The sequence below is a fragment of the Vibrio sp. 10N.247.311.51 genome (assembly GCF_041467855.1).
In the GTDB taxonomy this organism is placed as follows: domain Bacteria; phylum Pseudomonadota; class Gammaproteobacteria; order Enterobacterales; family Vibrionaceae; genus Vibrio; species Vibrio coralliirubri.
The window spans coordinates 218,963-276,633 of record NZ_JBFSVK010000002.1 but is presented as its reverse complement, the minus strand read 5'-3'; the positions used below and the strand labels follow the sequence as shown (position 1 = coordinate 276,633).

The 57,671-nt window shown below is 46.0% G+C and carries 39 protein-coding genes, 2 tRNA genes and 1 pseudogene (1 of these 42 cut by a window edge); 24 read left to right on the top strand and 18 right to left on the bottom strand.

What is annotated here, in order from left to right; translation table 11 throughout:
- On the top strand, positions 1–650 hold the 3' portion of the coding sequence (hflX, locus tag AB6E85_RS03365) for a GTPase HflX (protein WP_059021166.1). The gene continues 718 nt to the left of window position 1, outside the view; only the last 650 of its 1,368 coding nucleotides appear in the window; its start codon lies off the left edge, out of view; its stop codon occupies positions 648–650.
- Between the two features lie 97 nt (positions 651–747).
- On the opposite strand, the gene pfaD is transcribed toward hflX, so the two are convergent.
- Genes pfaD through AB6E85_RS03345 form a run of 4 tightly spaced genes read right to left on the bottom strand, consistent with a single transcriptional unit; the run spans position 748 to position 18,198 of the window.
- Positions 748–2,385, bottom strand: coding sequence for an eicosapentaenoate synthase subunit PfaD (pfaD, locus tag AB6E85_RS03360; RefSeq protein WP_372141445.1), 1,638 nt, complete (start codon positions 2,383–2,385; stop codon positions 748–750).
- 44 nt (positions 2,386–2,429) lie between these two features.
- Positions 2,430–8,396 (bottom strand): beta-ketoacyl synthase N-terminal-like domain-containing protein, encoded by a 5,967-nt coding sequence (locus tag AB6E85_RS03355; RefSeq protein WP_372141444.1) that lies wholly within the window; start codon positions 8,394–8,396, stop codon positions 2,430–2,432.
- Positions 8,393–10,441 (bottom strand): PfaB family protein, encoded by a 2,049-nt coding sequence (locus tag AB6E85_RS03350; RefSeq protein ID WP_372141441.1) that lies wholly within the window; start codon positions 10,439–10,441, stop codon positions 8,393–8,395. Before AB6E85_RS03350 ends, AB6E85_RS03355 begins: the two co-directional genes overlap by 4 nt.
- The gene (locus AB6E85_RS03345; protein WP_372141439.1) at positions 10,441–18,198 is read right to left on the bottom strand and encodes a phosphopantetheine-binding protein; all 7,758 of its coding nucleotides are present in this window, start codon (positions 18,196–18,198) and stop codon (positions 10,441–10,443) included. Before AB6E85_RS03345 ends, AB6E85_RS03350 begins: the two co-directional genes overlap by 1 nt.
- A 709-nt stretch (positions 18,199–18,907) precedes the next feature.
- Between AB6E85_RS03345 and AB6E85_RS03340 the strand changes: the two genes are divergently transcribed.
- A complete protein-coding gene (locus AB6E85_RS03340; protein WP_372141545.1) occupies positions 18,908–19,759 on the top strand; it encodes a 4'-phosphopantetheinyl transferase superfamily protein in 852 nt (283 codons plus the stop codon).
- Positions 19,760–19,779: 20 nt separating this feature from the next.
- Here AB6E85_RS03340 and AB6E85_RS03335 read toward each other — a convergent pair whose 3' ends face one another.
- Positions 19,780–20,187 (bottom strand): thioesterase family protein, encoded by a 408-nt coding sequence (locus AB6E85_RS03335; protein WP_004736070.1) that lies wholly within the window; start codon positions 20,185–20,187, stop codon positions 19,780–19,782.
- A 337-nt stretch (positions 20,188–20,524) separates the two neighbouring features.
- Here AB6E85_RS03335 and AB6E85_RS03330 point away from each other — a divergent pair, with 337 nt between their 5' ends.
- From AB6E85_RS03330 to AB6E85_RS03320, 3 genes are all read left to right on the top strand, one after another.
- Positions 20,525–21,520 carry a TRAP transporter substrate-binding protein gene (locus tag AB6E85_RS03330; protein ID WP_016788636.1) on the top strand — a complete coding sequence of 332 codons (996 nt, stop codon included), beginning with the start codon at positions 20,525–20,527 and terminating at the stop codon, positions 21,518–21,520.
- A gap of 64 nt (positions 21,521–21,584) precedes the next feature.
- Complete coding sequence (locus AB6E85_RS03325; protein WP_048607896.1) at positions 21,585–22,340, top strand: TRAP transporter small permease; 756 nt, start codon at positions 21,585–21,587, stop codon at positions 22,338–22,340.
- Positions 22,341–22,342: 2 nt separating this feature from the next.
- Positions 22,343–23,704, top strand: coding sequence for a TRAP transporter large permease (locus AB6E85_RS03320; RefSeq protein ID WP_017060625.1), 1,362 nt, complete (start codon positions 22,343–22,345; stop codon positions 23,702–23,704).
- A 45-nt stretch (positions 23,705–23,749) separates the two neighbouring features.
- On the opposite strand, the gene AB6E85_RS03315 is transcribed toward AB6E85_RS03320, so the two are convergent.
- The 3 genes from AB6E85_RS03315 to AB6E85_RS03305 all read right to left on the bottom strand — a co-directional run bounded on the left by AB6E85_RS03315 (position 23,750) and on the right by AB6E85_RS03305 (position 27,201).
- Positions 23,750–23,923 carry a hypothetical protein gene (locus AB6E85_RS03315; protein WP_164091110.1) on the bottom strand — a complete coding sequence of 58 codons (174 nt, stop codon included), beginning with the start codon at positions 23,921–23,923 and terminating at the stop codon, positions 23,750–23,752.
- Between the two features lie 78 nt (positions 23,924–24,001).
- Complete coding sequence (locus tag AB6E85_RS03310; RefSeq protein WP_019824789.1) at positions 24,002–25,351, bottom strand: sigma-54 dependent transcriptional regulator; 1,350 nt, start codon at positions 25,349–25,351, stop codon at positions 24,002–24,004.
- Positions 25,352–25,380: 29 nt separating this feature from the next.
- The gene (locus tag AB6E85_RS03305) at positions 25,381–27,201 is read right to left on the bottom strand and encodes an ATP-binding protein (RefSeq protein ID WP_372141437.1); all 1,821 of its coding nucleotides are present in this window, start codon (positions 27,199–27,201) and stop codon (positions 25,381–25,383) included.
- A gap of 163 nt (positions 27,202–27,364) precedes the next feature.
- Here AB6E85_RS03305 and AB6E85_RS03300 point away from each other — a divergent pair.
- The 8 genes and pseudogenes from AB6E85_RS03300 to AB6E85_RS03265 form a co-directional block, all read left to right on the top strand.
- Positions 27,365–27,547: pseudogene (locus AB6E85_RS03300) on the top strand (hypothetical protein); the annotation flags it as partial.
- A 294-nt stretch (positions 27,548–27,841) separates the two neighbouring features.
- Complete coding sequence (gene tig, locus AB6E85_RS03295; RefSeq protein WP_017106221.1) at positions 27,842–29,140, top strand: trigger factor; 1,299 nt, start codon at positions 27,842–27,844, stop codon at positions 29,138–29,140.
- A gap of 105 nt (positions 29,141–29,245) precedes the next feature.
- Positions 29,246–29,872, top strand: a complete 627-nt coding sequence (gene clpP, locus AB6E85_RS03290) for an ATP-dependent Clp endopeptidase proteolytic subunit ClpP (RefSeq protein ID WP_004736080.1) — start codon at positions 29,246–29,248, stop codon at positions 29,870–29,872.
- A gap of 81 nt (positions 29,873–29,953) precedes the next feature.
- Positions 29,954–31,234, top strand: a complete 1,281-nt coding sequence (clpX, locus tag AB6E85_RS03285; protein ID WP_009847283.1) for an ATP-dependent protease ATP-binding subunit ClpX — start codon at positions 29,954–29,956, stop codon at positions 31,232–31,234.
- 132 nt (positions 31,235–31,366) lie between these two features.
- Positions 31,367–33,718, top strand: coding sequence for an endopeptidase La (lon, locus tag AB6E85_RS03280; protein WP_059021151.1), 2,352 nt, complete (start codon positions 31,367–31,369; stop codon positions 33,716–33,718).
- Positions 33,719–33,886: 168 nt separating this feature from the next.
- Entirely contained in the window at positions 33,887–34,180 is a 294-nt protein-coding gene (locus AB6E85_RS03275) for an HU family DNA-binding protein (RefSeq protein WP_012604504.1), read from the top strand.
- Between the two features lie 218 nt (positions 34,181–34,398).
- Positions 34,399–36,264: a peptidylprolyl isomerase gene (ppiD, locus tag AB6E85_RS03270; RefSeq protein ID WP_372141434.1), complete on the top strand. Its 1,866-nt coding sequence runs from the start codon at positions 34,399–34,401 to the stop codon at positions 36,262–36,264.
- Between the two features lie 225 nt (positions 36,265–36,489).
- Positions 36,490–36,789: a helix-hairpin-helix domain-containing protein gene (locus AB6E85_RS03265; protein WP_048607905.1), complete on the top strand. Its 300-nt coding sequence runs from the start codon at positions 36,490–36,492 to the stop codon at positions 36,787–36,789.
- Here AB6E85_RS03265 and rrtA read toward each other — a convergent pair.
- Entirely contained in the window at positions 36,780–37,328 is a 549-nt protein-coding gene (gene rrtA, locus AB6E85_RS03260; RefSeq protein ID WP_372141432.1) for a rhombosortase, read from the bottom strand. The genes AB6E85_RS03265 and rrtA overlap by 10 nt on opposite strands.
- A 9-nt stretch (positions 37,329–37,337) precedes the next feature.
- Here rrtA and AB6E85_RS03255 point away from each other — a divergent pair, with 9 nt between their 5' ends.
- Entirely contained in the window at positions 37,338–37,937 is a 600-nt protein-coding gene (locus AB6E85_RS03255; RefSeq protein WP_371709062.1) for a tRNA-uridine aminocarboxypropyltransferase, read from the top strand.
- Positions 37,938–37,963: 26 nt separating this feature from the next.
- Here the strand turns inward: AB6E85_RS03255 and AB6E85_RS03250 are convergent, their stop codons facing one another.
- The 3 genes from AB6E85_RS03250 to AB6E85_RS03240 form a co-directional block, all read right to left on the bottom strand.
- Positions 37,964–39,307 carry an anti-phage deoxyguanosine triphosphatase gene (locus tag AB6E85_RS03250; protein WP_372141430.1) on the bottom strand — a complete coding sequence of 448 codons (1,344 nt, stop codon included), beginning with the start codon at positions 39,305–39,307 and terminating at the stop codon, positions 37,964–37,966.
- A gap of 55 nt (positions 39,308–39,362) precedes the next feature.
- Complete coding sequence (yfbR, locus tag AB6E85_RS03245; protein ID WP_017060613.1) at positions 39,363–39,947, bottom strand: 5'-deoxynucleotidase; 585 nt, start codon at positions 39,945–39,947, stop codon at positions 39,363–39,365.
- 169 nt (positions 39,948–40,116) lie between these two features.
- Positions 40,117–41,349, bottom strand: coding sequence for a pyridoxal phosphate-dependent aminotransferase (locus tag AB6E85_RS03240; RefSeq protein WP_372141428.1), 1,233 nt, complete (start codon positions 41,347–41,349; stop codon positions 40,117–40,119).
- A 293-nt stretch (positions 41,350–41,642) separates the two neighbouring features.
- On the opposite strand from AB6E85_RS03240, the gene AB6E85_RS03235 reads away from it, so the two are divergent.
- From AB6E85_RS03235 to menE, 6 genes are all read left to right on the top strand, one after another.
- On the top strand, positions 41,643–42,950 hold the full coding sequence (locus AB6E85_RS03235; protein ID WP_372141426.1) for an isochorismate synthase MenF: 1,308 nt from the start codon (positions 41,643–41,645) through the stop codon (positions 42,948–42,950).
- Positions 42,947–44,671 carry a 2-succinyl-5-enolpyruvyl-6-hydroxy-3-cyclohexene-1-carboxylic-acid synthase gene (gene menD, locus AB6E85_RS03230; protein ID WP_372141424.1) on the top strand — a complete coding sequence of 575 codons (1,725 nt, stop codon included), beginning with the start codon at positions 42,947–42,949 and terminating at the stop codon, positions 44,669–44,671. The genes AB6E85_RS03235 and menD overlap by 4 nt, the downstream gene beginning before the upstream one ends.
- 9 nt (positions 44,672–44,680) lie before the next feature.
- Positions 44,681–45,481, top strand: a complete 801-nt coding sequence (gene menH, locus AB6E85_RS03225) for a 2-succinyl-6-hydroxy-2,4-cyclohexadiene-1-carboxylate synthase (protein WP_122082012.1) — start codon at positions 44,681–44,683, stop codon at positions 45,479–45,481.
- Positions 45,482–45,583: 102 nt separating this feature from the next.
- Positions 45,584–46,450: a 1,4-dihydroxy-2-naphthoyl-CoA synthase gene (gene menB, locus AB6E85_RS03220; RefSeq protein ID WP_017060170.1), complete on the top strand. Its 867-nt coding sequence runs from the start codon at positions 45,584–45,586 to the stop codon at positions 46,448–46,450.
- A 75-nt stretch (positions 46,451–46,525) separates the two neighbouring features.
- Positions 46,526–47,533 (top strand): o-succinylbenzoate synthase, encoded by a 1,008-nt coding sequence (gene menC, locus AB6E85_RS03215; protein ID WP_372141421.1) that lies wholly within the window; start codon positions 46,526–46,528, stop codon positions 47,531–47,533.
- Between the two features lie 64 nt (positions 47,534–47,597).
- On the top strand, positions 47,598–49,034 hold the full coding sequence (gene menE, locus AB6E85_RS03210) for an o-succinylbenzoate--CoA ligase (RefSeq protein WP_372141419.1): 1,437 nt from the start codon (positions 47,598–47,600) through the stop codon (positions 49,032–49,034).
- Between the two features lie 125 nt (positions 49,035–49,159).
- On the opposite strand, the gene nagE is transcribed toward menE, so the two are convergent.
- Complete coding sequence (gene nagE / locus AB6E85_RS03205; protein ID WP_170930211.1) at positions 49,160–50,605, bottom strand: N-acetylglucosamine-specific PTS transporter subunit IIBC; 1,446 nt, start codon at positions 50,603–50,605, stop codon at positions 49,160–49,162.
- Between the two features lie 193 nt (positions 50,606–50,798).
- Here nagE and AB6E85_RS03200 point away from each other — a divergent pair, with 193 nt between their 5' ends.
- A complete protein-coding gene (locus AB6E85_RS03200; RefSeq protein WP_050621093.1) occupies positions 50,799–51,677 on the top strand; it encodes a LysR substrate-binding domain-containing protein in 879 nt (292 codons plus the stop codon).
- 106 nt (positions 51,678–51,783) lie between these two features.
- A complete protein-coding gene (locus tag AB6E85_RS03195) occupies positions 51,784–51,951 on the top strand; it encodes a hypothetical protein (RefSeq protein WP_372141417.1) in 168 nt (55 codons plus the stop codon).
- Positions 51,952–52,084: 133 nt separating this feature from the next.
- On the opposite strand, the gene AB6E85_RS03190 is transcribed toward AB6E85_RS03195, so the two are convergent.
- The 3 genes from AB6E85_RS03190 to AB6E85_RS03180 all read right to left on the bottom strand — a co-directional run bounded on the left by AB6E85_RS03190 (position 52,085) and on the right by AB6E85_RS03180 (position 55,634).
- Positions 52,085–53,005: a YeiH family protein gene (locus AB6E85_RS03190; protein ID WP_048613077.1), complete on the bottom strand. Its 921-nt coding sequence runs from the start codon at positions 53,003–53,005 to the stop codon at positions 52,085–52,087.
- Positions 53,006–53,151: 146 nt separating this feature from the next.
- Complete coding sequence (locus AB6E85_RS03185) at positions 53,152–55,026, bottom strand: MFS transporter (RefSeq protein ID WP_372141415.1); 1,875 nt, start codon at positions 55,024–55,026, stop codon at positions 53,152–53,154.
- A 17-nt stretch (positions 55,027–55,043) separates the two neighbouring features.
- Complete coding sequence (locus AB6E85_RS03180) at positions 55,044–55,634, bottom strand: TetR/AcrR family transcriptional regulator (RefSeq protein WP_017064073.1); 591 nt, start codon at positions 55,632–55,634, stop codon at positions 55,044–55,046.
- 200 nt (positions 55,635–55,834) lie between these two features.
- Here AB6E85_RS03180 and AB6E85_RS03175 point away from each other — a divergent pair, with 200 nt between their 5' ends.
- Positions 55,835–56,743: a Tim44 domain-containing protein gene (locus AB6E85_RS03175; RefSeq protein WP_017068945.1), complete on the top strand. Its 909-nt coding sequence runs from the start codon at positions 55,835–55,837 to the stop codon at positions 56,741–56,743.
- Between the two features lie 332 nt (positions 56,744–57,075).
- The gene (locus tag AB6E85_RS03170; RefSeq protein WP_162926809.1) at positions 57,076–57,231 is read left to right on the top strand and encodes a hypothetical protein; all 156 of its coding nucleotides are present in this window, start codon (positions 57,076–57,078) and stop codon (positions 57,229–57,231) included.
- A 160-nt stretch (positions 57,232–57,391) separates the two neighbouring features.
- On the opposite strand, the gene AB6E85_RS03165 is transcribed toward AB6E85_RS03170, so the two are convergent.
- Both AB6E85_RS03165 and AB6E85_RS03160 read right to left on the bottom strand, forming a co-directional pair.
- A tRNA-Tyr gene (locus tag AB6E85_RS03165) sits at positions 57,392–57,476 on the bottom strand.
- 102 nt (positions 57,477–57,578) lie between these two features.
- Positions 57,579–57,663, bottom strand: a tRNA-Tyr gene (locus AB6E85_RS03160).
- Positions 57,664–57,671: the final 8 nt, after the last annotated feature.

The window sequence follows — 57,671 nt, the reverse complement described above, 5'->3', positions numbered from 1 at the left end:
TTGGCTACACCAATGCCGGTAAATCTTCGATGATGCGTGCAATGACCGCAACCGAAGTGGTGGGTGAAGATAAACTGTTCGCAACGTTAGACACCACGGTTCGTGCGCTTCAACCAATTACTCAACCACGTATTCTGGTTTCTGATACAGTGGGTTTCATTAAGAAATTACCACACGATCTGGTTGCTTCGTTCCACTCAACACTAGCAGAAGCGCATGATGCTTCATTGCTGCTTTATGTCGTTGATGCTTCTGACGTTTCATTCCGCGCCCAACTTGATGTGGTACACGACGTATTGGCACAGGTGGGTGTTGAAGGCAGCGAAAAACTATTAGTGCTGAATAAGTGCGATAGATTGACGGAAGAACAGCAATTAGAGCTGATCGAAGAATTCCCAGATGCGATGCTAACGTCGACTCGAGATCCTCTGGATATCACGAAACTGCACAAGTACATCGTTAGTGTTGCTGAAGAAGGCATGATCGAAGAAGAGATCACGATTCCTTATTCTGGACAAGGCATCATCGGTGAGATTCGCTCAAACATGAGTGTGGTTAAAGAAGAATACGATTACGAGTGTATTAAGTTGACCGTTCGCTCTAGTGAAATTGACTTAGCTCGACTGAAAAAGCGTATGCAGAAGTCTTAATCTTTTAGCTAGCTTAAGAAGAATGACCAAAAGAAAAGCGACCTGATAAGGTCGCTTTTTTTATTCGTTGAGCTTAATTAACTCCGTATTGAAATGCCTACGCCATTCTTTGCGTCGGCTTCCAACGTGCTAGCTCTGGATCAAGCTTGATACCTTGTGAGGTCAGCAAGTTAACACGAGCCAAGTACGCCGCACCGTGCATCAAATGTTTAGCAAGGTCGACCGCATTACGTTGTTGGTAATCATCTAGGTAGCTGTCTTTTGCCCATGCGTTGAATGCGCCAAGTGCAGGGCCAGCCCATACTTGGTAATCCATTTCACGACCTTGTTCACCTGTGTTTGACCAGCGGCTAGAAAGCCCTAAGTACCAACGGAAAATCAAAGCCATTTTACGTTTAGGATTGCCTTCAGCACGTTCGATCTGTTTAGGATCGCGCTCGTTAAAGTGCGCCACAGTCCCTGCCCAAATGTCATCCAGTGTTGAACGGAATACTTGCTTCTCAAGTTTCAGACGCTCTTCTACTGGAATCGCTTCAATTGAATCGTAGCGAGTGTAAAGTTCGTACAGTTTGTTGGCACGCATTGGGAACAAGGTACCACGCTTAACTACTTGCAGTTTCACGCCCATTTCGAACATGTCTGCCGCTGGAGCCATCGTTACGTCAGCCATTTCGGTTGTCGAAAGTAGCTTACGTGTGTGTTCGCTCGCGCCAGCCTCGACACATGCTTGGTTGATTGAACCGGTAACAATGTAAGCTGCGCCCATGTTAAACGTCGCTAGAGCAGCGTCAGGCGTACCTACGCCACCACCACAACCGACACGTAGCGGAGTTTTGAATTGGTACTGAGCTTGGATTTGCTCTTTCAGCGCTAGAATCGTTGGTAGCAGTGTTACTAGCGGACGGTTGTCGGTGTGACCACCAGAATCGGCTTCTGCGGTAATGTCATCAGCCATAGGAACTAGCTGTGCCAGTTCCATCTGTTCTGCTGTGATTCGACCTTCATCAACTAGAGCTTGCAGCATTTTAGCTGGAGCTGGTTGCATGAACTTACTCGCGACTTCAGTACGGCTTACTTTAGCAATAACTTTGTTGCCGATCTGAATCTCACCTTGTGCATCACGGCTAAGGCCCGCGGCACGGTAGTGAACGATTTGCGGTGTTAAACCTAAGAAGGCAGAAGCCTCAACCGTTTTCACTTTGTGCTTCAAAAACAGCTCTACACTGCCACGCTCTAGAGCGGGTTCGCTTGGGCTGTGAATCAGGTTAAACGCGTAAGGGCCGTTTGGCAGTGCTGCTTGGATACGGTTGATCGCTTGCTCAACGCGAGATGGGATTAAGCCCGCCGCGCCAAATGAACAAAGAATGCCAGCCTGACCAAGCGCAATCACCAACTCTTCAGATGAAATACCGTTTGCCATTGCGCCCGCGTAGTAAGCGTATTTCACGCCGTGGCAGCGACGAAAATCTTCGTCGCCTAGGCTTTGTGTACCAAGAGCTGGAGCAAAGGCGCTAACAGGTTGGTTGTTCGCTGAACTTGCTGAGTCGCCCGATGTAATTTCCGCTTGTTGGCTAACACCTAACCCTTTTTCTGGGTGGTTCACGACGTAACAAGCAAGGCTTAAGTCTTTCAATATTGTCGACATTGCTGCGTTATCAAAGCGAGTTGTGCTCTCTTCGATCTGCCAAGGCCACGGAGATAGCTTTTCGTTATTGATTGTAGTTTGAGTTGTCATACTAAATTCTTTCCTAGTTCTCTGTCTCTGTCACTAATAGCGGCTTATGCTTTATCGTTCGCAGGGGCTTCTTCGATACAAATTGCGATGTCTTTCAGTTCGTAAATACGCAGACCATCTTTGCTCAGGTTTGCGTCGCCAACGATGATACGTTTACCGTTTTCGTCTTTAATCGCAGTGATATGTACATCCAGAGACATCTGTTTGTTCAGAGGGTTAATCTGACCACGGTATTTCCATTTCACTTCAGATTGGATTTGACCAAACTTCGGATTGCGGAAGCCAGCGCCGAGATCTTTGTTTAGCGCGTAGGTTTGCATTAGCTCGATGATCGCTTCGACACCTAGAGAGCCTGGCATTACCGGATCTTGATGGAAGTGGAACTGGAAGAACCAATCGCTTGGGTCAATTGTACGCTCAGCGTATAGGTAACCCAGACCGTCTTTACCACCATCGCTGGTGATCTGCACCGTATCGATAAAGTTCAAACGACCGCCAGCCAGTTGGTAATGCTCTTGCACTTCACCAGTAGCTGAAACGGGTGCATTGAAGTAACGCGTCGTTTTGTCTAGTAGGTTGATGTTTACATCCGGCGTGCGGTTGTTATCAACGTGCCAAGGGTGAGTTACTTTACCGTTGTCCAAACCAAGCTGATCTTTCAGTGCTGCGCCCTTGAAGTAACCAAATACCGCTGTACCTTGGTAGAAAGGCACGCCGTCAGTGCTCAGTTCGAAGCTGAAGCTCTGTACGATGTTGGTGCCCATCATTACTGTTGAAAGCAGACGAGAATCGTTGGTAATTGTTTTGCCACGCAAGTCGACGTTACGCAGCATTTTGCCGCTGCCATCTAGGTTGCGGAAAAACAGTTCTTCACCTGGGAAGCCCAGTGTTGTGCCCATGTAGCCAGAGATAAAGCCGTTTGGCTGCAGTGAAATCTCCATCAACACCGAGTAAGGCATTAAGGTGTGGTGGCTGTTTTCATCAAAGTACCATGCATTTTCTGGCACTTCGTATTCAGCGATACACGATGAAGGCTTCTTGAAGTCGCCACGCTTACCATCGATTTCAACGACACGAGTGGTTAGCTGTAGGTCGCCACACGGAGTACGTGGTGGAATCATGCCACGGTAGATAGAGAAATCAGGACCGAAACATTTCTCGATATCGCCAGTCGCGAATTCGAACATGTGATAAGGCGTGAATGGAACCGTATCGGGTGTGCGATTTGGGTAATCAGGAGTCACCGGAGCTTCAACGTGTTGAAGAGGAACGACACCTTTGTTTGGCGCCGTTTCTAGGTCTTCAATTTGCGCCATAAGTGGCGCATTTGCTGAAGCTTGTTGGTTCACTGCTGGCGTATGGCCCAAGTTTTCGATAACAGGAGTCGCGACAGCTGTTTCTAAAGAAGGTAGGTAACGAGTACATTCGTCGTCTTCTTTGATCATCACACCCAAGTTTTGGAAATCAACAATCACTTTGCCGTTCAGTAAAATATCGATGTTAGCTTTCGCGTATGGGCGAGGGCTTAGACCAATCTCGGTCACTTCCATGCGGTAAGTCAGCTCTGCCGATTGTGGGAGAACTTGACCACGACAGCGTACTTGTTGAGGCGCATTTTCAAGCGGTTGGAAACGACCATTTTGAACAAGCGTATGCATGCCAAGGTGCATCATGAAGAATTGAAGCAGTTGACCACAACCTTCTGCCATCAAAGAGCCAGCCATTACTGAATCATCTTTGAAGTGACAAGGGAAGTACCAGTGCTCAGGTTCTAGCTGCTTGTGACCTTCAATCAGCCCAAGTCCCCATGTGCCGCCTTGCGGTTCAACACGGCTGACCTTTTCGATCATCATGAACTTCTCTGAGCTGAAGCATAAAGAAGGCTGGTGGCTATTGGATTGGTGAGTTGGACCAAAACATTCTGCAATGTTGGCAGTCAGTAGATGACGCAATTCTTGGTGGTTAAACTGGGTTTTAGGGCAGTGCAATATTGGGTCGAAGCGTTGCTTAGTTGCCAGCTTACGAGCCTTGATTTCATCTTCAGTGTGAATCACACCTTTGCCGTCTGCTAGCTCTTCGTCAGTGAAGAAGCCTGCACAACCGTTATCCATTTTCAGGATCATCTTGTCGCCAACGAAACATTCGTACGAGAAGAAGAACAGTAGCGTGTCGCCATTGCGAGCAAAGCTGTTGATTGAGATGTCGTAACGCAGCGTATCGCCACCACGAGGCAAGTCGCCAAGGAAGGTCAGCGTACAATCAAGCAGGCGATAAACACGTTCGCCTTTGTTTTCAAAATCAATGCCTAAGTAACTGATTAGCATTAGGTCGCACTGACCTGATTCAACTGCAACAGCCCAAGGGATCTGACCATCGACAAGATACGGCGCATCAACTGGGATGTCGTATTCGGTGGTCATGGTGCTTGGCTTGTATTCGTTAACGGTCGCGTTGAGCTTGGTTACACGAGATACCAATAGGTAGTCTGTGGTTGGTAGGCGAACGCGGCGCGAGTAGCTATCGATGATCGCGTAGTCAGGGCCAAATACATTGGCGATGTCGCCTTCCGCGTATTCAACCAGATCATCGTAATCCCAGATACATGGCTTACGGATAGGTTTTACTGGTGCAGGTGTCGCAAGTGCGTTTACTGGCGCTGACTGAACCTGAGCTGGTTGAGCTTGAACAGGCAGAGCTGGTGTTTGTTGACCATTCGTTTGATGGCCTGTCGTTTGTTGAATAAGGGCATTGCTATCTAAACCAGACGTGACTGCGTTTAGCTGTGCTTTCAATAGCGCATCAGCCATCTGCATGCCTTGGGCTCGAGTGTGCAGGAATGCTTTGTGTACCTGTTGAGCTGCTTGCTGATTTTGAGCAAAAGCTTGGTTGTGTGGTGTTACAGACGGCTGTAATGCTGCATCCTTATTAGCGTCGATATTCGATACGCCATTTTTAGCGGATAGGACATGAGTCATATTGCTGTGGTTACCTGTTAGCTGACTGTGGCGCGTTGGCGCCAGAGTAGGGGATACTGATGTAGGAGTTTCGATGACTGGCTCTACCGCGTTCTGCGCTAATGCTTTCTTCTCTAACTCTTTTTGCACAAGGGCTGCTTGAATGCTTGCTGTCGTTGGAATCGACGCCACTCTTACTGCTTGTTTACCAGAAGCTTTCTGTTGAATCGTTGCCAAGTTGGTCACTGGGGTTTGGGCAATATGTTGATAGATATCACGACCACCAAGAGTCACTTGCTTCACTAATTGACGTTTAGCATCGCTCGCCAGTTCATTGCTTAAACGAACGGAAAGTGATTGAGATTCAACACTCGATTGGCTTAGTAGTAGCTGTGAGCATTGTCCTTCGCTGATGTTGGCAACAATCGCGTTCTTAGAACTGATGCTTGGATTCAGAGGGGCAAGGTTCAGGTTAAGGAGACCGTGTAGCAGGCTCGCCATGCCAGAAGCTGCCGAGCAGTGACCAACACGTTGGCTCGCTTGAGTCGTCTTTGTGGTCCCTAGGCTGATAGGCAAAGATTCATGTGATGAAAACTCAGGAGCATGGTTAAGCTCAAGCAGAGAAACGTCATTCGAGCTCATGCCGACTTGAGTCAGTAATTCATCGGTAACGGCGCTGTTACGCTCGCTTGAACCAAAGGCTAAGGCGTTGATACTGCCGTAAGCTGTCTCTTGGTTGCTCGCTACTCGACTCTCTTCAACAAGAACAATCGCACCTGCGCCTTCGCCCACATTCCAACTGCCGTCTTGCGGTTGTCCGAATTTTGGAGCAAGTGACACTGGGCTCATGCTGTTCTTCAGAATCACATGTTCCGCACTGCCACTAAGGTCAACGGCTGCAATCACGACTGCGTCCATGGATTCTTGCGACATTAGGTTTTGCGCGACATCGATACAACGAGCAACTGATTGTTCAGCGGCTGAAATCGTAAAGGCAGGGCCGTTAAAGTCCCATAATGAAGAGATACGCGAAGCCATGATGTTGCCGATGAAACTGGTGTATTGGTTCAGCTTGGCTGCGTCCATCACACTGTCCATCGCGATGGTTTCTAGCGATTGGTATTCATCTTGTGTTAGCTCAATACCCATGTTGGCAAAGCTGTCAGCCAGTTGGCTATGCAGGTTTACGCGTCCACGGAATTGGTGCATCTCAAGCTCAGTTTCCATCGCTACCAGTACAGCAACCTTTTGGCCTGCTACAAGCTTGGCATCTTTGATGGCTTCGTCTGCAACTTTCATCAGTAGCAACTGCTGAGAGATCAAACGGTCATCTTCATTTGGCGGCACTTTAAAGCGAAGGAAGTCGAGATCGAACTGATCGATGTAGGCTCCGTTTGGAATACCGTGTAAACCAAACTGATTCAGTAGTTCTGGATGTTGGTCTAAACCTTTCCAGCGCTTCTTAGGCAAGGCAATGAAAGCATCGTTGTTGGTCTCAATCGCAGTGCTTAGCGCATTGATGCTTTGCAGAGAACCGAAGTGAGACGCGAGGCCAGTAATGCTTAAATTAGACGGCTGTAGGCTTGGAGAAGCCGACTCTTGAGTCTGGTTTACATGACTAGTATCTGAATACGCTTCAAGCAGTAAGTGAGCGTTGCAACCACCGAAACCAAATACTGAAACACCCGCGCAGCGTTCTGAGTTGCCCGCTTTATTTGGCCAAGGTTGAACCTGTGTTGGTAGCGTCTGTGAGCCAAATAAACCTTCTGGTGAAGACAGTGGCTTGTCCAAATTAATACTTGGAGGAAGCACGCCTTCTTTCATCGCAAAGATCATCTTCATGATCCCCGGCATACCCGCCGCAGTCAGTAAGTGGCCGAGGTTGGACTTCGCAGAGCCAATCAATGGCGGGTTAGAACCATTCAATTTGTCAGCAAAGAAACGCTCCATTGAGGTTAACTCAACCTTGTCACCTAATGGTGTGCCAGTTGCGTGACACTCAATCACTTCAATGCTGTCTGGTGATAGGTTTGAAGCTTCGTAAGCGCGTTCAAAGGCTTGTACTTGTCCTTTGCTGTTTGGGCTTAATACGAACTGGCCACGGCCATCGTTCGACAAGCCAATACCGCTGACAACTGCGTAAATGTTGTCGCCATCACGCTCTGCATCAGCTAAGCGTTTTAGGACTAAAACACCGGCACCTTCGCCAGCAAACAGACCTTTACTGTTGCTATCAAACGGAACCGACACACCGTGGTCAGGGTAAGCGTGGAAGATGGAAAAACCCATGTTGATAAAGAATGGGTCAGCACCGGATACCGCGCCTGCCAACATCATGTCGGCTTTGCCTGTGTTCAGGTAATCACACGCTAATTTCAATGAATACACTGAACTTGCACATGCCGCATCTAGGCTAAGTTGCACGTTGCCAAGACCCAATGCATCAGCGACTAACTTAGAGGCGTTGTGTGCTGCCGCACCGTTGATCGGGTTGAGGTCTTGCGCGGTTTCATTGGTTGGCAGCAGTGAAAATTGGTCATTAGCCAATTTATGTTTGAGTGCTTTCTCGACCACCGAGTGATACATCGGCAGAAACAGGTCGTTTGAACGTGTGGTTGGGAACGAAAGGGCACCCATGATCACGCCAGTGCGCTCTAAAACACTGGCATTAAGATCAATGCCTGCGTCGACTAACGCCTTACGACTGGTATCCAAAGCCCATAGGAAACTCTGGTCGATACCTTTGAATGATTCCGTGGTTAAGCGGTAGCCATTGCTGTCGAAATTGAAGTTTTCGATGTAGCCGCCTTTATCACAGTAAAAGCGGTCTGATTCACCTTGCACGCCCTGATAGCTTTCAGGTTTAGCGCCTAACTTTTCAGCGCTTAATGTGGTTCGAGAATCTTTTTTATTCAGCAAGTTTTGCCAAAAGTCTTTTGGCGTATCCGCTTCTGGGTATTGGTTAGCAATACCAACAATCGCGATCTTATTGCACTTCACTTGCTGTTTGTTCTGAGCCTGATATTTATATTGAGATGGTTTCGATTGAGAACTCATACTAGCTCTCCTTGATGATTCACTGCGCTGCCTTGAGACACACCACTTAATTGCTTAGCGGCGGTGACCTGTTGTTCTAGCCCTTGGGTAAGAGGCTCGACAGACAGTGGAATTTGATGAGTAATGAGCTGACCAATGCACTTGATGAGCGTGACAATATCGTCACCACCCTTGGCATTGGAAGCGATTGTGCAGTACTGGTCGGCTTCGTTGTCGCTACGATTGATCTTGTCGATCAATGTGCTGGTTTGACGATCGGCACCTACTTCGACAAACAGACGAGCACCTTGCTGACGCGCACTCTGGATCAACGCGGTGAAATCCAGCGTTGAACAGAAGGTGTCGGCAATCGAAAGGGCGATGCTGTCGCTGTCGATATTGATTGGTGCGCCAGTCGGTAGACCTGCTGCGCTGATAAAGCGGATATGCTTTGGCAACTCGTCAAACAGTGGTTGCGTGTAAAACTCTCGCACTTGGCTATGTTGGCTTAATGCTGGTGTAGTGTGCATTGCAGTAACACGATTCGCGGCAATGCCACGTTTACCCAGTTTTTTGAGCAATGCACGACATGTGCTTTCACAACCGGCTAGTACGCAGGTGTCACCTTGGATAATGGCAAGGTAAGCGCGTGGGAATTCTGGTAACAGAGCCTCAATCGCTTGCGCATCACTGCGAACCACAAAGCTATTCCATTGGATGCTTTCGTCGCTGTTTAGCTGCCAATCTTGACGTACTGCGGTGAGTTCGCCAGAAATAGCCGTGGTGAAAATAGGGCTAGTTTGAGTCATCTCAATCAGCGCATGTGGGTTTTTCCAAACATTCAAGCTAGCCCACATGGAAGCTTCACCCTTGGAGTAACCCAAGGCGAAATCGGGCTGCACTTTGAATTCTTCACACAGCAGTTGTGTTAACAGATAACTACTGCCCACACCTGCAATTGCCAGCTCACTGAGCGACATTTCTTGCGCGTCTTCAGCATAGGTTTTTTCAGCCTGCAGCATCTCTTTCAAGTTACCTTCACGTTCTAAGCGAGCAAATAACTGTGGGAAATGGTGGTGAAACTCGCGCAACATGCCGGGATAAACCGTGCCAACACCAGGGTAAACAAATGCAACGCCACCTTTGCTTTGAGGCTTGGGAGAGAAACAACTGCCTGCCGGAGTTTTGTATTGGCTATTGTCAGCCATTACTTTTGGCAGCGCATTTTCTAGCGCTGTGATTTCTTGCAATGCAGCATCAATTGAAGCCGCTTGAATCACTATGTTCGCGCTAAGGCCAGCGTTGTGTTGAATGCTTTGGAAGTGACTTAGGTTTGAATGCATCAGGGTGGCGATAGCAAGTTCGCTGTCTGCCGCTTCGTTAACGCATTGAAGCTCCACTCTTAACGAGGTTAACTGAGAAACCAATTCGGCTTGGTCGTAGCCAGAAACCACAAACATCAAACGCTCGCTCGATAGCAGTGGCTTTGGTTCTTGCAAACCGGTCGCTTGAGTCAATATCAGGCTGGTGGCTTTTTGGCTATCGTCACTGAAAGTTAACGCAGCAACACGTGCTTTGTTCGGCTCAGTGAACCAATAATGGCTCGGTAATGAATAGCTCGGCAATGAACGGCTCGATATCGCCTCAATCATATTCAATAACTCATTAAACTGCTGCGAAGCAGATAGGGTTGAGTATTGCTGTTGATGGCTTAAATCTGCAGCGGGGCGGCGTGCAATATCCAGAGCTAGCTGAATGCTATTTCCGGTAGCTGTATCTACAAAGCTCGCCAAATTCGCGTGTGGGTGAATTTTATTCTGAGCAGCATTCAGCGCACTCAACATCACCAATGATGGAGAGTGATTATCCAAACAGAGCTTAACAGCACTACCTTGATGGACTGCCTCAATTGCTTGAGTAAGTGCTTGATTAAAATTGCCATCAACCACAACAGAAACCAATTCAGGGAATGAAGATAATAAGTCGGCAGAAAGCTCAGCTGCGTTTGCTGGCTGAGCTAAAAGAGCGATGCGCAATGGCATCGCTTTATTAGTAGGAACAGTCACTATGACAATTGCTCCTTTTCTGCGTTCTTAGTCGCCTCTTTCTTAGATACTGCTGAGCTAGACTTCGGCAAAAATGCGTCGTTTAAGCTCTTGCTGATGGTGACTTTGGCACCTTTCATTACTGCGCTTAAACGACCATCTTGGTGGTAAAGCGAGATATCAGCTTGCAGCGAACGAGCCGTGCTTTTTATCACGCTCAGCTCTAGCCAACCTTGGTCGCCATTGTGCATCGGTGCGTAACAAATAAACTCACCGATTGCAGACGGTAGGCTTGCCGCGCCGTATTTCAATCGAGCCCATACCAACATGGCTTGCAACAGATAATCTTCAGCAAATGGCTGGCTATCGCCAAAACCTTGCTTAGGAATAAATGATCCGCAGTCGCTGTTTTCAATCTGAGGTAACTGGCATTGAGCCAATAAGCCTAAGTCGTCAAAGCGTTCGACTGAGGTGATACCTTGCAGTCTTGGTCCGTGAAACAGAGTGCCGTCACTGTATAGAGCTTGTGCCGTTGTTACAGGTGTAGAAGTGTTGGCTTCAAAGCGCTTTTCTGACGCTTGTTGAACATCTTCAGATACTTGCACAGAGGCAACTTGCAACTGAGCTTGATACTGTGGTCGCCCTTGGCAACTGATCACTGCTTTTAGCTGCTCTTTTGATTTAGCATCAGAAGAAAGAACCAGTTTTAGCTCTTGCACTTCATCAGTATCAAAAATCACACCCTTAAGCAGTTTGTAGTTGTGAACGCTAACGTTTACCCCTAACAGTTGCTCTGCCACTTCACGCATCCATTGGATGGCACACACTGTCGGTAACACTGGGTTACCGGCAATGCAGTGATCATGAATGAAAGGCAATGCCTTCGGATCAAGATGACGTGTCACAGTAATGCTTGTATTCAGCGGACTCTCTGCAAGATGCACAGACTCCGCATTAAGCTTTTTTACAGCAGCTTCCTTGTTGTCAGAACCTTGCATGCTCGTGCCAACCAGCAGTTGAATGCCAGTTTCGTTCAGTAGTTGAGAACTAAATAGCTCTGCACCCGCCTGAAGAGGAATTACGTACACACCGCGCTCTGTAAACATACGTTTCAGTGCTGCGTTTACCATGCCACCGTCCCACGGTCCCCAGTTGAAGCTCATCACTTTCGCTTGAGGGTTACGAGCAGACAGCTGCAGAGCTGCTTTGTTTAGGATCTCGTTAGACATCGAGTAGTCACTTTGGCCTGTGTTACCGTAGAAACCCGCCGCCGAAGAGAACATCGCAATCAGTTTTAACTTACTGCTATCAAGGCCACTAAGAACTGCTTCTAGTCCGCCAACTTTCGTGCCGTAAACCATGTTCAGTTCATCAAGTGTTTTATCTTGAATGTGCTTGTCAGCCAGTACGCCTGCACCGTGGATAAGACCTGTGATGCCTTCGAAATTCGCCAGCGTTTTCGCTACTGACTCATGGCTCGACACATCTAGACTTAGGTATTCAGCGCTCGCGCCAATCTCGTTGAAAGCGGCAAGTGCTGCGTTGATTTCAAGGCTGCTCAATACAGGTTTTAGCAAAGCATCAACTTTCTTCGGCGTTGGTTTGTCACCTGTTGCTTGTAGGTGAGCGATAGCCGCTGGTTTTAGCTCTTTCTCTTGCTTGCCTTGAGCCCACTGAGGCAGCTCAGCTGAAGTAATATGCTTACTACGACCTGCAAGAATGAAGTGAGACTTACATTGCTTAGCAAGCGTCAGTGCACATTCAAACGTCACGCCTTTAGCGCCACCCGTCACGAGAACTTTGTCGCTTTTGGTGAGTTGAGCGCCTGTGTTTTTGGTTTGTGCAGCACCTGGTGTTGCAGCAATCAATGTTGCACGACCAGATTCACCGTTTTCTGCATGGCTAAGGCCGATTTCAACCGTGTTGGTATCGATATCGAACAGTTCGCCTGTGATAGCTTCAGCTAGGTGACGTGCATCAATAGAAGCGTCAGCATCCAATGCGCGGCAGAACACGTTTGACCATTCATGGCTTAGTGTCTTAGTTAGACCAGACAGCGCGGCTTGGTTAAGTTCCGCATTCATCAATTGCTTAGTATCTAGGTAACCAAAGCCACCATCGATACGGCTTAGTGTGAAGAACACGCTGCGACCAGAAACGGTATTCAGCTGACCATTTAGGTGCTTGGCGAATAAGAACGCTGTTGTCAGTGAAGCTCTTGAGTCTGCATTCAAGTTAACCGCTTGCTCGTTGCTTTGTTTCGTATCAACGATAGCTTGTAAATGAATGAAGCCAGCAATCACTTTGTTCGACATTTTAAGCTCTGCTTCGATGTCGTTAATCACAGCTGTCACACCCGCATCATCGATACTGTTAAGTGTGTAGCTTGCGATTTCACTGTTTAAAGGTGACGCGGCAGAAAGAGCACTACGCACTACAGCAACTTGAATGCCGTTAGCGGTCAACTTCTCTGCTAGAACACCGGCGTTGTGACCATCATCTGTGATCACGACACAAGCGTCTTTTGAGAAACAATCGACGAGTTTATCTGCCGCTGGTAGCTTTTTTAGCGCTACCTCATTGTGTGGAGGAAGTTCCGCTGTCGCTGTTTCTGCGATAGGCGTTACTGATTCAACTTTTGGAGTCGCTACGGGTGCAGCAGCGGATAGCTTGCTTTGCATGTAGGTAACGATTTCACCAAGCGTACGACACTCAGCTAGGTCTTCAGGGTTTAGCTCTGGCAGCGTTGGTAGTTGGTCTTGAACTGTACCTAGAATTTCAACGCGTTTGATAGAGTCGATACCAAGGTCTGCTTCCATGTCCATCGCTAGGTCGAGCATTTCTGCTGGGTAACCTGTTTTGTCGGCAACTACTTCCATCATGGTTGATTGAACATGAGCAGGGTTTAGGTCGTTGCTCGTGCTTTCTACAACTGAATCTGAAACAGGTGCTGCGTTAGGAGCTTCATTAGCGCCTAGCTTGCTGTTCATGTAAGCAACGATTTCACCCAGAGTACGACACTCAGCCAAATCTTCAGGGTTTAGCTCTGGCAGCGTTGGTAGCTGGTCTTGAACTGTACCAAGAATTTCAACACGTTTGATGGAGTCGATGCCAAGGTCTGCTTCCATGTCCATTGCTAGGTCGAGCATTTCTGTTGGGTAGCCTGTTTTATCAGCCACTACGCTCAGCATTGTGCTTTGAACTTGTTCTGCGTTTAAACCGTTTGATACTACTTGTACTGGTGCAGATGCTTGAGCCGCTACTGGAGCAGAAGCTGGAAGCTTGCTGTTCATGTAGTCGACTATCTCGCCTAGAGTACGACACTCAGCGAGGTCTTCAGGGTTCAGTTCTGGAAGAGTCGGTAGCTCGTCTTGAACCGTGCCTAGGATTTCAACACGCTTGATTGAGTCGATACCAAGGTCCGCTTCCATGTCCATTGCTAGGTCTAGCATTTCAGTCGGATAGCCCGTCTTCTCTGCGACTACTTCTAGCATGGTTTTCTGAACGACAGCGGCATCTAGACCATTGTTAGATGTTGCCGGGGCAACTACTGGTGCTTGTGAAGACACGGGAGCAGAAGCTGGAAGCTTGCTGTTCATGTAGTCAACGATTTCGCCAAGAGTGCGACACTCAGCTAAATCTTCAGGGTTTAGCTCTGGAAGAGTCGGCAGTTCATCTTGAACCGTACCAAGAATCTCAACACGCTTAATTGAGTCGATACCAAGGTCTGCTTCCATATCCATTTCTAGATCAAGCATTTCCGTTGGGTAACCTGTCTTCTCAGCAACCACTTCTAGCATGGTTTGTTGAACGACTTTTGCGTCAAGACCATTAGATGTTTGAACAGGAGCGGTTGCGCTTGGCTGTGCGGCAACAGGCACTGATGCTGGCATCTTGCTGTTCATGTAGGTAACGATTTCACCAAGCGTACGACACTCAGCTAAATCTTCAGGGTTCAGCTCAGGTAGGTTTGGCATTTCGTCTTGAACGGTACCAAGGATCTCTACGCGCTTGATTGAGTCGATACCAAGGTCTGCTTCCATGTCCATTTCTAGATCAAGCATTTCCGTTGGGTAACCCGTTTTCTCGGCAACTACTTCAAGCATCACTTTTTCAGCATCGGCTGATTGTACTGCTACTGGTGCAGCCACAGGAGCCGGTTGCGCTTTAACTGGCACAGGTTGAGCTACTACTGTTGGAGCTGGCGCCGCTTGTACAGGAGCAGTTTGTACTTGAGCTACAGGCTGTTGAACGATAGCTGTTGGAGCAGCTGGAGCTTGAATCGCTGGTTGAGCATTTGCTGGCGCAACGAAGGTGGGTTGTGCCGTTTGTACTGAACCTTGCGTCAGCATATTAAGTGCTGAGTTGTTGCTGTGCGCTTGCATTTCTAGGTAATGAGCGTGCGCTTTTAGCGTTTCAGCTTGGTGTTGGTGGAACATCTCCATAGAACGCTGTAGGTTCTCAGGAATTGCTACGCCTGCTGTTGCCATTTTCGCTTGCTCAGACATTAGGGTATTGAATGTGTCACCGTATTGCTGAGGAATCGCTAAGAATTGCTGATGTACTTCTGCTGCTTGTTGTTGAGCATTGAAGAACGATTGCAGTGAAGATTCATCAACCGTTACTGAAGCTGCTGGCTGAATAGTCGCTGGTGCAGGTTGTGCTACTTGAGGCTGCTGAGTTGTTGTTGCTACTTGTGCTCTTGGTGCTGGAGCAGCTGACTGTTGTACATTTGAAGCTTGAGGAGCAGCCACAGGTACTTCAACGATTTCTGTTTTAATCACTTCTTTTTCCACGATTTTCTCGACTTCAACTTTCACTTCAACAATCTCAGTCTTTTCGGTGACGTTGCCCGAAGCCAATGATTGATCCATTTTCTTACGAGTAGCAGGGCTGATGTAGTTGGTTGCATTCAGCTTGATGTTCATTGGTGATGCCTTTGCAGGTACAGCAATGTCAGCTTGGTAAGGGTCAATGTTGTCTAATGAAACACCTGCCACACACAGTTGAACCGCAGCTAAACGAAGCTGTTGGTCACTGTCACCTTTAGGGCTTGGGTTGATGCTGATTGCGTAAAGCTCTTCGTTCTTATCAGCCAATGTTTTTTCAACCAGCTTTTGAAGAATGTTTTTCGGACCGAACTCAACGAATACGCGCGCGCCTGCTTCATACATCGCTTCAATTTGCTCACTGAAACGAACCGATTGCAGCATATGTTGCTTGAACGCTTTCTTGATCGCTTTAGAGTCTTTGCTGTGCAACTTACCCGTTGCGTTTGAGTAAAGCGGCAGCGTTGGAGCGCTGAATGAAGCTTTATCAATTGCAGCAGCAAATGGTTTTTGAGCGTGAGCAACAAGCGGTGTGTGGAAAGCACCAGATACTGGAAGAGCAATTGCTTTGAAGCCTTGTTCAGTGAGCGCTTGTGCTGCTTGTTGAACCGTCGCAGTTGGACCTGCAATAACCAGTTGAGTCGGAGCGTTGTAGTTGGCAATGCTCACGCCTTCGAATTGGCTGATGCAGCTTTCAACGGTTGGAAGTTTGTCTGCGTCTAGGATGACCGCAAACATCGTACCGCTGTCACCTTGTTCTGGTGTTGCAGCCATCGCATTGCCACGAGCGAAAGCTAGCTGGTAGTAATCGTCTTGCGAGATAACACCCGATGCACATAGTGCGCTTAGCTCACCAAAGCTGTGGCCTGCGACCATGTCAGCTTTGAAGCCAGCTTGAGTCATGATGTCGAACTGACCCATAGACACAGTACCAATCGCACTTTGAGCATTGGCGGTGTTGGTTAACACCGCTTCTTGAGCTTTGGTTGCTTCTGGTGTGAAAGTTGGAATTGGGAACAGAATTTGCGACAGAGCCGTTTTCTTGTGCTGACCAAATACTTGATCCGCTTGAGCAAGCTGTTGACGCATCTCAGGGTAGTGACATGCAAGCTCGCGACCCATGTTTAGGTATTGCGAACCTTGACCTGCAAACAGAGCTGCTACTTTACCCGCACCATTTTCTGCAATCAGTGCCGACTCACGGTAGCTAGTACCGTTTGGCATCTGCCAATGTGTTTTTGTTTGGCTCTCAAGCATAGAAACTGCTTGAGTCAGTTGCGCTTGAAGGTCTGCTTGGTCAGTGACAACTAAACCAAGGCGAGCATGTTTCGCGTTAACTTCACGCAGAGCGTGTTGATCAGCAAGCGCTTCTAGTTTGAACGCAGCGTCTGCAGCTTGAGTTGAAACCTGCTTGAGCTCATTGATCAGTGCTTGACGAGATTCCGCGCTGAATAACAGAGTTTGCGGCACTTGGCGTTGACGGTATTTGTCACCGCGAGCGTGCTCTGGTGTGTACTCTTCCAATACAACGTGGAAGTTAGTGCCACCAAAACCGAATGAGCTGATACCTGCACGGCGTGGGGTGCCGTCGACACGTTTCATCCAAGGACGCGTTTGTGTGTTTAGGTAGAACGGTGAGTTCTCGATATCCAGCTTAGGATTCGGAGCCGATACGTTGATCGTTGGCGGCAGTACTTTGTGGTGCAGTGCTAATGCAGCTTTGATTAAACCTGCAGTACCCGCAGTTGATTTGGTGTGACCAATTTGAGATTTCACAGAGCCTAACGCAATGTGTTGCTTCTCTTCATTGTTTTCACTGAATACCGAGTTTAAGCCACCAAATTCAGCAACATCTCCTGCCGCTGTACCTGTGCCGTGCGCTTCTAAAAGGCCAAGCGTGTGCGGTGCGAAACCAGCATCATCGTAAGCACGTTTGAGTGCTTTTGCTTGTCCTTCAGGGCGAGGTGCGTAAATACTCTTGAACTTACCATCCGAAGAAGAACCGACCCCTTTAATCACTGAATAGATTCTGTCGCCATCGCGCTCTGCATCTTCAAGACGCTTAAGAGCAACCATGCCGATGCCTTCACCAATCATCATGCCTTTTGAATCGATGTCGAAAGGTTGAATGGTTTCGTTTGTAGTGAATGCTGGGGTTTTAGAGAAGCTCATGTACATGGTTGGTGAGTTATCAGTACACACACCACCTGTAATCATCATTTCACTGCGGCCTTCAACCAGCTCGCTCAGTGCCATGCGCATTGCGGCTAGAGAACCAGCACACGCAGCGTCTACCACACAGTTGATGCCACCAAGGTCAAAGCGGTTAGCGATACGACCTGAAATTACGTTACCCAATGAACCAGGGAATGAGTTCTCTTCCCAGTGGATGTATTGGTCTTGGAATTTTTTGATCAGCATTTCGCTGTCTTCATCGTTGATGCCACTGCTCTTGAAGACTTTTTTCAAAACAGGGTATTGGAGACGAGCATTCAAGCTTTGAGCGATCTTCTGACCACCGCCTACACCGAGCGTGATACCGATCTTATCGCGATCGTAACCTTCAGGAAGCTTCGCATCTTCAAGTACTTCTTTTGCCACGATCAGAGAAAGCAGCTGTGACGTATCAGTCAGTTCTAGGATATTTGGCGGAAGACCGAATTCCATTGGGTTGAAGTCAACTTCTGGGATGAAACCGCCGCGCTTACAGTAAGACTTGTCTGGCGTAGTACGATCTGAATCGTAGTAATCTTCTGGGCGCCAGTGCGTATCAGGCACTTCGGTAATTGCATCGATCTTTTCGCTGATCAAATCCCAGAACTTGTTTAGGTAGCGAGAGTTCGCAAACATGCTTGCCATACCAACGATAGCAATTGGCATGTCTTTAAGGCGTTTATTAAGTCGAGTGTCGTCGACTGATTCCGGTGTATTTTTTTCGGGTTGGCTCATTATGAGTCTCCACTTGAAATCACTGAGGGCGATGTCGTGTTTTGAGGCTGCGCTTTTAAATAAATCGAAAATAAATCTGAGACAGATTTGGGCAAACGCAGCTGAAGAGTAAGGCTACCGAAAGTCGGCCACCTGACTGAAATAGGGAGTGCGAAGTACAGTGACTTGCAGGGGTTGATTACGTTTTTCATGCGAGAAGAGGGCATTCGAATGTGAGGTTAATGTCCATTTAAATCCTGTCCAAAGTACTGCTTTATGCAAAGCAGGTATCCGCAATAAAAACGTGTGAATTTGTTTAATGGTTGAGCAGGCTACCCGAGGTGAGTGGTCGATACAATGCTCCCAGAGGCCACTATGATCTGTTCAGACCAGATGATTTCATTGAACTTTTGTTTTTTGTATTTTTAATGGAATTAACTTATTGATAATTAATGGGTATGAGTGGTTTTTTAGTGTTTATACTCTATTTTTTGACTTGGTGAGATCTATGTCAGATTTTTGTAAGTAACATTTAATAGATGTCTGTTCCGTAAGGTGGAGTGTGATCTGTGTTTTAATTTGTTATTATTTTAAAAGTTAGGTTTAAGTCCCTATATGAAGGGTGTTTCCTGCGCAGAATCTCTATGTTTATCTCAAATCATAGGTGACTTAAATTTGTTCGTTTTGGTGTTTTTTTGATAAGTGGCTTGAAGAAGTGAGCGTGAGTAAATTGGAAAATCCAATCGTTGATTTGTGGCTATGTTCTTTGAGTGATTTGCGTGATGATGTCGGTAGTAAGTCACACCTCAAACAGACACTCACAGCTGATGAAATAGCGAAAGTCGAGCGGTATCGAATGCCCTCACCTCAAGTTCAAGCCCTGTATGTTCGCAACTACCTAAGAAAGGTGTTGTCTAGCTATTCTGATTTAATGCCCGAAGCGTGGCGCTTTGAATATGGCGAGAAAGGAAAGCCCAGTTTAGTCGCCGAACAGCAACTCATGACGGGGCTAAATTTCAATATCAGTCATAGCAAAGAACATTTGTTAATCGCGGTTTGCCAACGAGAAGGGAAGCCAGTTCAATTAGGTGTCGACATCGAACATGCAAGAAGCTCGACCAATATCGATTCGATCATGAAGCACTATTTTTCAGATAAAGAATTAGCGGATTTACTTGAACTTAGTAAAGAGCTGCAGAGAGAGCGTTTTTTCGATCTGTGGGCGCTGAAGGAGTCGTACATCAAAGCGACAGGCAAGGGGCTCGCCACATCGTTGCGAAGCTTCTCGTTCGATTTCTCTAATTTGACCAAGCGAACATTTTTAACCAAGCAAACATTTTTGACCAAGCAAGCATTGGAACTCAGTTCGTCAGGCTTTCAATCAGGCTTGTATCGCGAAATCAGGCTACATAGCGGGATTGGGTTGAATTTGGATTCTGCTCAACAAGACGATAGCTCTACAGATTGGCAGTGTTGCTTAGGGCGGCTGGATGAACAGTATCGGTTTGCGGTGACGCTTGGCGGGAATTTGCTACCCATGCAGATAGAGATGAGAACCTTTTCATCGTCTCATCTCTTTTGAGCTAGTTTGGTGAGGTGAAGTTAGCTCGTTTCGCCAAGCATCGCTTTTAATACTTCAGCGGGTACCGGCTGCAGTTGCTTGTCTTTATCAAGGCAGACCATTTCAATATCACCAATCACGGCAGGCTTAGTCGCATCTTTACGCCATACCTCTTGTCGCCATAAGGTTTTGTATTTTCCATCGAGTTCAAAAGAGGTTCGGATGTCGCAGATCTCAGCGAACTCAACTCCATCTTGAAAAGTCATGTTGGCTTTATAGACCGCAAAACCTAGTCCGTGCTCATTCCACAACTCCGCCAGTTTATCGCTGCCCAAGACATGTTCGCGCGCGCGCTCGAAGTATTTAAGAAAGTTAGGGTGATAAACCACACCAGAGTGATCGGTATCTTCATAGTAAATTTGTACTGGGTGATGGTAGATCTGACTCATTGGTATCAACTCTTATTAAGTGTAAATCTGACTAAGTTGTGCAGCACTCTACAGGATAGGTCGAAATTACTTCAAGACATCATCGGTAATGTGGCTTTTGGTCAGACCTCATTCATTACTAATACATTGGTCAGCTTCCACCCATTTACAAATATTCTATGTGTCATTTTCCACCCATTAATTTTTGTAGCGAGTTAGCGACAACTGCAGGCAGATCTGATGAAGCCTTGTGGTTAAAGGCTTGTTAATGAATTGTGTTAATGTGGCGCGCTAATTGCCTTAGTGAAAGCACGCAGTTCCCATTGAAGGGCTGCTTTGTTTACTAAGGAGAATAATAATGTTTAAGCCTCTTACCCTGCTGTCTGTATCTGCTCTGGCGCTCACAAGTTTTAATGCTGCTGCAAACTGTGACCCTGGTGAAATCGTGATTAAATTCAGTCATGTAACCAATACCGATAAGCACCCGAAAGGCATCGCCGCTTCTTTACTGGAAGAGCGAGTAAACACGGAAATGAATGGCAAAGCTTGTATGCAAGTTTTCCCTAACTCAACACTTTACGATGATAATAAGGTACTGGAAGCCCTGTTAAATGGTGATGTTCAAATGGCGGCGCCATCGCTGTCAAAATTTGAGAAGTTCACTAAGAAATACCGCATTTTTGACCTTCCTTTCCTATTTGAAGACGTAGAAGCCGTTGACCGTTTCCAAAACTCAGAATCTGGTGAAAAGCTGAAGAACGCGATGAAGCGTCGTGGCCTGCAAGGTCTTGCGTTTTGGCACAATGGCATGAAACAGATGTCGGCGAACAAACCTCTTATCAGCCCTGAAGATGCAAAAGGTTTGAAATTCCGTGTTCAAGCATCGGATGTATTGGTGGCTCAGTTTGAACAACTAGGCGCTAACCCACAGAAGATGTCTTTCAAAGAAGTGTACGGTGGCCTGCAAACTAAGGTTATCGATGGCCAAGAGAACACATGGTCAAACATCTACGGTAAGAAGTTCTTTGAAGTACAAGACGGCGTGACTGAAACCAATCACGGTATCTTGGATTACCTAGTTGTAACGTCAAACGACTTCTGGAAAGACCTACCTGAAGATGTACGCACACAGCTTGGCACTATCGTTCAAGAAGTGTCTGAGACGCGTAATGCAGAATCTTCAAAAGTTAACCTAGCGAACAAAAACAACATCATCGAAGCGGGTGGTGAGGTTCGTACACTTACGCCTGAACAGCGTGAAGCATGGGTAGCTGCACTTCAACCAGTATGGAAGAAGTTTGAAAAAGACATCGGTTCAGACCTTATCGATGCAGCGTTAGCTTCAAACCAATAACACCGCTAAGGGAGTGGCGAGTATTCGTCACTCCTTATTAAAACAATTATAAGCGGAGTCAATTATGGAAAAGCCTCAAATGGAACAACCAAATTCTAGCGAATCAGCACTGGAAACCTCTCTTTTTTCCAAAGTCGGAAGAGTTACGGATGTGATTGAAGAGTCATTAATCGCATTTTTCCTTGGCGCAATGACGCTACTTACTTTTGCCAACGTGGTATTTCGATACGCATTCAATGACAACATCTTATGGGCACTGGAACTGACGGTGTTCATGTTTGCTTGGATGGTATTAGTGGGCGCATCATATGGCGTTAAAAAACACTTCCACATTGGTGTTGATGTGATCATCAACCTTGCCCCAGAAAAGCTACGCAAAGTGTATGCGCTAATCGCCGTGACAAGCTGCCTAGCATTTTCAATCTTACTTCTTATCGGCTCTTGGAATTATTGGTACCCATTCGCGACCGATCGCGCATGGTATGAGACCGACGATATTCCAATGCCAGAGATGCTTCAGTTTCTTGCTGACTGGCTGAATGAAGGCGAGCGATACGAGAAACTGCCACGTTTTATTCCTTATATGGCGCTGCCGATTGGCATGGCAATGCTGACGTTCCGTTTTGCTCAAGTTGCTTACCAAGTGGTAACAGGCAAGCTTGACCGCATGATTGCAGGACATGAAGCCGAAGAAGAGCTGGATGCGTTGAAAGCGGACGTGCTAGCGGGCTCTGACGAAGATGCAACAGCGGTATTGAATTCGACTCCGCAGAACAAAGCGAATGAGTCGAGTACAAAATCTAACGGTAAGGAAGACTAATCATGGCAATGTTATTTCTATTTTTAATGGTAATTGCTTTCATGTTGGTCGGTGTACCAATTGCAATTTCCCTCGGTTTATCGAGCGTAATATTCTTATTGATGCATTCAGATGCGTCATTAGCTTCAGTCGCACAAACGCTGTTTAATGCTTTTGCAGGCCACTACACACTCTTAGCGATTCCTTTCTTTATCTTGGCCTCTAGCTTCATGTCTACTGGTGGCGTGGCGAAACGTATTATCCGTTTTGCTATCGCGATGGTGGGTTGGTTCCGCGGCGGTTTAGCGATGGCGTCGGTTGTGGCATGTATGATGTTCGCAGCCCTTTCTGGATCGTCTCCAGCAACGGTAGTAGCAATCGGTAGTATTGTTATCGCAGGTATGATCAAAAACGGTTACTCAAAAGAGTTCGCGGCAGGCGTTATCTGTAACGCAGGTACTTTGGGTATCTTGATTCCACCATCAATCGTGATGGTGGTTTACGCGGCGGCGACCGATGTATCGGTAGGTCGTATGTTCTTAGGTGGCGTGATTCCTGGCCTGTTGGCGGGTGTGATGTTGATGATTGCTATCTACATTGCAGCACGTATTAAGAAGATTCCGGCACAGCCATTTGTGGGCTGGGGCGAGATGTTCGCAGCCGCAAAAGATGCGAGCTGGGGTTTGCTGCTGATTGTCATCATTTTAGGTGGTATCTACGGTGGCATCTTTACTCCGACAGAAGCGGCGGCAGTGGCTGCGGTGTATGCCTTCTTTATTGCCAACTTTATCTATAAAGATATGGGGCCTTTCGCTGACAAGAACAATACAAAACCGGCTTTGGTAAAAGTGTTCCAAACGTTTTTCCATAAAGACACCAAAGACACGCTTTACGATGCAGGCAAGCTGACGATTATGCTGCTGTTTATCATTGCCAACGCTCTGATTCTTAAGCATGTACTGACCGAAGAACGCATTCCTCAAATGATCACTGAGTCTATGCTCTCTGCGGGCTTAGGGCCGATCACCTTCTTGATTGTCGTGAACGTTTTACTCTTGATTGGTGGGCAGTTCATGGAGCCATCAGGCTTGCTGATCATCGTTGCGCCATTGGTATTCCCAATCGCTATTGCACTCGGTATCGACCCAATCCACTTAGGTATCATGATGGTGGTGAACATGGAGATAGGGATGATAACGCCGCCTGTTGGGCTCAATTTGTTTGTGACCGCAGGTGTCGCCAAGATGTCGATGATGAACGTGGTGAAAGCGGCACTGCCTTGGGTAGGCGTGATGTTCTTATTCCTGATTATCGTCACTTACGTGCCGTGGGTATCTACATGGTTACCTACCACATTGATGGGGCCGGAAATCATAACCAAGTAGTTATTTGGTGACATGGAATTTAACCCATAAAAAATGAGGAGGTCACTAGACCTCCTCATCTATATTTCTGCCACGATTTGAATGATGGTTTATCTGCTCATACAGAGCGCGTTTTGCCTCTAATTCTGGCGTGTATAGATCAACATGATTGTCAGTATAAAAAATACCATCTATTTCGAAAGTATCGGTAATCGATGGCACTTTTGTTTTCTCACCCATAACGACTTCCTTATTATATTTATTGCATAACATCCTGTTATTGAAATAAGTATAGGTGATCTTGCTCCCAAATCTAATTTAGTTTGGTTCTACCTTATAAGATTCTTTCGTTAGCTGGTGTTTTTGCATCTTATCGTAGAGGGTTTTCCTCGGTAATTGCAGCCTCTCCATGGTCTCTTTTATACTGCCATTGCATTCAATAAGTGCCTGCTTCAAAGTGTTTTTTTCAAAGTCAGATACCAATTCTGCCAAAGACAGCTCTTGAGTAGTTTCAGTGGCGCTGTCTGATAAGTGAGAAAGCTTACCTAAAAGCACAAAACGCTCTGCAGTATTACGTAATTCTCGAACATTTCCCGGCCAATCATGAGCCAAAAGCGCGTGCAACTCCTTTTGTGGAAGGGCAGGGGCTGTCTTGCCATAACGTGCTGCAGCGACCAGTAAGAAGTGGTGGAAGAGTGCTGGGATATCTTCTTGTCGGCTTCTTAGCGGCGGTAAATCTAGGGTCACAACATTGAGTCGATAATAGAGATCTTGGCGGAAAGTGCCTTCTTCAGCGGCTTTCTTTAGGTCGACTTTAGTTGCCGCAATCACTCGAATGTCTAGAGGGACTAGACCATTAGACCCAACCCTTTCGATGACACGTTCTTGCAATACACGCAATAGGCGAATTTGTGCCTGCATCGGCATGGACTCAATTTCATCTAAGAATAGAGTTCCGCCTTGAGCAAATTCAAATTTACCGACACGTTTGCTTTCTGCGCCAGTGAATGCCCCTTTCTCATGGCCATACAGCTCACTCTCAATTAGGTTTTCAGGAACCGCTCCACAGTTGACCGCGACGAAGTTTTGTTCCCGCCTGCTGCTTTGTTCATGTAGAGAACGTGCAACTAATTCTTTACCTGTACCGGTCTCGCCAAATAGCAATATGTCGGCATTAGTATCGGCAACGTGAGTGATGATAGACCGCAGCTCCGTCATTGATTGCGTGTCACCAATGATCCTTGGGCCAAGCGCTTGGCTGGCCTTGAGTGAACGTTTTAACTCAAGGTTCTCAAGGGTGAGCTGACGTTTTTCTATCGCTCGCTTGGTGGTTTCGATTAGGCGTTCATTAGCGAAAGGTTTTTCAATGAAGTCATAGGCGCCGTATTGGATTGCTTGAACGGCCATTGAAATATCGCCGTGACCAGTAATCATAATTACGGGGATCTCTTTGTCTTTGTGCATCACGGTGTTGAGCAGATCATGCCCGGATAGACCTGGTAGACAGATATCAGTGATGATCACGTGAGGTAAGCCGTTTTCTTGAATCGCGAGCAGAGCAGACTCCGCATCGGGAAAGAATTCGGCATCAATGTCGGCGAGCTCGAAGCTCTGTTCAATCGCCATTCTTAGATCGGATTCATCATCAATGAAATAGACGTGACACATAGTGATTCCTTTACTTCTTTGTATTCTGGTTATTGCTGAGTTTTTGCTGGCTGTTCTTGTTCAATAAGGGGCAACTCTATGCTGAATCGAGCCCCACCTTGAGGGCTGATACCGGTAACGAGCTTGCCATTTATTCCGCTGATTATTTGTTGAGAAATCGATAGTCCAAGTCCAAGCCCGTTTTTCTTGGTGGTATGGAAGGGTTCAAAAAAGTTTCCGTTCGAAAGGGAGGTGAAGCCGGGGCCGTTATCATCGACATGAATCAGCAAGGTCTGGACTTGTTGATGGTCGGACTCCCTAATCTCCAACAGAATAGTTAATTGTTTGTCGTCTTGTTGTTCCATCGCCTGAATCGCGTTGGTCAGCAGGTTAATGATCACCTGTTCCAGTTGAATGGCGTTGGCGAGCACGCAAGCATCAAAGGTCTCAGGGAGTTCGTTGACCTTAACTCGCTCGCTCTTGAGTTGTGGCTTCATCAGCTCTTTCGATGAATGTAAAACTGGAAGTATTTGTAATGTGTGTAGCTCTTCCGCGGTGGATTTCTTGGCGAAGGAGCGAAGCTGGTGGCTGATTTTCGCCATGCGATCAGTGAGTGCCGAGATTCGCGATAGATTGTCATCAACCCGATCGGTTTTTTCTTTGGCAAGAAACAGTCGGCCGTTGTCGGCATAACTGCGAATCGCGGCAAGCGGGTTATTCAGTTCGTGACTGATGCTCGCTGACATCTGCCCTAGCACTGCCAGTTTGGCGGCTTGGATGAGCTCGTCTTGGGTTTGCCTCAGAACATGCTCGGTTTCGATACGGTGTTTGATCTCAACATGCAACTCCGATGTACGCTCAAGCACTTGAAATTCAAGCTTTTGCTTGGCTTCGGATTGCAGCCTGTCTATCTGAGCGCGTCTTTGTTGTCTATGGTGGTTGAGCTGCATTGTTAGATAAATAATTGCAAAGATAAGGCTCAGAACCACAAGGTAAGCAACTAAATCCCACCAAACTAAGTGGGTTGGAGAAAATACTCGGATTGTGAGTTTTGGTTCGGCTAGGAAACGCGAAGAGCTAAAAAACTGCTCTTGGACGAGTTTGTGTGGCGACTCAATGCGACTGGTAGCACTGTCTAAATCGCCAGAGAAGTGCAGGCTTTCTATTTTGGTATCGAGATACTGCCTGCTTTCTTGAATTCGAGTGTGTTGCGCTTCGCTTAGCGGCTCAAGGCTTTTGAAAAGCCATTCAGGGTTACTCGACATAAATACGATCTGGTCTTTATCGTCAGCAACAAAAAAACTCTGTTTGCCTTTCCAACTTGCTTCAATCAGTGATAAATCCATCTTTACGACAATGACGCCAATAATCTCGGCGGCATAGGAGACGGGGTAAGAATAATAATAGCCTCGCTTTCCTGAGGTTGAACCTAGCGCAAAATATTGATTTTCATTGCCAATAATCGCTTCTTGAAAGTAGGGGCGGAAAGCAAAGTTACGACGAATAAAAGAACGTGGTTGATTCCAGTTACTGGCTGCAATGGTGGTGCCGATGCTGTCTAGTAGGTAGGTGTCTGATGCCTGAATCACCGAGTTTACGTGCTCTAGATAGCGATTAGTGAGTTCGATTTGCGCAGAGTTACTTGGAGAGTGCAGGGCGTCGACCAGCTCTTTGTCTTTTGAAAGCAGTTCTGGAATGTGCGCGAACTTGTCCAATTGACTGGAAATGTGAACCGAAAAGCGGTCTAACTTAGATTGATGATCATTTAACAAACTTTCATGGCTCGTGCTCCACACCCAATGACCGCCAAACACCATCAGTAAACTGTATGTGGCCATTAATAGTATTGGGATTCTAAAAGCTTGAAACATGAAGGCTCTCCGCTAATTTCTTTGGTAAACAATCAAGCCTGTCTTCTCTCATTTATGGTAGCAAATAGCGGTAGTTTTTGCTGAAAGCAGAGAGTGAACAGATGGGTGTAGGTTAAGGGTTTGTAACGGGGATTGTTGAAAAAGTTATCGACTCTGAGGGGTAAAACAAGAGCAAGATCTCTTTTTAAGGTTTTTAGCAAAAAAAGCCCTCGATTCCCTTGAAAAAGTCGCTATTGTCCCCATTTCTGTTGTGCTAAGTGATGATTTGATCGTTTTTGTATCACTTAGTTGGACGAATTTAGAGCATTCATCATCATGCAGAGGTGAACGGCTCGACAGAGATTAAACAGATCGCTAGAATGTCGCGTCTAAAATTTCTGTCCTGAGGCTAATCGGAGATACCTTTCTTGTTTCTGAAAACAAGCTTTATTGCGTTTTAATCGACGTGTGAAGAACGAAGATATCGCTGATTAGTCTGGTGTTTGGTTGAATAATCAATTCAGACATCAATGCTCGATTTTAAATTAGGTGTTCGGATAGAGCACTACACAAGGATGCAGCCAACAACGTCTGCTTTTGAATTAAAGCTAAGTTACGGCTCATATGCTCAGATTACTGAGCCAGTTTTGAGGTTTATATAATGCAAGTTACTGTTGAAACGCTAGAAGGCCTAGAGCGCCGTCTTAATATTACTGTTCCTGCTGCTAACATCGAAGATGCAGTTACAGCTGAACTACGCAACATCGCGAAAAACCGTCGTTTCGATGGTTTCCGTAAAGGCAAAGTGCCAATGAAGATGGTTGCTAAAATGTACGGCAAAGCAGTACGTCAAGACGTGATGGGCGAAGTAATGCAACGTCACTTCATCGAAGCGATCGTTAAAGAGAAAATCAACCCAGCTGGCGCACCTACTTTCGCACCAGTTGAAAACAACGAAGGCGCTGACCTAGTATTCAACGCAACTTTTGAAGTTTACCCAGAAGTTGAGCTGAAAGGTCTAGAAAACATCACTGTTGAGAAACCAGCAGTAGAAGTTAAAGAAGCTGACGTTGAAGAGATGATCGAAACTCTACGTAAGCAACAAGCAACTTGGACTGAAGTTGAAGCTGCTGCTGACGCTGGTTCTCGTGCAACTATCGACTTCGTTGGTTCTATCGACGGTGAAGAGTTTGAAGGCGGCAAAGCTGAGAACTTCCCACTAGAGATGGGCGCTGGTCGCATGATCCCTGGCTTCGAAGACGGTATCGTTGGTAAAACAGCAGGTATGGAATTCGAAATCGACGTAAACTTCCCAGAAGATTACCACGCTGAAAACCTAAAAGGTAAAGCTGCTAAGTTCTCTATCAAGCTGAACAAAGTTGAAGCTCGTGAACTTCCAGAACTAAACGAAGAATTCGTTTCTAAGTTCGGCGCTGCTGACGGCGTTGAAGGTCTTAAAGCTGAAGTTCGTAAGAACATGGAGCGTGAGCTTAAGCAAGCTGTTAAGAACCGCATCAAAGAGCAAGCTATCGACGGTCTAGTTAACGAAAACAACATCGACGTGCCTTCTGCTCTTATCGATCAAGAAATCGGTGTTCTACGTCAACAAGCTGCTCAACGTTTCGGTGGCAACACTGAAGCTGCTGACCAACTTCCACGTGAGCTGTTCGAAGAGCAAGCTAAACGTCGCGTAGTTGTAGGTCTTCTTCTTGGTGAAGTAATCAAGACTGAAGAGCTAAAAGCTGATGACGAGAAAGTTAAAGCTATCATCGAAGAGATGGCTACAGCATACGAAGATCCAACAGAAGTTATTGCTTACTACGAGCAAAACGAGCAAATGATGAACAACATGCGCAATGTTGCTCTAGAAGAGCAAGCTATTGATGCAATCATCGCTAAAGCTCAAGTTTCTGATAAAGAAGTTAGCTTCAACGAGCTAATGAATCAGCAACCTGCTTAATATAGTAATATCTGACGTAGAAGGTTGACGTACGGTCAACAATTCTGCTAACAATGGTCCGTATGATTTAATCATTCGGGCCATTTATTTTAGGGACATAAGAATATGAGCTACCAAGAAAAAAATACAATGCCATCGATTATGGACGCACTAGTTCCTATGGTGGTTGAACAGACTTCCCGTGGTGAACGTTCTTACGATATTTATTCTCGTCTATTAAAAGAACGTATCATTTTCTTAACAGGTCAAGTGGAAGACCACATGGCAAATCTTGTCGTGGCTCAACTGCTTTTCTTGGAATCAGAAAACCCAGACAAAGATATCTATCTTTACATCAACTCACCTGGCGGTAGCGTAACAGCAGGCATGTCTATCTACGACACAATGCAGTTCATCAAGCCAAACGTGAGCACAGTATGTATGGGTCAAGCTTGCTCTATGGGTGCATTCTTACTAGCGGGTGGTACTCCTGGTAAGCGTCACGTGCTTCCAAACTCACGTGTAATGATTCACCAGCCACTTGGCGGCTTCCAAGGCCAAGCGTCTGATATTCAAATTCACGCGCAAGAGATCCTAACGATCAAACAAAAGCTAAACAAACTATTGGCAGAGCACACTGGTCAGCCTCTAGAAGTTGTTGAGCGCGATACAGATCGTGATAACTTCATGTCTGCTGATCAAGCAGTAGAATACGGCTTGGTGGATTCAGTTCTTAATCACCGCGGTCAATAATTGCAGGGCAATTGTTTAACGCAAAGTGATTCAAATTGATATACACTCAAGCATAGAGAGTTAAGGCTAAGAGGTTAGCGAATGACAGATAAAAGCAAAGAGGGTGGTAGCGGTAAACTGCTTTACTGCTCTTTCTGTGGCAAAAGCCAACACGAAGTTCGCAAGTTAATCGCAGGTCCTTCTGTTTACATTTGTGATGAATGTGTCGATCTTTGTAACGACATTATTCGTGAAGAAATTAAAGATGTTCTTCCTAAGAAAGAATCGGAATCGCTGCCAACGCCGCGTGAGATTCGTGAGCATCTTGACGACTATGTAATCGGTCAAGAATACGCGAAGAAAGTGCTAGCAGTTGCAGTTTATAACCACTACAAGCGTTTACGTAATGGTGATACGACAGCTGAAGGCGTAGAGCTAGGTAAGAGTAACATTCTTCTTATCGGTCCTACTGGTAGTGGTAAAACACTACTGGCTGAAACACTGGCTCGTTTCCTAGACGTTCCTTTCACAATGGCAGACGCAACAACACTAACCGAAGCGGGTTACGTGGGCGAAGATGTTGAAAACATCATCCAGAAGTTGCTTCAGAAATGTGATTACGACGTAGCGAAAGCGGAACGCGGCATTGTTTACATCGATGAAATCGACAAGATTTCTCGTAAAGCTGAAAACCCATCAATCACGCGTGACGTGTCTGGTGAAGGTGTACAGCAAGCTCTACTAAAACTTGTTGAAGGTACAGTTGCTTCAGTTCCACCTCAAGGTGGTCGTAAGCATCCACAGCAAGAGTTCTTGCAAGTGGACACGTCTAAGATCCTATTTATCTGTGGTGGTGCGTTTGCAGGCCTAGATAAAGTGATTGAACAGCGTGTAGAAACAGGTTCAGGTATCGGCTTTGGCGCAGAAGTGCGTTCAAAAGATGAAACCAAAACTATCGGTGAATTGTTCACTCAAGTAGAACCTGAAGATCTAGTGAAATATGGTCTGATTCCTGAATTCATTGGTCGTCTACCTGTGACAACAACACTTACAGAGCTTGATGAAGAAGCGCTAATCCAAATCCTATGTGAGCCAAAGAATGCACTGACAAAACAGTACGCAGCATTATTTGAGCTTGAGGATACAGAGTTAGAATTCCGTGAAGACGCCCTACGCGCAATTGCTAAGAAAGCAATGAACCGTAAAACAGGTGCTCGTGGTCTACGCTCTATCTTGGAGGGTGTTCTACTAGAAACTATGTACGAACTGCCATCTTCAACTGATGTAAGCAAGGTTGTGATTGATGAGTCGGTAATTAATGGTGAGTCAGAACCACTGTTGATTTACAGCAACTCAGATAACCAAGCAGCTGTTGCAGAGTAGGTCTTTTTTAGACAAGTCACTCAAATTGAAAAAGGAGGTAAGCAATTACCTCCTTTTTTTTATTCTTCCATTGAATCCAGTCGTTTAAGCCCCATATACTGCTTTATAAGTTAAAGCGGAAGAGAGAAATATATGAACTTGGAACGTTCCGAGCGTATCGAAATCCCCGTGCTACCTCTACGTGATGTAGTGGTTTACCCACACATGGTTATTCCATTGTTTGTCGGTCGTGAAAAATCGATTACATGCCTTGAATCGGCAATGGAAGCTAACAAACAAGTACTACTTGTAGCGCAGAAAGAAGCGGACACTGATGAGCCTTCAATCGACGACCTATTTAACGTAGGTACAGTCGCTACTATTCTTCAGTTACTAAAGCTCCCTGATGGTACGGTTAAAGTACTTGTTGAAGGTCAGCAGCGTGCAAAAATTCACCAATTCAAAGAAAGTGAATTCTTCTTAGCGGATGCCGAATACGTTGTTACCTCAGAACTTGACGAAAAAGAACAAGAAGTGGTTGTTCGCAGTGCGATCAATCAATTCGAAGGCTTTATTAAGCTGAACAAAAAGATTCCACCAGAGGTTCTAACGTCTCTGAACGGTATTGACGAGGCAGCTCGCCTTGCTGATACGATTGCTGCGCACATGCCACTTAAACTGGTAGACAAGCAACACGTTCTAGAAATCTTAGATGTAACTGAACGTCTGGAATTCTTGATGGGCCAAATGGAGTCAGAAATTGACATCCTGCAAGTTGAAAAACGCATCCGTGGCCGCGTTAAGAAACAGATGGAAAAATCTCAGCGTGAGTACTACCTGAATGAGCAAATGAAAGCGATTCAGAAAGAACTTGGCGAGATGGACGATGCACCTGATGAATTCGAGACTCTGAAGAAGAAGATCGAAGATTCTAAGATGCCTCAAGAAGCTCGTGAGAAAACTGAGCAAGAACTGCAAAAACTGAAAATGATGTCGCCAATGTCTGCTGAAGCAACAGTAGTACGTAGCTACATTGATTGGATGGTTGGTGTTCCTTGGGCTAAGCGTTCAAAAGTGAAAAAGAATTTAGCGAAAGCGGAAGAGATCTTAAACGAAGATCACTACGGCTTAGAGCGTGTTAAAGAACGTATTCTTGAGTACTTGGCAGTACAAAACCGTATCAACAAGCTAAAAGGTCCAATCCTTTGTCTTGTAGGTCCTCCTGGTGTAGGTAAAACCTCGCTAGGTCGTTCGATTGCTGCGGCAACGGGTCGTAAGTACACACGTATGGCGCTAGGCGGCGTTCGTGATGAAGCTGAGATTCGTGGTCACCGTCGTACGTACATCGGTTCACTTCCGGGTAAATTAATCCAGAAGATGTCTAAAGTTGGTGTTAAGAACCCACTGTTCCTATTAGATGAAATCGACAAGATGTCTTCTGATATGCGTGGCGACCCATCTTCAGCGCTTCTAGAAGTTCTAGACCCTGAGCAAAACAATGCATTCAACGATCACTATCTAGAAGTGGATTACGATCTGTCTGATGTGATGTTCGTGGCAACGTCTAACTCGATGGACATTCCTGGCCCATTACTGGACCGTATGGAAGTGATTCGCCTGTCTGGTTACACAGAAGATGAAAAGCTGAACATTGCTAAGAGCCACCTATTGGACAAGCAAGTTCAACGCAATGGTCTTAAGCCTCATGAGATTGAGATTGAAGACTCTGCAATCATCGGCATCATTCGTTACTACACGCGTGAAGCGGGTGTGCGTAGCCTAGAGCGTGAAATCTCTAAGATCTGTCGTAAAGCAGTGAAGAACATCTTGCTAGACAGCGACCTTAAGTCTGTAACGGTTAACATTGATAACCTGAAAGAGTACTTAGGCGTTCAACGTCATGACTTCGGTAAAGCGGATGAAAGCAACCGTATTGGTCAAGTAACTGGTTTAGCTTGGACTCAAGTGGGTGGTGATCTACTGACTATCGAGACTGAATCAATGCCGGGTAAAGGTAAGCTAACGCAAACCGGTTCACTTGGCGATGTGATGAAAGAATCGATCCAAGCGGCAATGACTGTGGTTCGTTCTCGTGCAGAAAAACTGGGTATTAACTCAGATTTCTACGAAAAGCGCGATATTCACGTTCACGTACCAGAAGGTGCTACACCGAAAGATGGCCCGAGTGCGGGTATCGCAATGTGTACTGCACTTGTCTCTAGCTTGACGGGTAACCCGGTTAAAGCTGAGGTCGGTATGACAGGTGAAATTACCCTTCGTGGTGAAGTTTTACCTATCGGTGGCTTGAAAGAAAAACTGCTTGCAGCACACCGTGGCGGCATCAAAACTGTACTGATTCCTAAAGACAATGAGCGTGATTTGGAAGAGATTCCAGACAACGTAATCGCTGACTTGAAGGTGATCCCGGTTCAGTGGATTGATGAAGTACTCAAAGTCGCGCTAGAACGAGATCCGTCAGGGGTCGAGTTTGACGTGAAAAAATAGTGATGCATAGCAAAAATAAGTAAAGAATTACGCTGATAGGCCCGAAAAGGCTTGTCAGCGTTTTTTTTGGACGCTAAGTTATTGAACAAAGCGGCAGCCCTTTTGCAATAAGGCTTGCGGCTAAATTAAAACCAAAATGGAACGTACAGTCATCAGAAGTAGTCACAGATGACACATAGGGGAAAAACAGTGAATAAAACACAACTAGTAGAATCAATCGCAGAAAACGCAGACATCTCTAAAGCTTCAGCTGGCCGCGCTCTAGACGCATTCATCGAAGCAGTTGGCACAACGCTACAATCAGGCGACCAAGTTGCACTTGTTGGCTTTGGTACTTTCAGTGTTCGTACTCGTGCTGCTCGTACAGGTCGTAACCCAAAAACTGGTGAAGAGATCCAAATCGCAGAAGCTAAAGTACCTGGCTTCAAAGCGGGTAAAGCACTTAAAGACGCATGTAACTAATTTTCACTGCTGAAACCTCCATTTAAGAGGGGAAGGCAGTAAAATGCGTTTACTGTTTGAAAAATGATGTTTCATTCTTAAACAGTATGTGTACAAAGCACATTGAACTTATTTAAATTATGCGCATCCTACTGATGCGCATTTCTTTTTCTGATAATATCGCGTGAATAGATTTTTATTTTGAAGCCAATGCTTCATATCCGGAGAGCACTTAAATTATGATGGATCGATTACGCGAAGGCGTGAATAGCATCGCGGTAAAAATTATCCTTGGGTTGATTATCCTGTCATTCGTATTCGCAGGTGTAGGCAGCTACATCACCGGTGGCGGTAACAACGCAGCAGCTAAAGTTGGCAACACAGAAATTGCTCGTGGTGAGTTCGAACAGGCTTACCAAAACGAACGTAACCGTATGCAGTCTCAACTTGGCGATTACTTCGCGCAAATGCTTGCAGACCCTGCTTACGTAGAGTCTTTCCGTAAATCAGTACTGGATCGCATGATCAATGACGTACTGCTTGAGCAGCAAGCTGAGTCTCTAGGCCTACGAATCAGTGATTCTCAAATCCGCACCATGATTCTAGAAATGCCTCAATTCCAAACGGCGGGTCAATTCGACCAAGAAGTTTACCAAGCAGCACTACGTCGTGCAGGTTTCAGCGCAGAGAGCTTCGCTGAATACATGCGTCGTGACCTAATGCGCAACCAGCTTGTGACTGCACTTCAAGGCAGTGAATTCGTTCTTCAGGGCGAAATCGATACTCAGAGCAAGCTTATCGCACAAACTCGTGATATTCGCACAGTGACACTGTCTGTTGCTGACCTTGCAAAAGGCATCGAGTTAACTGACGAGCAAATCGAACAGTACTACCAAGAGAACCCAGCAGCTTACACTCGTCCAGAGCAAGCTAAGGTATCTTACATTGAGCTTTCTGCTGAAGCGCTTAAGTCTCAGCTTGAAGTAAGCGATGAAGAAGCACAGAAATACTACCAAGAGCACCTAGACAAGTACTCAACTGAAGAGCAACGTAAAGTTAGCCACATCCTAGTTCAAGGCGATGACGAAGCGAAAGCTCAGTCAATCCTAGACGAGCTAAATGCAGGCGCTGATTTTGCTACGCTAGCTGAAGAGAAATCTGACGACTTCGGTAGTGCAGACGTTGGCGGTGATCTAGGTTGGATTGAGCGCGATGTTATGGACCCAGCATTCGAAGACGCGGCTTTCGCTCTTGAGAATATTGGCGATACTACTGGCCTAGTTAAATCTGATTTCGGCTACCACATCATCAAGCTAGACGAACTAAAAGCGTCTCAAGCTCAGCCTTACACTGAAGTAGCGGCAGAGATTAAGACAGAGCTTCTAGACCAACACGCAGTTGATCAATTCTACGAGCAACAAACTGAACTAGAAAAAGTAGCGTTTGAATTCCCAGATTCTCTAGATGACTCTGCAGAAGCAATCAACGCGAAGATCACAACAACAGATTTCATCTCTCAAGTTGACGCTCCAGAAGTTCTGATGAAGCCTGCAGTTATGCAAGCAATCTTGAGTCCTGAAGTGAAAGAAGACGGTCTAAACTCGGAAGTTATCGAAGTTGCACCTGAGCACGTAATTGTTGTTCGTGTAGAAGAGACTCGTGACGAGACAGTTCTTCCTCTAGCTGAAGTGAAAGATCAAGTTGTCGCTGCACTGTCTGCTGTACAAGCAGAGCAGCAAGCGGTTGAGCTAGGTGTTTCTCTAGTGAACGAACTTGAGCAAGGCAATGAAGCAGTACTAGCGGACAACAACCTTGAGTTCACTGAACTTGAAACGATTGACCGTAACTCGCCATTAGCGGCATCTGCATTCGCTCTAGCGAAACCAGAAGCAGGTCAAGCTGTGTTCGGTCAATCTAAAGACCAAGACGGTAACATCGTTGTTGTTGAGCTTTCTAAAGTGACTGCCGAAATCAACCCAGCTTACAGCACTCAAATTGGTGCACAGTTGGAGCGAGTTGGTAACCAACAAGATCTGACTAACGTACTAAACGTACTTCGTAAAAACGCAGACGTTGAATACTACGTAGTGGGTCAAGGTCAGTAAGTGTTTGATTCCCTCAGTAGCAAGCTCAAGTTAGAGTTTACTACTGAGAATCAACATATGATTGTTAAGCTCCAATTCAGATTTGTGAGCCAACAAACAAGCTGATGAAAATAAGATGTATAACGAAGCGGGTCACTTAGGTGACCCGCTTTATTTTTATCTGGTGATTGTGTTATCTAGCGCGGCGAATGCATAAGTTACGTTTTTTGAACAAAGGAACGATTTATGCGCACGATATATTCAACACTAATTCTTTCATTTCTGATGCTCTTAAGCCCTGCTGTGTTTGCAGACAGCCCAACCAAGGCTGAGCTTTACGATGGCATTGAGATTACGGTCAATATCAATACCGCGACAGCAGAGGAACTTTCAGCACTATTGGTTGGTGTGGGTGACAAGAAAGCCAAAGAGATCGTCGATTACAGAGATCAGAACGGGGCATTTACGACTGCTGATGATTTGGTGAGTGTCAAAGGGATAGGTGAAGCGACGGTTGAAAAGAATCGCGAAAGAATTCAGCTTTGATCCGTTTTTTTATTCATTAGAAATGAAACGACAGCCATGAAGCCTCCAGCCAGTGCTCCTGCTAGGTGGGCTTCAATTGCAACACGAGCGTTAATCAGTTCACCAGTCGTACTAGAAGGACCAATAAGCTGCTCCCAAGCGATTTTAGCGATTAATCCGAACACTAACAGCCAACTAGACTTCCTGCCGTTTAAAGCCTCTCGGAGCGCGAACAAGCCAAACAACCCATGCAAAGTGCCCGATAGGCCAACGTAGACCTGAATACTTGAAAATAACAGAGCGACGCCAGTCACTAGACTGATCAAAAGCAAAGCAACAGTGAGCTGTTTTTTACTCGGTTGAAACAGGTAGCTGATGATCCACAAGCCTGCTAGATTCATCAGAAGATGCGAGTAGTTGGTATGTGAAAAGTTTCCTGTTAGGATTCGCCACCATTGCCCTTCGGCAATCGCATTACTATCCCAAACGACCCAAGCTTGTATTGGCTCAAATTGGAATAAGACGCATAAAAGTGAAGTGAAAATTAAAACAGGGTACACATTAAATCCATGTCTCGTTATTGCCCCCAATGCAGCAAGGCTTTGAAAGCTTGTATTTGTCAGTGGGTTACACCACTCGAATCGAATGTTGAGCTTATCATTCTTCAGCATCCATCAGAAGAGCATCGCCCGATGGGAACGGCGCGTATTCTCTCGTTATCTCTAAATAACAGCGTGACGTTTGTCGGCGAAGACTTTTCAGACAATGAACAACTCAACGCATTGCTGGCAGATGAACAGTACCAACATGTGATTTTATACCCAAGCGAAAATTCTGCTTCAGTTGAGTCTGCGACATGTCCTAATAAGAAGCTGCGTGTAATTTTATTGGATGGTACGTGGAAAAAGGCATTCAAGATGTGGCAAGTATCGAGTAACTTGCATGCGTTGAACACGGTTCACTTGCCCAAAGATCTCAAGGGTAACTACCGAATTCGCAAAGCACCCAGTGAAAATAGCCTTTCAACCGTTGAAGCTGGCTATCATTTGCTTAGCTTGTTAGAGAGTGATGGCGACTTTAGCCCTTTGCTAACGGCATTTGACCAAATGATTCAATTTCAAATCAATCAAATGCCGCCGGGCGTATTTGAGAAAAACTACTTAGATTAAGCCGTTTTAGTAAAGTGAGTCAGGAATTAAAACTCGGTATGAGCCGAGAACAGTTGCTGATGCATTTTCTGCGCAAGATCATCAGTCATCGATGAAATGTAATCGGCTATCACGCGCATCTTTCTTGATTCATCTTGATGTTGCAGCCACTGCTTCTTGATGGGCAGTGGCAGCAAGCGTTCAGGATCAGCGCTGAATGCTTCAAACATATCCATGATGATCTGTTGGCCTTTGTATTCGATGACCTGAACCTGAGGCACTTGAATCACAAACTCGCTGACAAAGTTTTTCAGCTTATCGAGCGTGCCGTCCATGCTCGGTTCAAGCACCGCATTGTAAGCCAAAAGCACATTCTCAAAGTTAGCATCCACTCGCTTAATCGAGATGCTGGTCAACAGGGCGTTGACTATCCCACCAATGGCATCCTTTCGACGATACTGTTCACCAGAGAAAAGCATCTCTGTAATAGAATCTAGGTGTTCACAAATCCATGGGTCGGCCATCTCTTTCAGTTGAGGGTAAGCCGATTCGACCCACTGAGCTTTGGTCACAGAGCCAAGCACAATCGCATCTTCTAAATCATGCACGCCATACGCGATGTCATCAGCCAACTCCATGATCGAACAATCAAGCGACTTATACTTGGTCTTGTTATGTTCAAGAGGCTCGGTGTGTGTTTTTCTTTTCTGTTTTAGGAGCTGTTGGTCGCTGCTTGAAAGCGGTTCAAGCACCCAGTTAAACAGTTCTTCATCATGATTGTAGATGCCTTTTGCTGGCATCCAATCTTTAGCTCGGAGCTGTCGTTGATGCTTTACGGGTTCAGACTGCAATTTAGCTTGAACCTCACTCAGCAGAGAAGGGTACTTAATTAGACCTAACAAAGTGCGTCGAGATAGGTTCATCCCGTGATGTTCAGTGTAAGGTTCTAGCTGTGTGACAATGCGAAACGTTTGAGCGTTGCCCTCAAAGCCGCCGTGGTCGCGCATCATGTAGTTGAGTGCGACTTCGCCGCCATGTCCATAAGGTGGATGACCGATGTCGTGAGCCAAACACAGTGAATCAATCAAACTGTCTGAGGGTAATAGGTCTCGAAATTCGGGCTGCTTTTTCTTCAGTTGAGCGACGATACCGGTGCCAAGCTGAGCGGCCTCAAGAGAGTGAGTAAGGCGCGTTCGGTGAAAGTCGTTGACCGTGGTGCCATGGATCTGGGTTTTCGCTTGTAAGCGACGGAAAGCAGCAGAGTGAAGCACGCGCGCACGGTCACGCTGATACGGGCTGCGGTGATCATCCCGTCTTATTTTGTGTTCATCGTCATTTCGATGCTGCCATTCTTGTTCGAGTACAAAGGGTGGTTCGAGTTGAGAATTCAAAATAGCACCTATCAAATTGATTTTATTTAGCTAATTAAAAACAACTTATACCCAGCTAGCTTATCTCGTCTAGTGATAATTCAAAGCTCGGCGCAAATGTGGTGAGAAAGTAGTCCATTTCTGGGCTTTTGCGTTGTTCGAGTGTCTCTTCCAGTCGGCGCTTGGCTTGCTCGTATTCATGATTGCCCGCACTGAGCTCTTCCAAGCATTTCAGGTACGCACAGATAGTATCTGCCTGCTTGACGATGCTTTGCTCTTCTTTACTCGCAGTACCAGATATTAAGAAGGGGGCGAAGTCGTCTCGGAACTCTTCTGGCAACATCGAAAGCAGTCTTTGTTCTGCTGCGGCTTCTATCTTCTTATACTCTTGTGCAATATCCGGATTGTAGTATTTAACTGGCGTTGGCAAATCACCTGTCAGTACCTCACTGGTGTCGTGGTACATGCCAAGCAGAGCAATGTGCTCAGGGTTAAGTTGACCATCAAACTTCTTGTTCTTGATCAGCGCCAAAGCGTGTGCCACGAAAGCAACCTGTAGGCTATGTTCTGAAATGTTCTCGCTTGAGACAGATCGCATCAGGGGCCAGCGTTGAATTAGCTTCATGCGTGCGAGATGGGCAAAGAAATGGCTCTGTTTCATAAATGTCCTTTTTAAACAATTCTCCACTCGTATTTTGTGTTTGCGCAGGCATACGAGACAGCGGATACAAAAAAGGCTCCTAAACAGGAGCCTTTTAAGCATAGAAGTGAATGAATACAAGTTAAAGTCTTTTAAAACAGCAAATTGTAGCCATCTTTCTTTGTGCTTATTAACCTTCGACGAGGTCGTCTTGGTTGTAGGTCTGTAAGAAGCGCTCTAGACGACCAATCGCGATTTCTAGATCTTCGATGTGCGGCAGAGTCACGATGCGGAAGTGGTCCGGTTTCGGCCAGTTGAAGCCAGTACCTTGAACCAATAACACCTTCTCTTGCTTAAGGAAGTCGAGTACAAATTTCTGATCGTCTTTGATGTTGTACATGTTGGTGTCGATTTTAGGGAACAGGTACATTGCACCTTTCGGTTTCACACAAGAAACGCCAGGGATCTTGTTGATCAGTTCCCATGCACGGTCACGCTGTTCAAGCAGTCGACCGCCTGGAAGAATCAGCTCATTGATACTCTGATAGCCACCGAGTGCGGTTTGGATAGCGTGTTGCATCGGAACGTTGGCACACAAACGCATTGAGGCCAGCATTTCTAGTCCTTCAACGTAGCCTTTCGCTAGGTGTTTAGGGCCTGTTAAGAACATCCAACCACCACGGAAACCACATACACGGTAAGCTTTAGATAGGCCGTTGAACGTGACCATTAATACGTCTTCAGCAAGCGTTGCCACTGAAGTGTGTACCGCACCGTCGTAAAGTACTTTGTCGTAGATCTCATCAGCGAAGATGATCAAACCGTGCTCACGAGCAATCTCAACCACTTGTAATAGGAAATCACGGCTGTATACCGCGCCTGTTGGGTTGTTCGGGTTGATAAGAACGATGCCGCGCGTCTTTGGTGAGATCTTCGCACGCATGTCGTCTAAATCTGGATACCAATCAGCATCTTCATCACACATGTAGTGAACCGGTGTACCACCAGAAAGCGCAACAGACGCTGTCCATAGTGGGTAGTCCGGAGCGGGAACTAAGATTTCATCACCATTATCCAGTAGCGCTTGCATAGACATAACGATAAGCTCTGATGCGCCGTTACCAATGTAAACGTCTTCTACATCAAGGTTACGTAGGCCTTTTTTCTGGTAGTGCTGAACAACCGCTTTGCGGGCTGAATAGATGCCTTTTGAGTCGCAGTAACCTTGAGATGTCGGTAGGTTACGGATTACGTCAACAAGGATTTCATCAGGGGCGTCAAAACCAAATGGGGCGGGGTTACCAATATTAAGCTTCAGTATTTTATGCCCTTCTTCTTCCATGCGCTTAGCATGTTTGAGTACAGGCCCCCTGATTTCGTAGCATACGCTGTTGAGTTTTGACGACATCCCGATATTTTGCATTGCCGATTTCCTGAAATTAATTTAAATACTTTATTAAAGTACCGCAAAATGGCGTTTGATAGAATAAAAATCTGATGAATGTCGCATTTCAGTGTCACGTTTAGCCTTTTTGTTGTCACTCTTTTCTAAATTTTAATTAATCGCTTTCTTGGTTATTGGCTAAGATGAATAAAGGGGCGGGATCGCTTAAAATCACAGGAATGTTGAAAAGATATAGTACATTCTTGATCTAAGTGGGTACTGCCCATAAAGTATCAAACTAATATAATAATTTAGATGTGAACGAGGTCGATTTGTCACATTTCCAGCAAACTATCTCCGCTTTGATTGAGCGAGTACAAAATGCCCAAGCAAGCGAAGTTCGTTGTGTTGAAGTTCTAACGCAAAAACCATCGTTTGCATTTATAGAATGGCTTCATGCTCAACCGCTCTTTCCTAAGTTCTACTGGCAGTCACGCGACACTCGTGAAGAGGTTGTTGCGCTCGGACAGTTACATACGTTTTCAGATCCTGCACCCGCGTACGCGATTCTTGGTGAAGACCAACGAATCTGGGGTGGACGCTCGTTTGACGGGCACACCGCAAAGAACCGCCGCTGCATGGAATCGTTTTTCTTCCTTCCTCAGGTTGAATTGATCCGCTTTGACAATACTTGGTCGCTGGCGGTTAACTTGTCCCCTGATCGCGTTTCTTCTATTAATGCTTTGAATAAGCTTTCTGTAGAAGCCGCGATATTGGCGCCTTTGTCTGCCCATATTGAACAGATCAATCACGTTCCAGAAAGAGAACAGTGGGGCAACCTTGTCGATAAAGTGCTGCAAGGCATTAGCGATGAAGAGTACAAAAAAGTCGTTTTAGCGCGTAAAACCACACTGCAGCTCGATGCGCCAATCTGCGCAGCTCAATTACTTAAAGCCAGCTATCTGCAAAATCACCACAGTTTCCACTTTATGTTGGTACTGGATTCTAAACACAGTTTCATTGGCTCGACACCTGAACGCTTATATAGCCGATATGGTACTGAGCTCGATACCGAAGCGCTTGCTGGAACCATTGGTCGTGGAGAGAACGCTACTGAGGATATGGAACTGGCCAACTGGCTTTCTCAAGACAGCAAAAACCTCAATGAGAACCAGTATGTGGTCGACGACATCATTGAGCGTCTCACTCCCCATTCTCAAACAGTCCATGTTGAAAAGGATGCGCGTTTAGTGCGCTTGCGCAAGGTGCAGCATTTGAAGCGTAATATCCATGCTCAGCTCAACAATGGTGTTAATGGTGTGCAGTTGCTTGCTGCCTTACAGCCAACTGCTGCGGTGGCGGGTTTGCCACGTAAAGAGGCGATGGATTTCATTTTAGAACACGAACCGTTTGCTCGAGGCTGGTATGCAGGGTCTGTAGGCTATATCAGTCATCTGCGAGCGGAATTCTGCGTGGCGATTCGAAGCGCCTTGATTGTAAACGATCAAGTACAACTGTTTGCTGGCGCGGGGATCGTGCCGGGATCGGTTGCCGAACATGAGTGGCAAGAGCTGAACAAGAAGATGTCTACCTTACTCAGCCTCATTTCTGATCACCCACCATTAGGTGTGGCGTCATGAATCACGACCAAGCCGTATTAAACAGAGTTTGGTGTCACACGTTACTTGAAGAGCTAACACGCAGCGGTGTTGAACATGTTTGTGTTGCGCCGGGCTCTCGCTCAACGCCATTAACTCTCGAAGCTGAAGCCAACCCCAAGTTAACCTTACACACGCACTTTGATGAGCGTGGTCTTGGATTCTTAGCTTTAGGTTTAGCAAAAGCAAGTGATAAGCCAGTTGCAGTGATTGTGACATCAGGAACCGCTGTTGCGAATTTGCTTCCTGCGACGGCTGAATCCGGGCTGACACGAGAGAAACTGATCTTACTGACCTCTGATAGACCCATCGACTTGGTCGACTGTGGTGCCAATCAAGCGATTCAGCAGCATGGTATCTTTTCTTCCCATGTAGAAAGTGCTTTAAATCTACCAAGCCCAACGACACAGATTTCTTTGAATTGGCTTCTAACATCGGTTGATAGCGCGCTTGCGAAACAACGCAATGTGGGCGGTGCGATTCACATCAATTGTCCGTTCCCAGAGCCGCTCTATTCTAAGAACAGTGCTGACATGTATGCTGACTACACTAACAGTATCGCTGGGTGGATTTCGTCAACAACCCCGTATTCTAATACCTGTTTACCCAACCATTTGACTGTACAGCCGATAGCGCCGGGCGATTACCTAGCGCGTAAAGGTGCGGTGATTATTGGTTCGATTGATAAAGGAGCGGCAACAAAAGCGCAGCAGTTTGCTTCGGCGTTGGGCTGGCCAATTTTCTGTGATCCTCAATCGGGCGTGAGTAGTGATTGGAAGCATTATGATCTGTGGATGCAGAGTGACTCAGTCAAAGAGCAACTCAACCAGTGTGATTTCATTCTTCAGTTTGGTGAGCGCATTGTTTCTAAGCGATTAAACCATTGGGTTAAGTCACAAGCAGCTTGGTTCGATTGCACGCAATATGTTGTGGTTTCACCTGATGCGCACCGTATAAATCAAGACCATCTGCCTCAAACGCATATTGTTGCCAATATTGAGTCATGGATAACCGATCAACACCTGCCAACGTTGTTGGGCAAACACTCGGGTTGGGCGACGCCTTTAATCGAGGTGGCCAATACCGTTCAGCAACTGGCACTTGCCCAAATATCCAATAATGATCAACTGACCGAGTTGAGTGTTGCGGTTGACTTGTCGTCTAGACTTAAAGACAGAGAGTTGTTTGTGGGAAACAGCTTGATGGTAAGGCTGGTGGATATGCTGTCGTCAATATCTGCGAATTGGGTTTACAGCAATCGCGGTGCATCGGGCATTGATGGCTTGGTGGCAACGGCTGCGGGTGTAGTGAAAGCCAACCAGAATCCTTTGTTGATGTTGATTGGCGATACCTCTCTGCTTTACGACCTCAACTCACTGGCTCTGCTGACTCATAATTTAACGCCGATGGTTATTGTTGTGACCAATAATGATGGTGGTGCGATCTTTGATTTATTGCCGGTACCAGAACAGCAGAAACAGTCACTTTATCAAATGCCTCATGGTTTCAGTTTTGAACACGCTGCTGCGCAATTCCAGTTGGGATACGCTGCGCCAGAAACCTTGAATTGCTATCAAACCATTATCGAACAACATTTCGAACAGGGTCAGGGTACCTTGCTCGTGGAAGTTAAGACGCCTCCCGAACAAGCGTCTACTTTGCTGAAACAATTCAGTTCAATGCTCACCGAGGCATTAGCCTAAGGACTTTACATGCTTTACTCCGATTATTACCCAGCTGTACAAGATTCTTCTGACAAACCTTTGCTTGTTTTTTTACATGGTTTACTCGGAAGCGGGGATGATTGGAGTGCATGTCATCCATTCCTCGAGGATTTTCCTCTCCTTTGCATAGATTTACCCGGACACGGACAAAGTCGCTTTATCGATCCGGTAGGGTTTGATCATTGCTGCAAGAAAATTGTCCAGTGCATCACATCTCAACTGGCTCTCAACGATCTTCCTGCCGATCACCCTATTGTAGTGATTGGGTATTCTATGGGCGGAAGGCTCGCTATGTATGGGGTGACAAGCCCTTGCTTTGAGACGCTCAACCTCGAGAAAGTCATCATTGAAGGTGGCAACTTTGGCTTGGAATGTGATGAAGAAAGAGCACAAAGGTTAGTACACGATACACAATGGGCTGTTCGCTTTGCACAGCAGTCGATTGAAGATGTTTTAGACGATTGGTATCAACAAAGCGTCTTTTCTTCACTAAATCATGAGCAAAGACAAACTTTGGTCATAAAGCGTAGTGGTAACCTTGGAGTATCCGTAGCAAATATGTTGTTATCTACTTCGTTAGCTAAGCAACCGGATTTACGTGCCACATTGAAATCTCATGAGCATTTATTGCATTATGTATGTGGAGAAAAAGATCGTAAATTCATGGAGCTAGCTGAGAATAGTGGCTTTGAATATAGTCAGGTGGATTACGCTGGTCATAATGTTCATTTTGAGCAACCTGAGCTGTTTTCCAACCTGATAATCCAATGTATCGCCAGTCGTCGTTAATCTGACTGAGCGGTTCTCTCGTATCAAGCACTATCAAAAGCAGAGCAACACCGTCACGACTACTCGTTAGTCGTGGTCTCTAATAGAACAATGGGAATCACCATGGCTAAAACAGTAGGCATCACAGAAGAAGAACTTTACGCGGCAGTTAACTGGAGCGATGAAAGCAGTCAATACGAAGATATTCAGTACCACAAATCTGACGATGGTATTGCAAAAATCACGATTGCGCGTCCTCAAGTCCACAATGCGTTCCGTCCACAAACCGTAAAAGAGATGATCAACGCACTGGCTGACGCTCGTTACGACGAGAAAGTAGGCGTGATCATTTTGACGGGTCTTGGTGAGAAGGCGTTCTGTTCTGGTGGTGACCAAAGTATTCGTGGTGACTACGGCGGCTACCAAGATGATTCAGGTACACACCACCTGAACGTACTTGATTTCCAACGTCAAATTCGTACTTGTCCAAAACCAGTTATCGCAGCGGTATCGGGTTGGGCAGTAGGCGGCGGTCATGTACTTCACATGATGGCAGACCTTACGATTGCCGCTGAAAACGCGCAGTTTGGCCAGACGGGTCCTAAAGTGGGTTCATTTGATGGTGGTTGGGGTGCTTCTTACATGGCTCGTATCGTTGGTCAAAAGAAAGCGCGTGAAATCTGGTTCTTGTGCCGCTTCTACGATGCACAAGAAGCGCTGGACATGGGCCTTGTAAACACCGTTGTTCCTGTCGCTGACCTAGAAAAAGAGACCGTTCGTTGGTGTCGTGAAGTGCTTCAACACAGCCCAATGGCACTGCGTTGCTTGAAAGCGGCATTGAACGCAGACTGTGATGGACAAGCCGGTCTACAAGAGTTGGCTGGTAACGCAACCATGATGTTCTATATGACAGAGGAAGGCCAAGAAGGCCGCAACGCATTCAACGAGAAACGTCGACCAGACTTCGACAAGTTCCCGCGTAATCCATAGTCTTTCTCTTCTTCAAAATGAGTCGCTAATAGCGGCTCGTTTTGTTTTGATGTTCCCCGTTTTTTAGGAAACTTTATGAACTCAGTGAATTCTCAGCGTCACGCTAAACTTTACCGTTATCAATTACCTATGGATAGTGGCGTGGTTCTTCGTGACAATAAGTTGAACGAACGCGTTGGCTATATCATCCAACTTGAGTGTGATGGTAAAACTGGTTTTGGCGAAGTTGCGCCTTTGCCCGGTTTTAGCCAAGAAGATGCCGAACAAGCTGGTATTCAGCTTCAACACGAATTAGAGCTTTGGAGCCACAATAAGCCTCAAACGCCTTTCGACGAGCTGTATCCTTCTGTCGCATTTGGCTTTTCAATGGCGATGATGGAATTGCGAGGCGATCTTAACGCTCAAGGTAACTACCAAGCGGCGCCTTTGTGTACAGGCGATCCAGATGAACTGATCCCTGTATTGAATGAGATGCAAGGCGAGAAGGTCGCAAAAGTGAAAGTCGGCCTCTACGAAGCGATTCGTGATGGCATGCTGGTTAGCTTATTCCTTGAGTCGATCCCTAATTTGACCCTAAGACTTGATGCCAACCGTGCGTGGAAGCCAGAGAAAGCGAAGCAGTTTATTAAATACATTTCGCCGTCACTGCGCCAGCGCATAAGCTTTATTGAAGAGCCTTGCCAAAAACCAGAAGACAGCTTGGCCTTTGCCATTGACCATGGTGTGGCGATTGCGTGGGACGAGACACTGCAAGAGGCGGTGCGCAGCCCGGAGTTTGATCTTAGCGACCTTACTGGTGTTAAAGCAGTCGTGATCAAACCAACTCTTATTGGTTCTGTCGAGCGTTGTGTGGCAATCATTGAGCGTGCACAGAAGCTTGGAATGAAACCTGTATTGAGCTCAAGCATTGAGTCGAGCCTAGGTCTGACTCAGATTGCTCGTCTGGCGCAGCAGTATTTGCCAAATGAAGTGCCGGGGCTGGATACGATTGGCTTGTTCAAGCAGCAGCTAGAGGTTTCTTGGCCGGGGAGTCAGTTGCCTGTATCTACACTTGAACAGCAACAATTGATTTGGTCTTCTTAGGCCGATCTATTTGAATGGCTATTTAGTTAGCTTAACAAGTTCTTAATCTATTTTTGGTTATCATATGATGCGCCCACAATCTAATCATCACCCGCTCTGGGTACAGTGGGCGCAGCAAAACCCACTTCAACCAGCGTTAGTGACCACTCACCGTACTTATACTTGGCAGCAAGTGTTTGTGTTGGTTAGTGAGTACCAACAACAGCTATCTCATCAAGGCCTATCTGAAGGTGATGTACTGACGATTGTTGGTAAGAATCAAGCTGAAGTGATCCCGGTTTACCTTGCCGCACTCAATTTGGGTGTGGTTTGTGCGTTTACGATGCCTCAGCCTAGTTTACGCCTGAAGCAAAAGCTCGATTCCTTATATCAAACAGATCAACAGAGCTACCTTTGGCTTTTGGACTGTAGTGGGATAGAGCATTCAGAGGCTGCTGACTTGAATACTCAGTTGGTGACCTTGTCTTGCCTAAGTGAACTGAAGGTTGATGGTGATGATGAGCAGATAACGACATCTCAAGAGTCCAACTTCAATCCGCAAAATCTAGCGAGCATCGTATTCACTTCAGGTTCTACCGGAAACCCAAAAGCGGTCGGTCATACACTTGAGCAGCACTTATGTTCTGCGTCAGGGCTGCTTGAGGTGTTTCGCTATCAACAAGGTGACACTTGGTTACTGAGTTTACCTATGTACCATGTGTCGGGACTGGCGATAGTTCATCGTTGGTTGGCGGCTGGTGGCTGCATCAAAATAGGCACAGGTCAGCTTGAAACCGATATAGAAGAATGCAGTCACGCTTCATTAGTCGCTACTCAGCTACATCGATTGTTAAAGAGTAAGCAAGCACTTACTTTAACGCATGTACTTTTGGGTGGTAGTCATATACCAGAAGCACTTGGGCTCGAAGCTCAACAAATGGGCATCGAAACATGGCTTGGGTACGGCATGACTGAAGCGGCTTCAACCGTGACCGCGAAGCCCGTTGATGCCAGCTGCACCGCCGGTTTTGTCCTTAACCATCGCCAGCTAAAAATTGAAGAACAACGTATCTTTATTGGCGGCGAGACGCTCGCTTCTGGGTATTACTATCAAGGTAAATTAACGCCATTAGTTGATAAGAGCGGTTGGTTTGATAGCAAAGATCTTGGTGAGTGGGTTGGCGAACAAGTGTCGATTATTGGCCGTGCCGACAATCAGTTTATTTCTGGTGGTGAGAACATTCATTGCGAAGAAATTGAGCGAGTACTCAATCAATTGTCTGAGGTTAATCAGGCCTTTATTGTTCCAATTGAAGATGATGAGTTCGGATTCCGACCTGCAGCGATTGTCGATTGTGTTGAGTTGCCAACCAAAGAGTGGTTTATCGAGCAATTAACTGGTCGTCTTGAACGGTTCAAATTTCCTGTTGAGTATTATCGAATGCCTCAGCAGGAACAACAAGGTATTAAGGTGTCGCGCGCTGGATTGGCGCAGTGGTTACAGCAGACACGTTCTAAATAGAGCGAAGCGCAATAAAATGAAGCGCAATACACGGTGACTAGTCGTAATTGCGCTTCAGGGGGTTGTGACGGTGGTGAAGCCGTCACAAATTCTTAGTATCTTATCGTGTCATTCAAGATTTGGCGTTAAGCGAGTGCCTTCTTCATTTGTTCAGCGACTTTATCTACCTTACCTAGGCCAATGATAACTTGCAGGCCACCTTTACCAACCGGTACCACACCTGCCGCACCGAGTTTCTTCAGTTTATCGCTGTCTGCTGCACCTGAGTCTTTCACAGTTAAGCGTAGACGAGTAATACAGTTATCGACTTCTAGAATGTTGTCTGCACCGCCAACCGCTTCAATGTAGCTATTGGTTAGGTTAGCCAATGCTTCTGGCGTTTCAGTTTCTTTCTCTGCTTCCATCTCTTCACCACGACCTGGAGTGCGTAGGTTGAACTTGATGATAGCGAAGCGGAAAATACCGTAGTAAAGCGCGAAGAACACCACACCTTGAACCAGTAGCATGTACCAGTTAACCGCTAGTGGGTTTTGGCTTGATAGTACTAGGTCAACGAAACCAGCAGAGAAGCCGAAGCCTGCCATCCATTCCATGCTTGCTGCAATGTAAAGCGATAGGCCTGTTAATACTGCGTGCAGTAGGAACAACACAGGTGCTAGGAACATGAAGCTGAATTCTAGTGGCTCTGTGATACCCGTGAAGAATGAAGCCATAGCTGCCGCAAGCATGATTGCGAATACTTGGTTTTTGTTTTTCGCATCAGAACAGTGGTACATCGCCAATGCTGCTGCTGGTAGGCCAAACATCATGATAGGGAAGAAGCCCGCTTGGTACATGCCTGTTTTACCCGGAATACCCGTGCCGTTAGCGATAGATTGCGCGCCGCCTAGGAAGTTTGGAATGTCGTTAATACCAACAACGTCGAACCAGAACACAGGGTAAAGAGCGTGGTGCATACCAACTGATAGGAACAAACGGTTGAAGAAACCAAACAGACCAGCACCCACTGCGCCCATGCTTTCTAGTTTAATACCTAGAACGATCAGAGCGTCGTAAACAGCTGGCCAGATGTAAAGTAGAGCAAAAGAGAGAGCCATACCTGCGATTGAGGTCAGGATAGGAACCAAACGCTTACCACTGAAGAATGCTAAAGCTTGAGGAAGTTCAACGGTTGAGTAGCGGTTGTAGATCTCAGCAGAGATGATACCCACAATGATACCTACGAATTGGTTGCTGATTTTACCAAATGCCGCTGGCACTTCACTGAGTTCAACATCCATTAACTGAGCCACAGAGCCCGGAGCAAGTAGCGTGGTGACGACGAGGAACATCACAAAACCAGACAGTGCCGCAGAGCCATTCTTATCACGACTCAAACCAAATGCGACACCCACCGCGAACAGAACCGCCATGTTGTCGATGATCGCGCCACCAGATTTGATCAAGAATGCGGCTAAGATACTTTCTGAACCCCAACCAACAGGATCCAACCAATAGCCGATTCCCATAAGGATTGCTGCAGCTGGCAGTGTGGCTACGGGAACCATCAATGCCTTACCTACTTTTTGCATATACCCGAGTATATTCATATGTGCCCCTAAGTTTGTAATTAATTTTTTTAATGTTTCTGCTCGTCAACGTATGGAGTCAAAGATTGATCGAGGCAGGATTTTAAGTAACTGCGGCTATTAAAAACTTATTTCTTAATGCAAACAAACGAAACGGGTAGTAGTATGAATTAAAATTTTTAATGCATGAGTTCGTATGGCTAACCATCAATCTTTACTTAGAAATCTTCATACTTTTAATGTTGCTGCCGAGAAAATGAGCTTTACGCTAGCGGCGAAAAAGTTGCATCTGACTCAGGGAGCCGTTAGCCATCGAATCAAAGTGTTAGAAGGTGAACTCGGGTTTAACTTGTTTGTGCGAGGGACTCGTAAACTGGAACTAACGGAAGAAGGCCAGCGCTTTCAACGAACGTTATCCAAGTCGTTAAGCTCTATTTTTGGTGAGATCGAAGACATTACCAACACAGACTTGTATGGACAGATCAATATCGGTACCAGTCCTGCATTTGCCAACAGTTGGTTACTGCCAAGGTTGGCTGATTTTAAACAGCGATACCCAAAGTTTAATCTCAATATTTTCTCGCAAGAAGAGCAGGATTTTCATCAAAATCATCTCGATGTCGCCATTTACTATGGTGCTGAAGATCTCAAAGACATGCATCGACAGCGCCTGTTTGGTGAAAAGTATATTCCGGTGTGTACACCGAGTTACGCGGCTGAGCACGACATATTTGATGATGGCTTAGAATCGCTGCACCGGATTAATTTCATTCATGCACTAGGGTCAGATGTATGGCAGCGTTGGATTAAACACCACGGTTTGGATGTGAACTTGTTTGAGCAATTTTACTGCGTGAGCCACCGGGATATGGGCGTAAGAAGTGCCCTCAGCAATATCGGTGTCGCGATGGGGCGCTATCATTTTGTTAAGCAGTATGTTCAGACTGGTGAGCTCATAACACCTTATCCGAGCATGGATACAGACCAAGGGTATGACTTAATCTGCCCGTTAGGCACGGAAAAACGACCTAAGGTAAGAACCTTTATTAAGTGGTTAGAAGGGCAGTTGCGTTAGGTTAGTTAATTTAGCAATTAGATAGTTCAAAACAGAATTTATTATCTTTATAACCATCCATCATAATAAGCCATATAAATAACGGATTATAGAATAAGGTCTTATTATGAAAATTGCCCTCATCATTGCGGTTTTACTGCAGATAGGCCAAGCGATCATCTCATCGGGGTTGACTCGTTCGTTGGCTGAGCTCACCGCATTTGTGTTGGTTGTGGTACTTGTTTTAATGAAAAGAGAGAACAAGAAGAGTGATAAGCCCCTGTTTGATTCGTGATTGTTGCAACAAAGAATACCCTTACCACAAACGATAAAGGCAAAGCCCATTGGAGCTTTGCCTTTTTGTTTTGTTGCTCGCTAACCTGAGTGTCTAGGTAACCGGACAATCATCTAAAGCATTTCTATGCGGGCTAAGCGAGAGTTAACCACGCTAATGAACCTGTCGAGATCATCACCCACATCGTAATACCGAACATCAATGGCTTCGGCCCTGCTGCTTTTAACTTCTCAACCGAAATACCACAGCCAATTAAGAACAGACATACCACCAGTGCTCGCTTAGACACATCAAAGATTCCTTGATAGACCATCTCAAATTGTGGCAGTAAGTCACTCACCGCGATAGCGGCGCAATAGAAGAAAATGAAGTAGGGAACCGTAATTTTCTTTTGATCGTTCTTGAAGATCATCGCACTGATTAAAGCGATTGGGATGATCCAAAGTGCGCGAGCGAGCTTCAACGTTGTCGCTGTCGTCAGTGCTTCTTCGCCATACGCTGAAGCTGCACCTACTACAGAAGACGTATCGTGAATCGCTATCGCTGCCCAAGTACCAAATGTTTGTTGGCTGAGCTCAAGCGCGTGACCAATCATCGGGAATAAGAATAGAGCAACCGAGTTCAACACGAATACAGTGGCTAATGCCAAGCCAATCTGTTCATCGTCTGCTTTGATAGCGGGCGCCACAGCCGCTATCGCGCTACCACCACAAATCGCGGTACCAGAAGAGATAAGGTACCCTGTAGTGCGGTCTAACCCCATTCGTTTAGCCAAGAACCAACCAATGACTAATGTACCGATAATTGTCGTTACAATGAGCCCAATACCATCGCCTGTTACTGCTAATGCTTTTTCAAACTGAATACCAAAACCCAAGCCAACAATAGAGTAGGCCAGTAGCTTTTTGGTAAGTTTGCCGACTTCCAAGTGTTCAGGGACTAATCCTAAACTAGCCAGCAGGAAACCGATAACCAGGGCTGTCGGTGAGCTAACCCAAGGCGTTAAGCAAAACAGTGCAGCAAGATAAAATGGAACGGACTTTTTTAGGTTCATTGTATTTAGAGTCTTGTTTTGTTGTGGCGTTATTGTGATGAGACCACTATACGTTCAATAAAATGATAAGTAAGTCTAAATGAATTGAACAAACGTTAAGGAAAACTTAACGCTTGTTCAGCTGATATGAATAAAGGGCTGGTTAGCTAGCGTAGTGATCCGCGAAGGTCAGAGACTGACTGTCGAAGCGTTCCACAAGAGGCTTCTTTAGGTGAAATCGGCTCGCCAGCTTCTATCTCTAGCTTGGTCCAGAAGCGAGTGGGTAACCCTTTGCAGGCACGGCCTTTGTAACGACTAAAGTAGCTGCCCCATAATCCTTTGAGAGCCATTGGAATCACAGGGACAGGGGAACGTTTGATGATCAGCTCCATACCACGCATGAACTCAGCCACTTCGCCATCAGAGGTGAGCTTTCCTTCTGGGAAAATACACACGATGTGGCCTTCGTGCAGGGCTCGTTCTACTTCTTTGAAAGCGTTTCGAATCGAGTTGCGGTTGGTCGCGGAGATTGGAATCACCCCAGCTCTTTTTAAGAAGCGTCGAATTGGCGGTAACTTGGTGTAATCCTCTTCCATCACAAAACGGATCAAGCGAGGGCAAACCGCACTCAGCAGCAGTGCATCCATATAACTCACATGGTTGCAGACAATCAACGCACCGCCCTTTTCTGGCAGGTGATGTAAGTTCTTATGTTTAACTCGGTACATGGTGTGAGTGACCACCCACGTAAAGAAGCGAAAAGCGTAGATAGGCACCTGATAAAACAGGTACAGCATCACCAAAGTGTTGCCCACCGCGAGCAAGATAAATAGCTGTGGAATTGAAAGCTCTAGAACACTAAGGCAAACAATACCTAATACCGCACTTCCCACCATGAACAGTGAGTTATAAATATTGAGCCCGGCAATCACTTGGGCACGTTCATCTGGCTTGGCACGTAACTGCATCAGTGAATACAGAGGAACGATAAAGATACCGCCAGAGATACCCAATAGAAGAAGGTAAGCAAACAGTGGCCACAGCTCTGAGTAGGTGACGAATTGATGGAAAGAGCTAAAGTCAGGCAAAGACTCCGGGATGGATATCGCCATCAAAAGACCGAAGATCGAGATACCTAAGCTGCCCATTGGCACGATGCCGATTTCAATGCGGTGATTCGATAACTTATCGCAAGCCAAAGAGCCGATTGCTATGCCTACCGAGAACAGTGCCAGTAAAAAGGCGACCGAGCTTTCAGTGCCGTTTAGATGCAGTTTAGTGAAGTTGGGAAACTGAGTTAGGTAAGCCGCACCAAGGAACCAGAACCAACTGATAGACATCAGAGCTTGAAAGGTCGGGCGATCTTTTTTGGCAATCGCCAGTGTGGCGCGGGTCAGTTTTACAGGTTGCCACTTTACTTTAAGGTCTGGTGCATTACTTGGCGCATGTGGGATAAAGCAGCTCGATACATAGCCAAGCACGGCGAACGAAACAATACACACCGCAGCGATGAGCTTCGCGCCTTCTTCAGATGCAATGATGCCTGCGCCTAGAGTACCAATCAGGATCGCTAAGAATGTACCTGTCTCAACAAGAGCATTACCAGATACCAGTTCTTTTGTTTCTAACTGTTGTGGAAGCAGGGCGTATTTCACCGGGCCAAAGAAAGCACTCTGCGTTCCCATAAGGAACAGAAGCAGCAGTAATATGCCGTAGCTTTCGTAGATAAAACCGACCGCACCCAGTGACATGATCACTACTTCGAGGAGCTTAACTTTACGGATAAACCACGATTTTTCGTATTTGTCAGCCAGTACACCGGCTAAAGCTGAGAATAGGAAGAAGGGCAGAATAAAAAGGCCAGCGGCCAAATTAATGAATAGATTGCTGGAAATAGGCAGCGTGTCTACGCTTGCGAAAGCAACAAACAGTAACAGGACATTTTTGAATATGTTGTCGTTAAAGGCTCCTAGAAATTGGGTAATAAAGTAGGGTAGGAACCTTTTTTGCGTTAACAGCGAAGATTGGCTGCTGTTGTTCATTGTCTTTCCTTGGATGATTACCAGTTGGTTAAGTAGTTTGAGACTAGGTTATTGATCAGCTCTTTACCATCAATAGGCTCAGAGGCGAAAAATTTATCATCAACGCTAAGTAGAGTAATTCCGTGTACTCCAGACCATAATACACGGCTGGCTTTAACGACTTCGCTTTTCGTATGTTCAGGAGCGATCGCTACCAGCAACTGTTCTAGCATGCCTGTCATTCTATCGATGCGATTCGATTGCCATTCAGGAAGGTTTTCACCGTTCATGTTGTGCTCAAAGATAAGCTGCCAACGGTGAGGGTGTCTCTGTGCAAAATCGTGATAGCAGTAGGCAAGGTTGAATAGAGCTTGTTGAGGGTTGCTCGATTGTTCAACAGCTGCAGCAGATTCTGACGCCAGTTCATCTAATGTTTGAGCGACCACATGCAAAAGCAGTAGGTTGTAGTTACCAAATACATTCACTAAGGTACTTGGAACGTAACCAATCATATTGGCGATTTTACGTAGACTTAGCTCGTGATAAGAGTGCTCTTCTAAGAAGTCGGTTACCGTTTTTAAGGTTAATTGCACTAATTGTTCGCGAGTATGATCGTTTCGTCTTGCCATGGGTACTTTCTATTAAATGAACATCGTTCAATATTTTAATGCTGCCCCTGAGTGCCGTCAATCCCTTCGCTAGTTTAGTAATCAATTAATAGCCGCAATATTATGATACATGTGTAAACACGGTGAATATTTCATTGTTCTTTGTTAACGAGTATGATTAAGGTGTCGAAAGATAAAGAACCCTATTATAAAGGATAATAATGAAACGATTTTTCTCACTAGTCGCGATCCTGTTGGTAACAGTCGCGGTGACGCCAATCGCGGAAGCGAAAAAGTTTGGTGGTGGTAAGTCATTTGGCAAAAGCTTTAAAACGGCTCCAGCACCAAAACAACAAAACACGAATTCGATCCGTCAAGATCAAACAGGTAAGAACACAGCAGCTAACTCTAGCAAGAAAGGCCTTATGGGCGGTCTGCTAGGTGGCTTACTTGCTGGTGGTCTTTTAGCTGCATTCTTTGGTGGTGCATTTGAAGGTATCCAGTTCATGGATATTCTGATCATGGGTCTGATTGCTTTCCTAGCGTTTAAATTCCTACGTGGAATGTTGGGCGCGAAGCAGGGCTCAATGAATCAGCAGAATGCACGTGGCCAACAGCCAGCATTCGGCGGCATGGGTCAGAACAAATTTGAACAACCTAAGCAACAACCAAATGTTCATAACTTCGAGCAAACACAACCTCAATCACAAGGCGCTGCTGGTGGTTTCGGTTTTGGTGCACAAAGCGATGTTCCACATAACTACCCACCGGGCTTTGATCAAGCGGCATTCATCAATGGTTCTCGTGAGCACTACCGTACACTGCAAGGTGCATGGAATCACAACGAACTAAACACAATTGAAGAATACGTATCTCCAAGCCTATTTGAAGACCTAAAAGCTGAGCGTAATAAGCTAGACGGTGATCAGCACACTGACGTAATGTACGTTGATGCTGAAATCGTTCGCGCAGACCACGATGGTAGCAAAGCACAGCTAAGCCTTCAGTTTAGCGGTCGTTACCGTGACACAGCGGATGGCGTTGAAGAAGATATCACTGATATCTGGCACTTAGAGCGTGACCTAACAACTAACAATGCACCTTGGTTAATTGTTGGTATTCAAGGTTAATTCCAGGATTTAACTCAACATCAATAGGATGTAGTTATTCGGAATGACACCAAATAATAGAAAGCCCCTGCTGAGAAATCAGCAGGGGCTTTTTTGCGTTTAATGATATGTATCGATAAGTCGCTGCATGGAAATTGGTTTTGAGCTTTTTTGGGTGGGGGGGAAGGGGTTTAGATTCAAGGAACAATGTCAACATGACGAAACGTGCGGAATCGATAAAGAACATGAGTAGCGGAAGTGTGTCATCACGACAAATACTAAGAGATGTATCTTACTCAAAGGTTGGATTAGCCTAGAGCTAACTAATTGATTCTATTTGGATGTGAGGAGTAATGACAAAGTTTTTTGAACCCGTATTGGAGCCTGAGATTACTTTGCAGCAGAAACAGAGAATGGCGAATGAATGCGAAGAACATGTATCGACCAATTGTTTAGGCTGCGCTGCTTATCTGGTTTGTGAACGTCATGCTGAAGTATGGGACCACTGATGTTTGAATGATTTAGCTCGATTAGTTATTTGTAGTAGCGGGTTAGTGTTTAGGAAGTTGAGGGTTGTTTTAGAAGATACGTTTAGCAAGAGATAAAGCTCAGAAACGAAAAAAGCCAACTCAATGAGTTGGCTTTTCGATTTTCCAATTAAGGATAATATGGTGGAGGGAGACGGATTCGAACCATCGAAGGCAGTGCCGGCAGATTTACAGTCTGCTCCCTTTGGCCACTCGGGAACCCCTCCAGGGTGTGTCTTACTCTTCACAAAGTAAGCCTAAATTGATGTTTTCCCATAAGCCCATCAATCAGGTTGTTCTCTTAACTCTAAAAAGAGGTAAGAAGAATATGGTGGAGGGAGACGGATTCGAACCATCGAAGGCAGTGCCGGCAGATTTACAGTCTGCTCCCTTTGGCCACTCGGGAACCCCTCCAGGGTGTG

Coding starts and splice junctions, on each gene's coding strand:
- pfaD (WP_372141445.1), bottom strand. CDS start 2,385: ATGACAACTCAAACTACAATCAATAACGAAAAGCTATCTCCGTGGCCT.
- AB6E85_RS03355 (WP_372141444.1), bottom strand. CDS start 8,396: ATGAGTTCTCAATCGAAACCATCTCAATATAAATATCAGGCTCAGAAC.
- AB6E85_RS03345 (WP_372141439.1), bottom strand. CDS start 18,198: ATGAGCCAACCCGAAAAAAATACACCGGAATCAGTCGACGACACTCGA.
- AB6E85_RS03335 (WP_004736070.1), bottom strand. CDS start 20,187: ATGAGTCAGATCTACCATCACCCAGTACAAATTTACTATGAAGATACC.
- AB6E85_RS03330 (WP_016788636.1), top strand. CDS start 20,525: ATGTTTAAGCCTCTTACCCTGCTGTCTGTATCTGCTCTGGCGCTCACA.
- AB6E85_RS03325 (WP_048607896.1), top strand. CDS start 21,585: ATGGAAAAGCCTCAAATGGAACAACCAAATTCTAGCGAATCAGCACTG.
- AB6E85_RS03320 (WP_017060625.1), top strand. CDS start 22,343: ATGGCAATGTTATTTCTATTTTTAATGGTAATTGCTTTCATGTTGGTC.
- AB6E85_RS03315 (WP_164091110.1), bottom strand. CDS start 23,923: ATGGGTGAGAAAACAAAAGTGCCATCGATTACCGATACTTTCGAAATA.
- AB6E85_RS03310 (WP_019824789.1), bottom strand. CDS start 25,351: ATGTGTCACGTCTATTTCATTGATGATGAATCCGATCTAAGAATGGCG.
- AB6E85_RS03305 (WP_372141437.1), bottom strand. CDS start 27,201: ATGTTTCAAGCTTTTAGAATCCCAATACTATTAATGGCCACATACAGT.
- tig (WP_017106221.1), top strand. CDS start 27,842: ATGCAAGTTACTGTTGAAACGCTAGAAGGCCTAGAGCGCCGTCTTAAT.
- clpP (WP_004736080.1), top strand. CDS start 29,246: ATGAGCTACCAAGAAAAAAATACAATGCCATCGATTATGGACGCACTA.
- clpX (WP_009847283.1), top strand. CDS start 29,954: ATGACAGATAAAAGCAAAGAGGGTGGTAGCGGTAAACTGCTTTACTGC.
- lon (WP_059021151.1), top strand. CDS start 31,367: ATGAACTTGGAACGTTCCGAGCGTATCGAAATCCCCGTGCTACCTCTA.
- AB6E85_RS03275 (WP_012604504.1), top strand. CDS start 33,887: ATGACACATAGGGGAAAAACAGTGAATAAAACACAACTAGTAGAATCA.
- ppiD (WP_372141434.1), top strand. CDS start 34,399: ATGATGGATCGATTACGCGAAGGCGTGAATAGCATCGCGGTAAAAATT.
- AB6E85_RS03265 (WP_048607905.1), top strand. CDS start 36,490: ATGCGCACGATATATTCAACACTAATTCTTTCATTTCTGATGCTCTTA.
- AB6E85_RS03255 (WP_371709062.1), top strand. CDS start 37,338: ATGTCTCGTTATTGCCCCCAATGCAGCAAGGCTTTGAAAGCTTGTATT.
- yfbR (WP_017060613.1), bottom strand. CDS start 39,947: ATGAAACAGAGCCATTTCTTTGCCCATCTCGCACGCATGAAGCTAATT.
- AB6E85_RS03240 (WP_372141428.1), bottom strand. CDS start 41,349: ATGCAAAATATCGGGATGTCGTCAAAACTCAACAGCGTATGCTACGAA.
- menD (WP_372141424.1), top strand. CDS start 42,947: ATGAATCACGACCAAGCCGTATTAAACAGAGTTTGGTGTCACACGTTA.
- menH (WP_122082012.1), top strand. CDS start 44,681: ATGCTTTACTCCGATTATTACCCAGCTGTACAAGATTCTTCTGACAAA.
- menB (WP_017060170.1), top strand. CDS start 45,584: ATGGCTAAAACAGTAGGCATCACAGAAGAAGAACTTTACGCGGCAGTT.
- menC (WP_372141421.1), top strand. CDS start 46,526: ATGAACTCAGTGAATTCTCAGCGTCACGCTAAACTTTACCGTTATCAA.
- menE (WP_372141419.1), top strand. CDS start 47,598: ATGATGCGCCCACAATCTAATCATCACCCGCTCTGGGTACAGTGGGCG.
- nagE (WP_170930211.1), bottom strand. CDS start 50,605: ATGCAAAAAGTAGGTAAGGCATTGATGGTTCCCGTAGCCACACTGCCA.
- AB6E85_RS03200 (WP_050621093.1), top strand. CDS start 50,799: ATGGCTAACCATCAATCTTTACTTAGAAATCTTCATACTTTTAATGTT.
- AB6E85_RS03195 (WP_372141417.1), top strand. CDS start 51,784: ATGAAAATTGCCCTCATCATTGCGGTTTTACTGCAGATAGGCCAAGCG.
- AB6E85_RS03190 (WP_048613077.1), bottom strand. CDS start 53,005: ATGAACCTAAAAAAGTCCGTTCCATTTTATCTTGCTGCACTGTTTTGC.
- AB6E85_RS03185 (WP_372141415.1), bottom strand. CDS start 55,026: ATGAACAACAGCAGCCAATCTTCGCTGTTAACGCAAAAAAGGTTCCTA.
- AB6E85_RS03180 (WP_017064073.1), bottom strand. CDS start 55,634: ATGGCAAGACGAAACGATCATACTCGCGAACAATTAGTGCAATTAACC.
- AB6E85_RS03175 (WP_017068945.1), top strand. CDS start 55,835: ATGAAACGATTTTTCTCACTAGTCGCGATCCTGTTGGTAACAGTCGCG.
- AB6E85_RS03170 (WP_162926809.1), top strand. CDS start 57,076: ATGACAAAGTTTTTTGAACCCGTATTGGAGCCTGAGATTACTTTGCAG.